Origin of the sequence: Mycolicibacterium flavescens, from assembly GCF_001722335.1 — a bacterium.
GTDB classification, from domain to species: Bacteria; Actinomycetota; Actinomycetes; order Mycobacteriales; family Mycobacteriaceae; genus Mycobacterium; species Mycobacterium flavescens.
Genome location: NZ_MIHA01000003.1, coordinates 1 through 55,236, shown reverse-complemented (window position 1 = coordinate 55,236; position 55,236 = coordinate 1). Strand labels below are relative to the sequence as shown.

The following is a 55,236-nucleotide window of genomic DNA, read 5'->3' as shown; positions in this document are numbered from 1 at the left end:
GCGGGAGCCTGCCAGGCAGGTCTGGCCAGTGGCGGCGAAGACGCCCGCGATGACGCCGTTGGCCGCCGCGTCGAGGTCGGCATCGTCGAACACCACCTGCGCCGACTTGCCGCCCAGTTCCAACGTGAAGCGGGCCATGTGCTCGATCGCGGCCTTGCCGACGTGGATGCCGGTGGCGGTGGACCCGGTGAAGGCGACCTTATCGATGCCGGGATGCGACGCCAGGGCGGCGCCGGTCTCGGGACCCCAGCCGGTGACGACGTTGATCACGCCCGGCGGAAAGCCCGCCTCGGCGAACAGTTTTGCGAACGCGAGGGTCGACGTGGGCGTGTGGTCACTCGGCTTGACCACGAATGTGCATCCGGCGGCCAGGCCTGCGGCGAGCTTCCACGTCAACAGCAGTAGCGGCGAGTTCCACGGGGTGATCGCGCCGACGACGCCTACCGGCTCGTGGCGGGTGTAGACCAGGAAGTTCGGCTTGTCGACCGGCACGACCTCGCCCTGCAGCTTGTCCGCCAGCCCGGCGTAGTAGAAGTAGTAGTCCGGTAGCGCCTTCATCTGGCCGACCATCTCGCGGGTCAGCTTGCCCCCGTCGCGGACCTCCAACTCGGCCAGGTGCTCCGCCTCGCGCGCGATGACCTCGCCGAGCCGCCACAGCAGCTTGCCACGCGCGGTCGCGGTGAGCTCGCCCCACGGGCCGTCCAGTGCGGCGCGGGCGGCGGCCACCGCGCGGTCGACGTCGTCGGCACCGCCGTCGGGCACCCGCGCCCAGGGGCGCCCGGTGAACGGGTCGACGCTGTCGTACGTGGAACCGGAAGCAGCAGTGACTGTTTCGCCGCCGATCAGCAAGTCGAACTCGACCAGCCGCTCAGTTGTGGTGTCGGTCATGGCGTGCTCCTCATCGAGTGCGCGGCTTCTTCTTGTTGGCGCGAGAATCCGTGCGACCGGCACCGGCGTTACCCAGATCGGTGTAGAACTTCCCGTGTCGCGCCGCGACAGTGGGCGTCAGGTCGCGAGCCTCCCACATCGCGCGGACTGTGCCTTGGATACCCGCGGGGCGTCGCGCGGCGATCTCCGCCGCCAGTTCCGCAGCCCGGGAGCGCAACTGATCATCGGGCACCACCTCGGTGACCAGTCCGATCCGCAGCGCCGTGTGCGCGGACATCCGCTCCTCGCTGCCCAGCAGAGCCCAGCGCATGACCTCGCCGTAGGGCACACCGAGGGCCAGCATGCCCATGGGCTCGAGTGCTGAGACGATGCCCGCGTTGGCATGCGGGTCGAAGAACGTGGCGGTCTCGCTGCAGATGGAGAAGTCGCACTCGTTGACGAAGTACATCGCCCCGCCCGCGACGATGCCGTGCAGGGCCGCGATCACCGGCTTCCACACCCGGTGCGCCTTCGGGCCGAGCACCTCGCCGGGGTCTTCCTGATTGAAGATCGTCTTGTGCGTCCACCACGTGCCCTCGGACACGTCGAGGCCGGTGCAGAAGGCCCGGTCGCCGTTGGCTTGCAACACGGCAACGTGGATGTCGTCGTCGTCCCGGACCCTGGCCCACACCGCGGCCAGCTCGTCCGCCATCTGTTCGGTGAAGCTGTTCATCCGTTCGGGCCTGTTCAGCGCAATGGTGGCTACATGGTCGGCGACACTGAATTCGATGGTGGCAAGGTCGGTCTGTTCGGTCACGGGCGCCCCTCGGTGGATCCGGTCGGTACCGAAATCTTCGCATCCGCATCGCCTACCTGGTTTACCTGGTTAGCTATCTCGCGCTTGAGGATCTTGCCCGCTGGACCCAGCGGGAACTCGCGCCAGAACACGAACCGGCGGGGTTGCTTGTATCCGGCCAACTCGGCGCGGCACAGTACGGCCAGTTCGGCGGCCAATGCGTCGTTGTCGTTGACGGCGGCCTTGGGTATCACCGCCGCCACCGGCGTCTCGCCCCAGTCCGCATCGGGCACGCCGACGACGGCGACCATGTCAACACCCGAGTGCTGTGCGATGACCCGCTCGATCTCGGCGGGGTAGACGTTGAAGCCACCGGAGATGATGAGGTCGGTGCGCCGGCCGGTGATGTGGAGGTAGCCGTCGGCGTCGAGGAAGCCCAGGTCGCCGGTGCGGAGACCATCCGGCCGGAAGGTCTCGGCCGTCTGCTCGGGCAGTTTCCAATAGCCGACGGCGTTGGCCGGGCTGACGATGACGAGTTCGCCGACCTCGCCGATCGGGGCGTCGCTCCCGTCGGGGTTGATGACGCGGATCGCGCACATCGGGGTCTCTCGACCGCAGGACGTACCGATCGACGACCGGCCCGCGACGATGTCGCGGTGATCCTGCGGCGTGAGAATCGTGGCCTGCCCGCCACATTCGGTGAGCCCGTACCGCTGCTGCAGATCGCAGCCGAGCAGGTCCATGGCCTTGCGGGCCAGGCCTGGCGGCACTGGTGCCGAGCCGTACGAGATCCGCCGCAGGCTCGACATGTCCCGCGGTGGGCCGTTCTCGAGGATTGCCAGCGTACGGTGCAGCATCGTGGGGATGAACGTGGTGAAGGTGATTGCGCTGCGTTCGATCTCGTCGATCACCGCCTGCGGGTCGAACCGTTGATGGATGACCATCGTCTGGCCGAGGTAAAGCCACGACACCGTGCGCACCATCCCCCCGGCCGTGAAGAACGGGGTGGTCGCCAGCATGACGTCCGACCGGTTGGCCTCGGTCACCAAATTGGTGTCGGCCGCCTGATACAGCAGACTGCGGTGGGTGTGCATCACACCCTTGGCGCGACCGGTGGTGCCGCTGGTGTAAAGGATCACCGCGACGTCGTCGGGGTTGACATCGAGGCGCGGTGGCTCGGGATCGGTTGCCCACAAGGCGGTTTCGTATTCCGGGCCGATGGTGAGGACTACAGGTAGGTTGGCCAGTTCGCCGGTGAACTTGTCCAGGTGGTCGGCGTGCACGATCACCGCACGGGCACCGCAGTCGTCGCGGACGTGAGCGACCTCGTCGGGCGCGAGCCGGATGTTCACCGGCACAGCGATCAGTCCGGCCTTGGCCAACCCGAACGAGATCTCGGGCCATTCGATGCAGTTGCGGGCGATGACCATCACCCGGTCTCCGGGTTCCAGCCCCTGTCCGGCCAGGTAGCCGGCCAGGCGCCGAGCTCGTTCGTCGACCTGGGTCCAGGTGTGCACCCGGTCGGCGTCGACGAGGGCGCGCTTGTCCGGGTAGCGACGTGCGTTGTTGGTGGCGATGTCTCCGATGAGCATCAGATCAGGAATGCCAGGGTGTCGACCGGACCGCCCGCGTCAATCAGGTTCACGATCTTGCGGACGAGTCGCGGGCCCTCCGCCGTCCGACAAATGGTGTGGCTCACCCGACCGGCCCAGAAGCGTTGCCGGATACGGTATTCGAACAATGCGAAGTTGGACTCGATGGTGACCAGACCGTCAATGTCCTCGACCACTTCGCTGTTGGAGACCACGCGCCGCATCACCGACGGCGGGGTCTGAGAGTGCCGGTTACCCGTGTTCAACTGAGCCACCCGACTCTTGATTCGCCGCCGATTGTCGTTGATGTAGGCCAGCGAGGTCCGCGGGTCGTCGTCGGGATGCATGGGCACGCGGTACACGACCGTGTCGTCGTCAGCCCAGAGCGCCTCCCACTCCGAGTAGCGGCCCTCGTCGGCCAACCGCGCCTCCAGGTACAGGAACGAGAGGATCTCGGCGTCCGGCAACGGCCGCAGCACAGGACGCATCTGTGACTCGGTGTCAAGGGTCATTTCACGCCCTCCCGCCGACCACGGCTGCCCACTGCGAGTAGAACCCGCGCTGCGGTGTCTCAGCGCTCTTGTCCCGGTTGATGATTCCGGTGTCGTCGGTGATGTCATGCTCTACACCGCGTGCCAGCACCAGCCACTCGGGTAACTCGGCGGCGAGGCCGGCCTGGTTGCGCATGCCGATTTCGCCGTCGTCGGCGATCAGGAACCCCGCCGGACCCATCGCCCCTTCAGAGCGCCTCAGCGTGCGTTCGTTCAGTGCGTCCTGACCCGGGATCAACACGGCCGTGGTGTAGGCGACGGTGCGGTCGGGGGCCTGCGGCTCGACGAACATGACGTTCATCTCGGCCAGGAACAGATTGGGCCAGATCAGGGTGTGCGGGGGGCCCACCACCAGAGCGTCGTGCGCCTGCTCGGGTCCGTATGCCTGCTCCAGTGCGTCGACGTAACCGCCGAGCTTCGCCCGCGGGATTCGGCCGTACCAGATGAATTCCTCGTCCAGCTTGCGGTATTCGTCGGTGTAATCGATCTCGGAGTGTCCGTCGCCGAGGTCGCGGACCAGGACGTCGACCTTCGTCGGGACGTGGGACACCTTGGCCGGCTTGATCGCGTCATATACCGAGGCGTGCGTGAACAGCGCGTGGTAGCCGTCGACGTTGTTCTCCACAACCATCTTCCAGTTGGCGTGGTGCAGATGCTTCATCCAGCCGGCCCGTAGGTCGATTTCGCGGGTGGGGGACAGGTTGAGCAGTCGGTCGATGGCGCCCGTCGCCTTGCCGAGGTGTTCGCGCAGGGAGACGCCGTCGGGCGCCAGCGACGCGAAGACGAAGCCGCCGTAACTGTCGACCCGGGGCGCCTGCGCCAGGCTCAGTTCGGAGCGCACCTGGTTGAAGGCCTCGCCGTAGCCCTCCCGCATCGGAACACCTTGTAGCGCACCGGTGTTGGTAAAGGTCCAGCCGTGGTAGGGGCAGCGGAACGAGTTGGCATTGCCTTTCTCGGCGTTGCACAACTTATTGGCGCGGTGTGTGCAGCGGTTGAGCGCCACGCGCACCACGCCGTCCTTGCCGCGCACCACCACGACTGGCTCGTGGCCGATGAGCCGGGTGAGGTAGTCGCCAGGCTCGCTTACCTCGCTTTCGTGCGCGACGTAGACCCAGCCGGTCTTGAAGATGGTCGCCATTTCGCGGCGAAAGATCTCGGCCGAGGTGTAGACCGACCCGTGCACCCGGTCATCACGGACGACGCTATTGACATCGAAATCGTCAGTGGCAGTGGCTGATTCGAGCGTTGTCACTCGTCCTCCAAGGTGTCGATGGCTGGGATTGCGACGCCGCCGAGGCGGCGGAAGCCGATGCGCACTGTTCCGCCGATGGCCGGCACGCCGTCCGCGGGCTGCGCGGACGTCATCAGCAAGCGGTGTCCGCTGGCCAGTTCGACGTCGACGATGGGGTAGGGGGCCTGCGCATGGACCAGCCCGGGTTCGCGTCGGTGCATCAGAGTTGCGGCGTGGACGGTCCCGCGTAGTTCGACTGTGCGCCAGTCGGGTTCGGTGCCCCCGCAGTAGTCGCAGACTTCCTGGTCGAGTTCCAGTGGATTCTCGCACGCCGCGCAGAACGGCAGTGCCAGCTCGTGCCGTTCCGCCGCCCGGTACAGCGGCGCCAGGACATCGAGCTCAGCATCGGGTGCCAGTGCTGGATCCAGCAACCAGTCCTCGAGGAGCCGCTTGTCCACGGTGGTCACGCCACACGCTCCAAGACCAGCGCAGCATGGTGGTCAAGCCGACCTCCGATGCCGCCGACCAAGGCCACGGTGGCGTTGGGAACCTGACGATCCCGGCCCGCGCCGCGGAGCTGGATCACGGCCTCGGCCAGGGGCGTCATGCCTTGCAGGTAGAACCCGGACAGTTGGCCGCCGCCGGTGTTGGTCGGCAGCGTGCCGCCCGGTCCGGTGTGACCCTCGCCGACGAAGGCGCCCACCGGGACGTCACCGGTGAGCCGGTATTCCTCGAGCAGCACCAGCGTGACGATGGAGAACGGGTCATAGAGCTCGGCGACATCGAGGTCCGAGCGTGTCATGCCGGCCTGTTCCAACGCGTCGTCCACCGCTCTCGCCCCGCCGCCGAACCACGATTCGGCGCCTGCGCGTCGGCGTCGGACCGGATGCTCCCGGCCGGTGCCGAGCACCCGCAGTCGGGTATCGCCGATCGAGGCCGAACCGGTGAGCACCACGGCGACCGCCCCGTTCACCGGCCGCGCACAGTCCAACAACCGCAGTGGTTCGGCGATCATCGGGCTGGCGTTGTAGCCGGCATCGTCGAGCGGTTCGCGGTTTACAGCGTCGGGATTGCCGCGCGCCCACGCTCGCGCGGTGACGGCCACCGCGCGTAATGCGTCGGCATCGGTTTCGGTGACGTGCAGCCACCGCTGGGCCAGCAGCGCGTACGTCGGCACCGATCCGAGCAGTCCTGAGGCCCGCTCCAACCCGCGGACCCCGACGTTGCCGCCGCTGTGCGCGTACGACGAGCCCGCGCCGCGACCCGCAACCAGCGGCGCGTCGGCGAACACGCACACCACGGTCGTCGCCTCGCCGGTGGTGATCGCGTGGCGCGCGCGCTGGATCATGGCAATCGTGGTGGCGCCCTTGATCTCGACGTGTTCGAGGAGGCGTAGGTCCGAGAAGCCGCCCCGTGCGGCGAAGCCGACGCCCAGTCGGTCCGGCCGCACGCCCTGCGACGAGCCGACCAGGAGGCCGTCGATGTCTGCGCGCCCGAGTCCGGCGTCGGCCAGCGCGATGCCAGTTGCCTCGGCGGCCAGTTCGAGCGGTGTGGCACCCGGCCTCAGCGACATCGCCGTCATGCCCAGTCCGACCAGGTCGACGTCGGGCGTGCTCACGAACGCTTCCCGGGTTGACGTTCTCCGCGGTAGTTGCCCACTCGCAGCCAGTCCTCGCGGTCCTCGGGGGTGGCCTCGGTGAAGCTCGCCAACTCCAGCGGGCAAAGGAAGACGTGTTCGCCACTCTCGAGGTCTTCGACAAGCAGGCGGGGGCCGTTGCCGCTGACGTCCAACGACAAACGCACCGCTGCGAACTCGTTGGCGAGTTCGGCGAGGACGCGGCGTCCGGCCGGGGTGTTCACTCGCTCAGTTCTACCGCATACAACTGTCAGAAGCAATGGAAGTATGTGCAATGGCCGTACGCGCCGAGGACGTCGGCTGGGTGGTGTGAGTTGTTGTCTACATGCGAACATATCGTCTGTGCGACGATGGTCAGACAAGCGCCGTGACGCCAGCAGTAGATGACAGTGATGTCAGATAGCGAAACTGAGAAGGTGAGATGAGCCAAGCGCAAGTACCTGCCACCACCGCCCCGGCGGCTGTCGGGGCCGTTGTGGACACCGACGACTACCGCAGCATCTGGATGTACCTGAAGGAATTGGACTTCCGTCAGGGCTTCGTCGAGATCTCGGTCAACGGCGCGGCCGTGAGTACGCGATACGCCGAGGCCGGCAGCCCGGACAAGCCGCACCTCATCCTGCTGCACGGCACCGGCGGGCACTGGGAGACGTTCGCCCCGAATCTGGCTGCGTTGAGCGAGCACTTCCACTGCGTGGCCATCGACATGGTGGGCAACGGGTTCTCGGACAAGCCGGACTACGACTACGAGATCGCGATCTATGTCGAGCACGTGCTGGGGGTGATGGACCACTTCGGGATGACGTCGGCCCACTTAGTCGCCATGTCGCTCGGCGCCTTCGTCGCATCCGCGATTGCGGTCGGTCATCCCGACCGGGTGGACAGGGTGGTCCTGATGTCGCCGGCCGGGCGGGAGGCGTCGGCGGCGAACATGGCGCGTATCCGCGCGGAGCGCACCAAGGCGGTGAATGAGCCGACATGGGAGTCGTTACATGCCGTATTCGCCCATCTGATCGCCGACGAGGGCAACCGGCTGCCCGATCTGATCGGGCTGCGCCAGGCGGTTTACCGGCGCGAAGACACCCGCAACACCATCGACCGGCTGCTGATCCTGCAGGACGAGAAGGTGCGCGAGCGCAACCTGATTCCCGACGACGGGTGGCGCGGCATCACTGCCCCCGTGATGATCGTGGCGTCGGGCAAGGATCACGGCGTGTACCAGGACACCGCGCGTACGATCGCCGGCTTGATCCCGAACTCCGAGGTCTTCGAGATGGCGTCCGTGCGGCACTGGCCGCACTTCGAGGACCCCGAGTCGTTCAACGCGGCGGCTGTGGATTTTCTGACTCGATGATGAGCGCCTGCGCGAAGAGCATCAGATCATGACGAGACCCGCTGGCACCGAGCTCGACGCAATCGCGCGCCGGTTGTACGAGGCTGAGCAGACACGCACGCCGATTCGGCAGCTGTCCCTCGACTACCCCGACATGACCATCGAGGACGCCTATGCCGTCCAGCGGGCGCTCGTCGCGCTGAAGGTCGCCGACGGCCTGCACGTCAAGGGCCGCAAGATCGGCCTGACGTCGAAGGTGATGCAGCGCGCGGTGTCGATCGACGAACCGGACTACGGCGCTCTCTTCGACGACATGTTCGTCGAGGACGGCGGCCGGGTTCCGCTCGGCCGTTTCATCCGGCCGCGTGTCGAGGTCGAGTTGGCCTTCGTGTTGGGCGAGCAGCTGCGCGGTCCGGGCGTCACGCTGTTCGACGTCCTCCGGGCATGCGAGTTCGTCACGCCCGCATTGGAGATTCTCGACGCCAGGGTGCAGATGTCGGATCCCGAGACCGGTCACCTGCGCACCATCGTCGACACCATCGCCGACAACGCGGCCGACGCGGGGCTCGTGCTCGGTGGGCGGGTGGTGCGGCCGCTGGACATCGACCTGCGCTGGGTCGCGGCTCTGCTGCTGCGCAACGGCACCATCGAGGAGTCCGGGGTGGCCGCCGCGGTGCTCAACCACCCCGGCAACGGCGTCGCGTGGTTGGCGAACCGGCTTGCACCGCATGGTGTTTCGTTGGAGCCAGGCGAGGTGATCCTGTCCGGGTCGTTCACCAAGCCGGTTTTCGCCGAACCGGGGGACAGCTTCGTCGCCGACTACGGTCCACTGGGCACGGTGTCGGTCTCGTTCGACGGGCCGGAATCGTGACGAATCGGTGGACGCAGCGCATCGGCGACGGCGACCCGCGGTTCGGCATGTGGCTGGCCTCAGGAAGCGGTTACGTGACCGAGATCTGCGCGGGATCGGGAATCGACTGGGTATTGCTGGATCAGGAACACGCGCCCAACGACCTCCGTACCACGCTCGAACAGCTGCAGGTGCTCGCCGGCTATCCGGACGTCGACGTGCTGGTTCGTCCGCCGTCCGCCGACCCGGTCTTCATCAAGCAACTCCTCGACATCGGCGTACAGAACATCATCGTCCCGATGATCGACGATGCCCGCGAGGCTGCTGCCGCCGTCGCCGCCACCCGTTACCCGCCCGCAGGCATCCGGGGAGTGGGCAGCGCACTGGCGCGCGCATCCCGGTGGAACCGCATATCTGACTACCTTGTCACCGCCGATGCCACGGTGTCCCTGACCGTGCAGGTGGAGAGCGTCGCCGGCTTGGCGCACCTTGGTGACATTGCCGACGTAGACGGCGTGGATGCGGTGTTCATCGGACCGGCCGACCTCGCGGCTTCGATGGGTAAGCTCGGCCAACCGGAGCATCCAGATGTGTTGCGCGCCATCGAGAAAGCGCTGGAGACGATCCTCGAACACGGCAAGAGTGCCGGGGTGAACGCGTTCAAAGAGTCGGTGGCGCGCCGCTACGTGGGGGCAGGCGCGTCCTTTGTGCTCGTGGGGGCGGACGTGGCACTGCTGGCGCGCGGTGCCGAGGAACTGACGGCCAAATACCGCCGACCGTAATCAACGCATTGTTTCTGACTATCGTGTCACCTACACTTTCGAATCATGGACCTCGATTTCACGCCTGACCAACTCGAGTTCCGCGACCAGGTCAGCACGTGGCTCGATGAGAACCGGCCGAGCGAGCCACGGCCGCGCGACGACGCGGGCATCCGCGAGTACGACCTCGCCTGGCAGCGCACCCAATGGGATGGTGGCTGGGCGGGTATCGCGTGGCCGCAGGAGTACGGCGGCAAAGGGCTGACGTTGCTTCAGCAGTTGATCTGGTACGAGGAATACGCGGCGCGGGGGTTCCCCGGCATCGACGCGTGCTTCGTCGGCAACTCGCACGCCGGGCCCACGCTGATCACCAGGGCCACCGAGGAGCAGAAATCCTTCCACTTGCCGAAGATCCTTCGCGGTGAGGTGATCTGGTGTCAGGGCTTCTCCGAGCCCGGCGCCGGTTCGGACCTGGCAGCATTGCGCACCAAGGCGGTCATCGACGGGGAGCACCTGGTGGTGTCCGGCCAGAAGTTGTGGACCAGTTTCGCCACCGTCGCGGACTACCAGGAACTGCTGGTCCGCACTGACACCACCGGCAGCAAGCACAAGGGCATCACCTGGGTCATCTGCGACATGAACACCCCGGGCATCGATGTGCGCCCGATCGAGACCATCGAGGGCGGCTCGGAGTTCTGCGAGGTGTTCTATGACGACGTCCGCATCCCGCTGTCCGACGTGGTCGGCGACGTGGGGGAAGGCTGGTCGGTCGCGATGGCGACGCTGTCCTTCGAGCGCGGCACCGCGTTCACTGCCAACCAGGTGAGGTTGGCCAAGATCATCGAGGACCTCATCGACTATGCCCGCGACCACGTCGGCCCCGACGGACGCAGGCCCGCCATCGCTGACGACGAGATCGCGCGGCGCCTGGCCACGGCCCGCGCCTCGGTGGCGTCGCTGCGCGCCCTCACCTATACCAACATCTGCGAGGCCATGAAGACCGAAACGCCCGGTCCGCGCGGCTCGATCGTCAAGTTGATGTACTCCGAACTGGCCAAAGAGATCGGCAAGCTGGCGATGGACATTGTGGGGGCGGGGGCGATCCGCCACACGTCGCGGTGGGACGACGACGGTTGGGTCGGTTACTACTACTACAGCTTTTCCCAGGCCATTGGTGGCGGTACGTCGGAGATTCAGCGCAACATCGTCGGCGAACGCGTGCTCGGATTGCCCCGTTGAATTCGATGAGGAGATCGTCGTGAATCTGCTGCCTGGACCCGAGCAGCTCGAAATCATCGAGGCTGCAGGAGAATTCCTCGCCGAGCGGATGCCCATCGAAAGCATTCGCGCCCATCGCCATGCGGAAGCGGCGGTGCCTGAAGGCCTTTGGCGGGAGTGCGCCGAACTCGGTCTGCTCACACTCGGACTCGACGAGGAGGCAGGCGGGTCGGGGCGCACGTTCGACGACGAAGCGCTGCTGTTCATCGAGCTCGGCAAGCGTCTTTCGCCGGGTCCGTTTCTCGCGTGCACCCTGGCCGCGCGGGTGGCCGCCCGCTGCGGCGATGTGGCGCTTGCCGAGCGCATTGGCTCCGGGACAGCCCTGGTGGCGCTCGCAGTGCTGCGGGGCGACGGCGACGTGCGGCCGGTCAAGGGCACCTTCGATCTGTTCGAGCCGGCGGGCGCGTCGCACGCCCTGGTGGTGGCCCGCGTCGGCGCCGCGCTGGTCGACATCGAGTCACTCGGTCCGCTGACCCCCGTGAGTGCTGCCGACCCGGGCACCCGGATGTCCTCGGCCACAGTCGAGTCCGTGGAGGCGTCGCACTGGCTGTCAAGCGAAGACGACTGGGTCTGGGGGCGCGCCGTGGTGCTTGCCGCCGCCTACCTCACAGGCCTGGCGTCGGCTGCTGCAGCGCTGGCGACCGAACACGCCAAGACCCGGGAGCAATTCGGGAAGCCGATCGGCGTTCATCAAGCCATCAAGCACGCCTGTGTGAACATGGAGATCGCCGCCGAGGCCGCACAGGCCCAGACCCTGTTCGCCGCAATCGCTTTGGCGAGTGAACGCCCGGATGCGCTGCTGCAGGTGCTCTCGGCAGCCACGGTGGCCGGCTCGGCAGCCGTCGACAATGCTGCCGCGGGTATCCAGGTCTTCGGCGGAATGGGCTACACATTCGAGAACGACATGCATCTGTACCTCAAGCGTGCCCACGTGTTTCGGCACCTCTTCGCTGAGCCGGCCGACGTGCTCGCCGAGTTGCTCGCCCAGGACCGCGCCCAGTGAGCCGCGCCGTCGCGATCGCCGGCGTCGCCCTCTCCGACGTGGGGCGCGTCGACCACAAAGGGGCCTATGAGCTGATCGCCCAGGCCAGTAGGCGCGCCCTGGCCGATGCAGGACTGACACCCGCAGACATCGACGGACTGGCCTCCACCGGTCAGGGCACCTTGCCGCCGGTCGACGTCGGCGAATACCTCGGGCTGCGGCCGCGCTGGATCGACTCGACCGCCGTCGGTGGCGCGTCGTGGGAAGTGATGGCGGCGCACGCGGTGGACGCGATCGCTGCCGGGCACGCCGACGTGGTGCTGCTGACCTACGGTTCCACCGCTCGGTCGGATCTCCGCAAAGGTTTACGCGGCGCCAACATCAACTGGGGTGTCCGCGGCCCCCTGCAATGGGAAGCGCCTTACGGCCACACGCTGATCTCCAAGTACGCCATGGCGGCTCGGCGCCACATGTTCACCTACGGAACCACAATCGAGCAGCTGGCCGAGGTGGCGGTGTCGGCTCGGTTCAACGCCGCCGACAACCCTGAGGCCTACTACCGCGACCCGATCACTGTGGACGACGTGCTGGCCGGGCCGATGATCGCCGATCCCTTCACCAAGCTGCATTGCTGCATTCGCAGTGATGGCGGCGCGGCCGTCGTGCTCGTCAGCGCCGAGCGTGCCAAGGACCTGCCGACCAAACCGGTCTGGGTGCTCGGTTCCGGCGAGACCACCTCGCACATGCTCACGTCTCAGTGGGACGACCTGACCGTCGGTCCGGCTTCGGTCAGCGGCCCGCTGGCCTTCGCGCGCGCCGGGGTCGCCCCGTCCGACGTCGACGTCGCCGAGATCTACGACGCATTCACCTACATGCTGCTGCTCACCCTCGAGGACCTCGGCTTCTGTCCGAAGGGGGAGGGCGGCCCGTTCGTCGAAGAGGGCTCGCTGCGACTGGGCGGCAAGCTGCCCACGAACACCGACGGTGGTGGGCTGTCTGCTTGCCATCCCGGCCAACGGGGATTGTTCCTGTTGGTTGAAGCGGCCCGTCAGCTGCGCGGCGAATGCGGCCCGCGGCAGGTGCCCGACGCGCGAATCGCCTGCGTCAGCGGCACCGGCGGCTGGTTCTGTTCCAGCGGGACCGTTATTCTCGGCGCCGAGGAGCCGTAGATGTCGCGCGCGCCGGTGAGTTCCGACGTCGAGGACACCCGGTCGATGCTGGAGTCCGCGGCCGCCGCCCACGGTGGTGTCGAGGCCTACGTCGAGCCGGGCGCGCGGATCACATTCGCCGAGTGGGTTGGCCGGGCCCGTTGCGTGGCAGCGCAATTCGCCGATCTCGGAGTCGGCAAAGGCGACGTGGTCCTGCTGTGGCTGCCCTCGGGCATCGACTATGCGACGTGCTACGCCGCGGCGGCCATGATCGGCGCGATCACCACCGGGGTGAACCCGCGGCTTGGGCGTAGCGAGATGGAGTCGATCCTGCAGCAGGCCACCCCAGCCTTGATCGTCGCCGACGAGCAACTCGGCGCACTGCCGGACACCGGATGCCGGGTGCTGCAGCGAGATGCGCTGACCACTGATGTCTCGGCATCGGGACCGCCTCGCGTGGAGCTGACCCGGTGGGACTCGGTCGCACTGATCTTCACCAGCGGGACCACGGGAAGACCCAAGGGTGCGGTGTTCGACGCTCATCGGCTGGCGGCCGGGGCTGCGGCGGCGGGTGTCATGAGCGCCCCTTACGACCGGCGCCTCACGTCGACGCCGTTCGCCCACGCCGGCTACATGTTCAAGCTCTGGGATCAGTTGATGTGGGGCAGCACGCTGGTGGTGCCGCCGGCACCGTGGTCGGCACAGGGCATGTTCGATGTGCTGCGCGATGAGCGGATCACGGTGGCCGGTGCCGTGCCGACCCAGTGGGCCAAGCTGCTCGAGGTCGAGGGTGTGAGTCGGAAAGCGTTGCCGCATCTGCGGATCGGTATCGTGGCTACTGCGCCGGCGCCGCCCGAACTGGTGTATCGGGTCGCCGAGCGGATCGGGGTTCCGCTGGTTGTGCGGTACGCGATGACCGAGTGTCCGACCATCTGCGGCACCGAACCCACCGACCCCGCCGAGATTGCGTTCCGAACTGTCGGCCGGCCCGCCGCGGGGATGGAGGTGCGCGTAGCTCCCGACGGGGTCGTCGAGGTGAGCGGCCCCTGTGTGATGCGTGGATACTGGCGCAACCCCGAACTCACCGCCGAGGTGCTGCGCGACGGCTGGCTGCGTACCGGTGATATCGGCACGCTCGACGCGGACGGCAACCTGGTGCTCGTCGGACGTAGCGGCGACATGTACATCCGAGGTGGATACAACGTCCATCCCGGGGAGGTCGAGAGAGCGCTCACCGGACATCCGGGGGTGAAACAGGCTGCGGTGGTTGGCCGTCCCGCCCCGGTGATCGGAGAGATCGGCGTCGCCGTCGTGGTCCCGGCAAAAAGTGCCGAACCACCGACATTGGCCGAGTTACGTTCACACGTGACGGGTCAACTGGCCGACTACAAGGCCCCCGACGAATTGCTCATCGTTGACGAGCTGCCCCTGACGGCGATGCTCAAGCCGGACCGACTTGCGCTACGCGATCTGATCACCCTGCACGACAGGGATATTCAGCGTCGCCAACCAGCGCGGGGTTAGCGCAGACGTGCGTGTGGGTAGGCCGCGGAGGAACCCGACTTCACGCACGCTCGCGACCTAATCCAGACGGATCATGGTTGGCCGGGCCGTAGCTCGATGAACAGTCCCTCGGCTTCGGCGCACAGCGTCTCACCGTGCATGAGCTCAGCGCGAAGGATCCGTTTGCGTCCCTGCTCGCTGACGAACCAGGCCCGTACCACGAGCTCCTCGCCGACGGGTGTGATGGACCGGAAGTCCGTGTGCAGATACGCGGTTCGAGCCGGTGTCCGATCCCCGCTGCTGGCCAGCCGGCCGAGTACCTCGTCGAAGAGCAACGGGATGGCCCCGCCGTGCACCGCCCCACCCCCGCCGAGGAAGTACCGGCCGAACGTGACGGTGCCCTCGACCCGCTGCCGGTCGCCCGCGACGGGAATGAAGTTAGGGCACATGGTCTGCCCACGGCCCGGTAGGTCGAGCCTCCTCGCGAAGATCTGCCTGCGCTCTCCGACTGCGACCTCGGCCAGTCGGGCGGCCCACTCCGTCAGGGCCTCCGTCAGGGCCACCGTCGTCGCGGTGTCCGGAGCGGCGGCAGCGACGTCGTCGAGGAAGCCCCGCAGCGCGGCGATCATGTCGCCGTATTCGGCGCCGCCGCCCGGGCTGCGCACGGTTGGCTCCTGCCATGTCCGCATGGGAGGGAACCCGCTCGACGTCACCATCTCCTCGGTCACTTCGGCCGCCTTTTCGACATCGCCCAAGAATAATGCATTAACATTAATCTTTGCCGCTGGAATGCTTGCGTGGCGCGCGTCACAAAGTGTCGCGACGAGGTTTGCGAGCAGGCGGTGAGGAGCGGATATGCCGGAAGTCGGGTCCGCATCGGATGGTCCACTGGCCGGACTCGTCGTGGTCGATCTGTCCACGACGCTGCCCGGAGCGCAGGCGACGCAGTTCCTCGCCGACTGCGGCGCCGACGTGATCATGGTGGAGCCCCCCGACGGCAGTCCGCTGCGCGAGCACGCCAGCTGGCCTGCCCTGCTGCGAGGCAAGCGCAGCGTCACCCTGGACTTGCACGACGACGTGGATCTCGTGCGCTTACGGATACTCCTGCGCAGCGCCGACGTCATGGTCAACACCATGCGGCCGACCACCGCCGAGCGCATCGGCCTCGCCAACGGCGCGTTGTCGACGGCCTACCCGCAACTCGTGGTGGCGACGATCACCGGCTGGGGCTCGACCGGGCCGTTCCGGGACTACAAGGGCTGGGAGGCGCTGGTGATGGCGAAGACCGGCGTCATGCACGAGAAGCGCGGACTCGCGCCGCGGCCGGGTCCGGCTTTCATCACATTCGCGTACGCGTCGTGGGGAGCGGCTCACGCCGCGGTGCAGGGGGTGCTCGCCGCACTGCTCGAGCGGGAGACCAGCGGGCGAGGCCAGGTCGTCGAGACCAATCTGGTGACCGGTATGGGTTCGATGGATCCCTACAACTGGTTCTACGAGATGGTCCTGGAACGGTATCCCGGTGCGTTCGAGCCGATGGATGCTGCCTATGACGACCAGGGCAGGCCACAGGCGTATCTCATCTTCGCGTTGCTCGTGTGCCCGACCAAGGATGGCCGCTGGCTGCAGTTCGCCCAGGTGTCGCCCAAGTTGATCGGAGCCTGGCTCGCCGAACTGGACCTGCTCGAGGAGCTTGCCAAACCGAAGTGGCAGGGCTTCCCGATGCTGCCGACCGCCGAACTGCGCACCGAGTGGTGGGACATGATGATCGAACGGGTGGGCGCCCGCACACTCGCCGAATGGCAGCAGGCGATGGAGGAGAACCCCGACCTCAGCGGCGAGCTGTTCCGGACTCCGGAGGACTCGCTGGACCATCCCCAGACCTCACACGAGCGCCGTGCCATCACCGTAATCGACGCCGATCTCGGGCCGGTGCGGCAACCGTCGACCCTCATTCACGTCGACGGCAACCCGTTGACCGAGGTGCGCCCCGCGCCCCGGATCGGCGAGCACAACAGCGCGTTGTCCGTAGCGGAGCTGGTCGACCGGCCGACCACCCCTGATGGCGTCGTCCCCGACTACCCTCCGCTCAAGGGCGTCTCGGTGCTCGAGTTCGGCAGCATGTTCGCCGGCCCGTATGGTGCCACCCTGCTGGCCGACCTGGGCGCCCGCGTGATCAAGGTCGAGCCGCTCGCGGGTGACAACATGCGCAACCTCGTCGCGTTCCCCGAGGCTGGTGGCGCAAAGGTGTTGCAGGGCAAGGAAAGCGTCGCTATCGACTTCACCAAGCCCGAGGGGCTGGAGCTGGTGTACGAATTGGCGAAGCGATGCGACATCGTGCTGCAGTGCTTCCGGGGTAAGGCGGCCGAGCGGTCGAGGATCGACGAAGCCTCGCTCAGGGCGGTCAACCCGGACCTGGCCTTCGTCACGACTTCCGGTTACGGGGTCGACGGCCCGTTCGCACACCGCGCGGCCTACGCGCCGTCCGTCGGCGCGGCCTCCGGTCTGGCGCTGGTCGACAGCCACGACACGGGCGAGGCACCCGTCGACCTCGACGACCTCCACAGCAGGGCGGTCAGACTCCACGCCGGCGGGGCCGTCCCCGCTGTGCAGTCCGACGGGATCGCAGCCCACGGCGTCGGCTCGGCACTTCTGGTCGCCCTGTACGCCAAGCGGCACGGACGGACGCTGACGAATGCGGTCACCACCATGCTGGGCACGGTGCAGCAGGCGATGATCCCGTACAACACGAGTTATGCGACGCGTCCGCCGCATATGGCCGCCGACGATCAGTTCTTCGGGATGAACGCGCTCTACCGGATGTACCGCGCGTCCGACGGGTACATCTTCCTCGCCGCGCCGCTACCGCGGGAATGGCCCGCACTGGCAAAGGCGTTGTCGCCCTACGTCGATCTGCACGCCGACGAACGCTTTGTCGATGCCCAGTCCCGCGCCGCCCACGACGGCGAGCTGACCGCCGCGTTGACGCCCGTGTTCGCGACCAAGACCAAACTGGAGTGGGAGCACGAACTTTCCGACCAGGACGTCGGTTGCGTCGAGGTAGTCGAGGCCAACTCCGAATTGGTGCTGCAGACCGACCCGTACTTCGAGGCGGGTTACGCGGTCGAGGCGGTCAGCCCGATCTTTGAGCAGCACCGTCGGCTTGCGCCCCTGTGCCGGTTCTCGCGATCGCGGACCAGGGCCGACGCCGGCTGTACGGTCGGCCAGCACACCGACGCCGTCCTGCGGGAGCTGGGGCTTTCCGGTGACAGGATCGCCGAGCTCCGATCCAAGCAGATCGTCGGCGGGAACTGACGGGTTCAGCGAGTGCGCGGTTCGATACGGCACGCACGTGGCGTCCGTATGAACTGCACAGTTCGGAGGATGCAGTCAGTCGCCGCGTTCGGCCATCAGCGCGCGGGTTTCATACGACACCGGCGCGGTCAGCATGCCGACCCAGGCGTCCACGTAGTTATGCAGCTGCGCTTCGCTGAGTCCGTGCCCGGAGCGGGCCGCGGCGGCAAGCACATTGATCAGGCTGACGTACAACTGGAACGTGCGGCCGCGACGGATCCGCTCGGGCAAATCCTGTAATGCGGCGTCGACGAGTTCCTCGAGCTTCTCCTGGGTCCACTCGTCATCGATGTGATCCGGCCAGTAGGCGCTGCGCGCCCGCGGATCTTCGACGAGCCGGGCAAGGAACGGGGCGAACATCTCGCCGGCGGCGATGCTGTTGGCCAGCGGACGCGCCAGCAACCACACCACGGCGCGGGGATCCGCTTCCTTGCCCTGCTCGCGCATGGTCGCCAGCATCTTCTGGCGATCGGCCCCGAGGGACGCCTGACGGTATGAGATCAGTGCGCGGATCAAGCCGTCGCGCGAGCCGAAGTGGTAGCGGATGACCGAGGTGTTCGACTGTCCGGCGGCCTGCTGGATCTCTCGCAGCGTCACGGCATCGATGCCGCGGGTGGCGAACAGTCGTTCGGCGACCTCCATCAGCATCACCCGGGTCGATTCTCCCGAGGAGTTGCGCCTCCGCGTGCCAGCGGCGGACTCGGTTCCCAGCTCAGTCATCCGTTCTCCCGTCTGTCTCAGTCTGACCGGCGTGGCCGCCATTGAACATAATAATGCTGCTGTATTAAAAATGCTGGACTTGCTTTTGATCAGCTGGCATCATGCGAATGAGCAACCAGACCCGTGGAGGACCAATGAGCATGATCTGGACGAATTCGGGCGACTCCCACTTCCTGGAGCCCGAGGACCTCTGGCAGTCCCGGTTGCCAAAGGCGCTCGCCGACCTGACGCCGCGCGCGGAGAAAGACCCGGACGGCGAGTACGAAACCGTCTCCGTGGACGGGCAGATCTTCCGGCGCAAGCTGCCGTCGTCCGCGATGACGGCTTTCATCGAGGAGAGCATGAAGCCGCAGGGCATTCGCGACGCGAAGGTCCGGCTCGGCGACCTGGACAAGGAGGGCGTGTGGGGTGAGGTGATCTTCCCGTCGCTCGGTATGTGGGGGTCGACCTTCCGCACTCCCGAACTGCTGAAGGCGTGCATGCGCGCCAGCAACGAGTGGGCACTCGAGGAAATCTGCGCGGTGTCGCCGCGGTACGTGGTGACCGCGCAGGTGTCGACCCTGGTGGTCGAGGATGCGGTCGAGGAGTTGCGCTGGGCCGCCGAACAGGGCTTCAAGGCGGTCTTCCTGCCGACCACCCCGCATCCCAGCGCCCCTGATTGGCACCGCAAGGAATGGGAGCCGTTCTGGGCGGCTGCCGAGGACGCCGGCATGGTGATCGCGTTCCACATCGGCACCGACCCGGTCGACATGACAGTGGGCGGCGCATCGGGCGGCGCGGGGCAGGTGTACCGCGGGCCGGGCGGCGCAATCATGAACTACGCGGAGACGACGTTCTCGGGTCAGCGGGCGGCGATGAAGATGGTCGCTTCCGGTGCGCTGGACCGGCACCCCGACCTCAAGGTACTGATCTCCGAGGGAGGTGCGACCTGGGTGCCGTTCCTGGGCGACCGCCTGCTGGAGGGCTACCGCCAGCACCACATGGCCGTGCGGCCGAAGCTCACCCGCAATCCCAAGGAGATCTTGTTCAGCCAGGTCTACGCGTCCTTCCAGCACGACGAGACCGCGGTCGCCGCCTACGAACATATGGGCTACAGGAACGTGATGTTCGGCAGCGACTACCCGCACATGGAGGGCACCTTCGGTCACACGCAGGACACCCTCAAGGGGCTGTTCGACGGTGTGAGCGATGAGACCCGGCTGCGCATCACCCAGGGCACGTTCTACGAACTGTTCCCCAGCGTGCCGCCTATCCCGACCGAAAAGTTCTGAGCCCGTGTCTAATTCGTCTGGCCTGCGGGACGTTGCGATCGTCGGCGTCGGCGCCACACCGTACTACAAGCGCGGCGGATCGCTACCGAAGTCGATCACCGAATTGGCCGGCGACGCAATCCTGGCGGCCTGTGAGGACGCCGGCATACCGGTCACCGACATCGATGGGTTCGCCTACTACTCCGGTGCCAGCGCGGGTTACACCGAGAAGATGGACTCCGCCGACTTCATGGAAACCCTGGGGATTCCGGAGATCCGTTTCACCGCGGCGTTGACCTCCGGTGGCGGTGGTTCGGCGGGTGCGATCGGGCTGGCCCGAGCCGCCATCGTGGCCGGCGACGCCTCGGTGGTGGTCACGGTGATGGCGCTGCAGCAGGCCAAGCAGCGGTTGGGTTCGGTCTTCTCGGCGTTGGAGCCGGATCCGATCAACTCGTTCCTGCAGCCATCCGGCCTCTTCGGTCCTGGACACCTGATGTCGGTCATGGCCCGGCGGCACATGCACTTGTACGGTACCCGTCGCGAAGCGTTCGCCGAGATTGCCCTTTCGACGCGGGCGAACGCGGCGAATCGACCGAAGGCCATGCACCCCGAGCCATTGACGCTCGAGGACTACTTCAACGCACGGATGATCGCAGAACCCCTGTGCCTCTACGACTTCTGCCAGGAGACCGATGGCGCGGTGGCGGTGATCACCACCAGCGCCGACCGGGCGAAGGATTGCAAGCAGCCGCCGGTCCCCGTGGTTGCCGCCGCCCACGGTGGCGTCCGCGACTGGGGGAGGGCATTCGCCTGGATGGGTATGCCCGACGAATACTTCGCCTCGTCGGGCAATGCACCCATCGCCAAGCGGCTTTACGAGCAGGCCGGCATCAGCGCGGGCGATATCGACGTGGCGCTGCTGTACGACCACTTCAGCCCGATGGTGCTGATGCAGCTCGAGGACTACGGGTTCTGCGGCAAGGGCGAGGGTGGCGCATTCGTCGAGAGCGGAGCGATCCGCTACGAAGGTGGTTCCATTCCGGTCAACACCCACGGCGGTCAGCTGTCCGAGGCGTACATCATCGGGATGACCCACATCATGGAAGGAGTCGAGCAGATGCGTGGCACCGCCATCAACCAGGTTCTCGACGCTGAACTCGCCCTGGTCACCGGTGGCCCGGCGAGCCTGCCCGTGAGCGGGCTGATCCTGGGTCGTGCCGCATGAGCACCGCTGCGGTCACCCTGGCCGCCACCATCCCCGGCGAGCACGTGCGGATCGCCGTCAACAAGGACACAGAACCGTTCTGGCAGGCCGCGAAGGAGCGTCGGCTGGTCGCGCCGCAATGCGCTGACTGCCAGACGTTCCGGCTGCCTCCGACTCCGTTCTGTCCCACTTGCCAATCAAAGGCGGTGCACTGGGTCGAGCTGAGCGGCCGGGCCACCGTCTACAGTTTCGCCGTGGTGCACGGCTTCCCTGGCATGCCCGAGCTCGTCCTAGTGCCTGCCGTGCTGGACCTTCCCGACGCCCCTGGTGCCCGACTGGTGTCGAACGTCGTCGATGTCGCGCCTAGTGACGTCACGATCGGAATGTCGGTGCGCGTAGATTTTTCACCGATTACTGACGGATGGCTGCTCCCAGTTTTCCGAGTCGACGGCGAGGAGTGAGGGCCATGTCCGACGACAGTGCTCTGCACGAGAAGCCTCTGGAGTTCCTCACCAGCATTGCGAATACCGGCGGGTCGTGTGACGGTCAAGCGATCCTGCCCGAGAACGGGCACTATCGGTGCACGTGCTCATGCGACAACTGGGACATCGAGGTCGATGATCCGCAGGAAGGCTTGCGGCTGGCCCGCATTCACACCGGAAGTACGTCACGCTGAATAGGAGCCCGCGCGTGGGGAATTTGAACGGCGAAGTCGCCGTCATCACCTGAGCCGCAGGCGGGCAGGATACCCCGGCCATGAAGCGTGGCCTGGTCGGGTCGGTGCAGGCGCTTGCAAATCAACTGGCGCAGTACTGCAATGGGTCAATACGATTCACCCGACCGGCGTGGCGACCGGGATGGTCATGAACGACGCCATGGCCACAATGGGTGAAGCCAACGACCCCGGACTGTCCTCGATGCAGCATGCGCTGCCCATCCAGATCCTCTTGCCGGCGGACATCACGAACGCAGTGGCCTTCCTGGTGTCCGACGAGGCCAAGTTCATCACCGGCATCACCCGGCCGCTGAATGCCGGCTTCCCCGTTCGCTGACAATCCTCAGGAGCGCGAGCAGTATCGCACTCGCCCAACACGTAGTTAACCTAGTTGGATGAGTGGAGTGTGATCGGCTGCCCGGTTTCGATCAACTATGACAGTTGACTGTCGTAGCATGACAAGACGCTGCTGATTCGAGTACGTGCTCGGTCGCCGTCAACCGGAAGGATCTCATGAGCGAGAGTCAGGCAGGCGCAACATGTCCCGTCAAGGACCTGGAGTCGAACACGCCAGACTCGCCCGCGCTGACGCACTTCCGCCTGCCGGACGAGTGCCAGGATGACGCGCGGCCGGCCTTCCGGAACCGGGAGGCCGGCGTCGAGTATTGGGTATTCACCGACAACGCGGTGATCCTCGATGGTTTGCAGCACCCGGACAAGTGGTCGAGCAGCTTCATCGTGCCGACCGACCCGGAGCCGCCGTACAAGTGGATTCCGATCATGATCGACCCGCCCGACCATGCCAAGTGGCGGCAGGTACTGGCGGAATACTTCTCGCCCGGCCGCGTCAAGGGCCTCCGCGAGGCGCAGCAGAAGCTGGCGGCGGAACTCGTCGACCAGCTCGTCAGCGACGGCGGGTGCGACTTCGTCGAACGGACTCGCGCGTGTTCCCGTCGACAGTCTTCCTCACGATAATGGGCGTGCCCGTCGAGGATCTCGAGCAGTTCATGGCCTGGGAGGACAAGATCCTGCATCAAACGGGCGTGGGAGGGGAAGCCAACGCCGCGCGGCTCGAGGACATGACGCACGTGATGGGTTACCTCTCCGGCCTCATTCAACAGCGCCGCGAGAACCGCGACCCGGATGCCGTCGCTGCCGCTGACGTGGCTGACGTGAGCGGGCCGCGCACGGAGCGCACAGGGAGCGCCTGATGGCCGGAACTGTGGGGTTTCTCGGGGCCGGCCAACTCGGCGAACCCATGGTGGCGCGCCTGCTCGCGGCGGACCACGACGTGCTGGTGTACGCCCGGCGCGACGACGTGCGGAGCCGGCTGGTGGACCGGGGCGCCACGCCGGCAGGCTCCGTGGCAGAGTTGGCGCGCGGCAGCGACATCCTCATCGCCTGCCTGTATGCTGACGCGCAACTGCGCGAAACGGGCCTCGGCCCGGAAGGTTTCATCGCCAACGCGAAGCCAGGATCGGTGTTCGTGTCCCACACCACCGGCACGTTGGCCACCTTGCAGGCCTTGCAGGAGTCCTCCCCGGCTGGGCCGGTGATCCTCGATGGGCCGGTCAGTGGGACCGTCGAGAACATCGATGCGGGCACGTTGACCGTGCTCCTCGGTGGACCTGCCGACGCCGTTGCCAGGGTGACACCCGTGCTGTCCGCCTACGCCGAACCTGTGGTGCCCACCGGGGAACTCGGCAGTGCGTTGGCCATCAAGCTCGTCAACAATCTGTTGTTCGCGGCGAACGCTCAACTGCTCGCAGCAGCAACGGAACTGGGCGGCCAGCTGGGTGTCGAACCGACCGCGTTGTTGTCGACGTTGCAGGTGTGCAGCGCCCGCAGCCATGTGGCGGCTCACGCACACCGCATCGGTGGGATGGAACGCTTCGAGGAAATGGCCGGTCACTTCCTGCGTAAAGACGTTGCCGCGTGCCGTGAGGCCGCCATCGAAGCGGGGGTCGACCTCGGGCTTCTGGGGATGGCCGTACGGGAAGGGCCGTTATCACTCGATGCGGTCGACACGACGCGGGAGGGAACACGTTGACGACGGGACGGCTGGCGGGCAAGGTCGCGTTCATCACCGGTGCTGCCAGGGGGCAGGGACGTGCCCATGCGGTCCGGATGGCACACGAAGGGGCCGATGTCATCGCCGTCGACATCGCAGCCCCGCTTCCCGAATGGGTGCGCTACCCGTCGGCCACACCGGACGATCTCGACGAGACGGTGCGGGCAGTCAAGGCTGCGGGGGGCCGAATAACGGCCACGGCGGCCGACATCCGCGATCTCGACGGACTGCGGACGGCCGTCGATCAGGGAGTCGACGCCTTCGGGCGGCTGGACATCATCGTTGCCAATGCGGGAATTTGCGTCCCTGCGCCATGGAATGAGATCACCCCGGAGTCGTTCCGCGACATCATTGACGTCAACGTGACGGGCACCTGGAACACGGTGATGGCGGGTGCTCACCGCATCATCGAAGGAGGCCGCGGCGGCTCGATCATTCTGATCAGCTCCTACGCAGGCGTCAAGGTGCAGCCGTACATGGTGCATTACACGGCCAGCAAGCACGCGGTGACGGGAATGGCCAGGGCTTTCGCGGCCGAGCTGGGCAAGCACGAAATCAGGGTCAACAGTGTCCATCCCGGACCGGTCAACACCCCGATGGGTGGCGGTGACATGATCGCCGCGTTGTTCTCCGCGATTGAGAGCAACCCCACGCTGAACAACATGGGTACGCCATTCCTGCCGCAGTGGGCGTGCGAACCGGAGGACGTCGCGGCCGCGGTGTGTTGGTTGGCGTCCGACGAGTCACGCTTCGTGACGGCAACGCGGCTGTCGGTCGACCAGGGCATGGCGCAGTTCTAGCGCACCAGGGTCACGTCGTGGTCGGGGCGGCGCCACCCGCGGCTAGTGAACTGGCCTGACCAAGGTTCAGAGCCGGTCGAGATAGTGCTCGACCAGTCCGACCGACATGCGGGGATAACTTTGAGCCGTCACCACATCTAAGCCGTCACGCTCTAGCAGGCGGGCGAGCCGATTGTTGATCAGCGACAGAACAAAGGCGGCTATCAGCTGGTAGTAGGCGATGTCGCCGGTGAGGGTCCCACCGAATTCGAGGTAGCGCCTGACGATCTCGTCGTCGTCCGGAATACCGGGCAGGCGGGTGAACCCCAGTGCTTCGCACAGAAAGCGCTCGAACATCAGCCACCAACCGACGTCGATGTCCGGTGGCCCGGTGCCCGCGGTCTCCCAGTCGAACAACGCGACGACCGAGAGGTCATCACCGAAGCTGATGTTCCCCACCCGCGCGTCGCCCCAGACCACAGTCTCCGCGTCTGTGTCGGGTGCCGCATCCACGATGACGCGCAGCGCCTCGGCCAATGTGGCGCCGCCTACCTGCATATCAGCACGGCACCACTCGTACCAGCCGCGCAGTTTATCGAGGTAGCGCTGCAGCGCTGTCCTACTCGGATCGGTCCCGCCACGGAAGAACGCCAGCGTGTCGAGGTCGTCGATGCGGTGAAGCGACACCAGCGCCTGCAACCCGTTGTCGCACAGCAGCCCTCGCTCGACGGGGGACAGTTCGACGGTCCAGCCTCGCTTGTGCCAACTGGGAACGTCGGACGGCGTTCGACCTCGCACCCGTCGCATCAGATAGAACGGCGATCCCAGAATCGAAGCGTCGCGTTCGATACCGACGACGTCCGGCACTGGAATTCCATGTGCGGCGAGACGTTTCATCACCTCGGCCTGGCGCGGTGCGTCGGGCGTCGTGAACAGCTGGTGGTCGTCAGCCTGTGCGCGCAGCACCAGATCAGCGCTGTGACTTTCGCCGTCCGGGTCCTTCCACGAGGCAGTGAAGAACGCTGTCTTCCCTGAGTAGCCGGCCGGTGGGGCGATGAACTCGGAGATCTCGAAGTCGGTTGTGCCATCGGGCGCGATGCTCGGCGGCAGCCAGGTCCGCAGAATGTCGCTCGTCCGACTACCGAATTGGCCGCGCGAAGATGTGTAAACCATCGTCCCCCTTCGCGGAACTGAACACTACTGTCAGAATAGCGGGATGAACGGCAGACAGCTCAGCGGCATAGCGCTCGGCGCTTACGTGCTCCCCGGACGCGTCGCCGACCCCGCGGTCGTCGTCAACCAGGCGAAGGCCGCCGAGCGTCTCGATCTGCACACCGTATGGCTCAGCGAGCGATGGGGGACCAAGGATCTCGGGGTGATCGCAGGCGCGGTCAGCCAAGCCACCTCGAGGATCCGGATCGCCTCGGGCATCACCCATCTCCAGTCCCGGCATCCCGCACTGCTGGCGTCGCTGGCAATGACGGCTCAGGCGCTGTCGGGCGGACGATTCATGCTCGGCGTCGGACGCTCGGTCGACGCGATGTGGGCGGCGGTGGGGCTACCTCGTTCCACGAACGCGTCGATCGTCGACCACGCTGACATCTTCCGCCGGCTGTGCCGGGGTGAGAAGGTCAGCTACGACGGACCCGCGGGCAGGTACCCGTCGTTGCGGCTCAATGACATACCGGATCAGCCGGTCCCTCCTGTGGTCTTCGCGGCGATCGGACCCAAGGGCCTGGGGCTCGCGGGTCGCCACTTCGACGGGGTGCTGCTGCATCCGTTCCTGACCCCCGCCGCCGTCGAGCGTTCGGTACGGCGCGTCCGGGACGCCGAGCGCGCAGCGGGCCGCCCGGTGGGCAGTGTGCGGGTGTACGCCACCGTCGTGGTCGCGTGCGAGCTGCCGGCCGAGGAGGAGCTCGCTGTAGTGGACGCTCGGGCGGTGACGTACTACCAGATTCCCGGATTCGGCGAGCGGTTGGCGGCAGTCAACGGGTGGGATCCGGAACCATTGAGCAGGTTGCGAAGTCACCCGCTACTCGCCGGTGTCAGGGGTTCCGCGGACTCGGTGCTCACTCGCGAGAAACTCGTCGAGGCCGCCTCCGCCTTACCTAGGCCGTGGACGGCGGAGGCGGCGGCGGTCGGGTCGGCGCGATCCTGCCATCTGATGTTCGAACGCTTCCGCGAGGCCGGTGCCGACGAATTGGTACTGCACGGCAGCACGCCCGACCGATTCGACGCCCTGCTCAACGGCGCCGACGCCAGATCATCAAACTAGTTAAACATTGAGCGGATTAGATCTACACTTCGCCCGTGGACTTGAAACTCCAACGCATCGCCGCGTGGGGCGGGGTCGTCATGCTCGCGCTGTTCTTCGTCTTCTTCATGCTCATCGCCAAGCTCATCCCGCCGCTCTCGCCGACCGCGAGCGCCCAGTCCATCGCCGACTTTCTGGTTGCCAACAAGCTCCGGGTGCGAGTCGGCCTGGCGTTCAGCCTGCTCGCTGCATGCCTCGCGCTGCCGTGGTTGGCCACGATCTGCCTGCGGGTGCGACGGGTCGAAGGCAAATGGGGTGTGCTGTCGGTGACCCAGATCTTCGGTGGCGTCATCTTCGTGCCGGGCTTTCTGTTCCCGATGATGGTGATGGCCACCGCAGCGTTTCGGCCCGAAGAGCGTGATCCCCAGATCACGCAGGCGCTCAACGACGTCTTCTGGTTGATGTTCGTCGGCATCGTGGGAACCCTCGTCGTGCAGGCCGTGGTGCTCACGACCGCGTCGTTCGTCGACCGCACGACACCGGGGACGTTCCCGCGGTGGTTCGGCTACCTCAACGCCTGGTACGCCCTGCTCGCGCTGCCCGGCGGCGCGGTGATGGTCTTCAACAGCGGGCCGCTGGCGTGGAACGGCGTCTTCGCGTTCTGGATTCCGTTGGTGGCGTTGAGTGTCTGGATGATCGCGGTGACCCTGGTGCTGCTCCGCTCGATCAGTGCGGAGCAGGCCGCCGAGCGATCCCCCACCCTCGTGGCTTCGTGACAGTTCATGCATCCTCGCTGACCGCGACGCCGGTGCGGCGCGTGCCCGGTGAGAGCGGCACGTGGGTGTTCCTGTTCGGCGACATGCTGGTATTCGGCGCGTTTTTCGCCACCTTCATGGTCGAGCGGGCCAACAACCCCGAACAGTTCGACCTCGCGCGCAAGACGTTGCACCTCGGGGTTGGGTTCACCAACACGCTGGTACTGCTGACGAGTTCACTGCTCGTGGTCATCACGTTGCGTGCGCTGCGGTCGGGAGCCCGGCACATCGCGCGCTCGGCCACCGTGGCGGCAATGGCGTGCGGCGGAGTGTTCATCGCCCTCAAGACCTTCGAGTACTACTTGTTGGTGACCGGTGGACACGCGGTCATCGCCAATCACTTCTACCTGTACTACTTCGTCCTCACCGGTATACATCTGCTTCACGTCTGTGTCGGTATGGCGGTGCTGACATTCCTGCTCACCCAGACGCGGCGGCACGAACTCGGACCAACGCGGATGGCCGTCGTGGAGGGCGGGGCTTGTTTCTGGCACCTCGTCGACCTGCTGTGGATCGTGCTGTTTCCACTGCTGTACCTGGTGTCGTGATGCCGGGTCCCTCCGTATTGGCCTTCGTCCGTGGCCGCGCGGGCGTGTCCTGGCTGGTGTTGATCGCAGCGACGGTGGTGTCCTTCGCTCTGGGCGCCGACCATGGCACCGGTTCGGCGATGGCGGTCGTCATCCTTGGGATCGCCGCGATCAAGATACGGCTCGTCGGGCTCGACTTCATGGAACTGCGAAACGCTCCAAAGCCTCTGCGGATCGCATTCGAGGGATATTGCGTGGCGCTGTGGGCCTTGCTGTCCGCGCTATACCTGTTTCTGTGACTGTCTGTGCAACGTCCGGCAGCGCGTCAGCCGCCCAGTCGCAGACCGGTGTTACGGGTCCCGAACACGTCGGTGGCCATGATGGCACCGAGTTTATTTGCATCCCATCGCTTTTGGCCGTTGGAGACCGACGTCACCGGATGCCAGCCCTTGAGCAGCTGCAGATGCTCGCCCATGGCCCGGATCACCTGACCGCTGACATGGCCGGCTTCGGGACTGGCGAGCCACGCCACCACGGGAGAGCCCAGCGACGGGTCCTTGGGATCGAACTCGTCCTCGGCGCGCTCGTCGGGCTCGATGGCCGCCTCTGCTCCCGGCATGGACGCGGACATGCGCGTGCGTCCACCAGGACTGATGGCGTTCACGGTGGCGCCGATCGATGCGAGCTCGAGACTGAGCGTCTGGGTCAGGCCCACGATCGCCGACTTCGCGGTGCTGTAGTTCGTCTGACCGAAGTGGCCGTGCAGGCCGGCGCCCGAGGTGGTGTTGATGATGCGGCCATAGACTTTTGCGCCGGATTCCTTGGATTCCGCGCGCCACTTCCGCGCGACCGCGCGGCTGGTCAACCAGCTGCCGCGCACGTGCACCCGCATCACCAGGTCGAAGTCGTCGGCCGTCATGTTCCATATCGCCTTGTCGCGCACGATGCCCGCGTTGTTGACCACGATGTCAACCCTTCCCAGCTGCGAGTAGGCGCGTTCCACGGCAAGATCTACCTGCTGCTCGTCGCCCACGTCGCTGAAGTCGGACACCGCCCTGCCACCGCGGCTCTCGATGATCGAGACGACCTCGTCGGCGACCTTGCCGGTGCCCTCGCCGGAAAGGGTCGTGCCAAGGTCATTGACGATCACCGTCGCGCCATGCTTGGCCAGTTCGAGTGCGTGGCCACGGCCGATGCCATGCCCGGCGCCGGTCACCAGGGCGACCTTGCCGTCGAGTAGTCCGGTCATGAGTCCTCTCTTGGGGTGAAGATCGTGAGATACGGGCTGTCGGGATCTGTCTCGTCGACGGGCCGGAAAATCGCGGTGACGGGCATTCCGACCCGGAGGCGCTCGGGTTCGACGCCCTCGATGGCGGTCATCAGCCGCGGGCCCTCGGGCAGCTCGACGATCGCGGCCACGTAGGGCAGTCGCTCGCTGAACGGAGTCAGATCATTCACGTACACCGTCGAATACGTGTACAGGATTCCGGTTCCGCTGGCCTGAACCGGGTGGACGTCGTCGCTCCAGCAGTGGGGGCAGAACGGCCGCGGGTAGTGATGTACCCGGCCGCACGGCCGGCACTTGGCGATCAGCAGGCGACCCTGCCGCGCCGCGGCCCAATACGGCTCGCTGACCTGGTCGATGACCGGGATATCCGCGCGCGCCATCTACTTCACCACCCGGTGAACTCGGTCGGGCGCTTGTCGATGAACGCCTGCACACCCTCTTTCGAGTCATGTGAGTAGGACTGGATCTCCTGGGCCATCGCCTCGGCAACGAACGCCCCGGACCGATCGGTGTCGGGCGAGTCGTTGAGCAGTCGCTTGGTGAACGCGATGGCGCTCGTCGGTGCCGCCGCCAGCCGCCCGGCGAAGTCGGCCACCGCCGCGTCCAACTCGGCCGGGGCGACCACGCGGTTCACCAGACCGAGTGCCAACGCTTCGGCTGCCGTCAGGCGCTCTCCGAAGAAGGCCATCTCTTTTGCCTTCTGCATGCCGATCCTTCGAGGCAGCAGGTAGCACCCGCCACCGTCGACGACCAGCCCACGCTTGACGAATGACTCAGCGAAATAGGAATTTTCGGTGGCGACCACGAGATCGGACGCATAGACAACGTGGGCCCGCAGGCCTGTCGCAGCACCCTGCACCGCGGCGATCACCGGCTTGTGGCAATCCAACACGCTGGCAACCAATTTCTGGGCCCCGTTCATGATGCGTCGCGTCGGCTCCAGCACTCGCTTCTCGCCCCGCGCCCGCCGGTCCGCCAGCGAAGCCACGTCAGCGCCCGAGCAGAAGTGTTTCCCGTTGGCGCGCAACACCACCGCGCGTACCTTCTCGTCGTCCGCGGCGGCGGCCAGCAGCGCGATGATCGTGTCGCGGTCGTCGGGCCGGACCGCGTTCGCGGCCTCTGGCCGATTGAGGGTGATTGTGAGGATGCCATCGGTGGTGTCGGATAGCACGGCCGCAGTGGTGTTCATGGTGTGTAGGTTGCCTCGAGGTGTTTGATGCCGTTGACGAAGTTGGATCTCAGCATGACCGGCTCGCCGGCAGCGCTGATGTCGGGGTAGCGGTCGTAGAGCATCTCGAAGGCCACTTTCAATTCCAAGCGGGCGAGGTGGGCGCCGAGGCAATAGTGAGGGCCGGGTCCCCCGAAGGCGATGTGGTTATTCGGCTTTCGTGCGATGTCGAACGCCTCGGGGTCGGCGAATACCGCGGGGTCGCGATTGGCGGCCGGATACCAGACGACTACTTTGTCGCCGGCGGCGAAGGTGTGTGTCACCTGCCCGTCCGCGTCTGTCAGCGTCACACCGTCGCGGGTTACGGTGCGGCGCATGTGGATCACAGGACTCGCATACCGCAGAATCTCCTCGACGGCAGTCGGTGCCAACTCGTCGTAGTCCGCCAGCAGCCGTTCGCGCTGGTCCGGATGCGCGCTGAGGATCTGCAGGCCATGCGTGAGCGCGTTGCGGGTGGTCTCGTTGCCCGCGCCGATCAGCAAGATGAAGAACTTCGCCAGTTCTTGCGGCGTCAAATTCTCCTCGTCGGAGGTGACGAGCTTGCTGATCACGTCGTTACGCGGCCGGGCGATGCGGTCTTCGGCGATACTCCTGAGCAGTTCGATGAGCCGCTCGCTGGCCTCGGAGACCGCCGCCCCGATGCCCGCCGCGGTCTGATCGGGTACGTACTCCGGATCTGAGGCGCCGAGTACGACGTTGGTGGCATGGACGATGAACTGCTCGTGCTCCCGCGGCACCCCGAGCATGTTGTCGATGATGCGCAGCGGAAGCAGCGTGGCGAACGCTGAGACGAAGTCGCACTTCCCGGTGCGGGGCATCTCGTCCAGGATCTCTGCGGTTGTCTCCTCCACCAAGCCACGCATCTCGGCGAGAATGCGCGGGGTGAATCCGCGGGAGACGATCTTGCGAAGCCGCATGTGCTCGGGGTCGTCCATGTCGATGATGGACCCGCGGTATTCGCGCATCTCGGCGGTCTGATCGAAGATCTGGGTACCGTGCCCGGAGCAGAACTCGTCGGCTCGTCGGCTGATGTCGACCACATCGCGGTGCGCGCCGACCGCCCAGAAGCCGCGGGCGCGGGGAGCATCGGGCCGGTTGGTGCGCACGAAGACCGGGCCAGCGTCCCGCAGGCGCCGGTAAATCTCCGCGCGTTCTGCGGGATGTTCCTGCCACCACCGCAGGTCGATCAATGGTGCGAACTGTTGCTCGTCGACGTCGATCGCGCTCACAGCTCTAGATTCTGGCACTCATGTCACTTATAGGCAATGTCGGGTAGGCGTCCGTTGAGGGGATTGCGCGGTTTTCCCCTCCTTGATCCGCAGCGATATCTAACATTAGTGTCACTAGTGGTCGAGTCCGCCAAGAAGCGATCGACAAAGGACAGCCGAGGAGGGCACATGACGGACCGCACCCCGCTGAGAGTCGGCATCATCGGTGTGGGGTGGGGCGCGCACGTACAGGTGCCAGGTTTCCGGGCGGCGGCGGGCTTCGAGCCCGTTGCGCTCTGCGCCCGCACCCCGGATCGTCTGGAGCGCGTCTCGGCCAAGCTCGGGATCGAGGAGACGTCGACAGACTGGGAGTCGTTCGTCCAGCGGGACGACCTCGACGTGATCTCCGTCGCCACACCGACGGTGCTGCACCGCGACATGACGCTGGCCGCCCTCGCCGCGGGCAAACCCGTGCTGTGCGAGAAGCCGCTTGCCGGCGACCCGGAGGCGGCCCGCGAGATGGTGCGTGCCGCCGCGGCAGCCGGCGTACCGACGGCATGCTGCTTCGAAAATCGCTGGAATCCGGACTGGCTCGCTGTTGCTGATCGGGTGCGTTCGGGGTTCCTCGGTGACCAGTACCTGGCACGGGTGAGCCGCAGCGCGTCGTACTGGCACCCGAGCCATCCGCCGCAGGCGCGCTGGATGTATGACCGGGAACAGGGTGGCGGCTACCTCGCCGGGATGCTGGTGCACGACCTCGACTTCGTGTGCAGCCTGTTCGGTGCGCCCGAGGAAGTGTGCGCCGAGGTCACCGTCAGCGACCCCGTCCGTCACCTCGCCGACGGCGAGACCCTGCGAATCACCGCAGATGACACCGCAGCTGTGCTCATGCGGATGCCGTCCGGCATGACTGCGGTGCTCAGTGTCTCGGTGATGGGTGCGCACGCCGACCACTACCGCCTCGAGGTGTTCGGCTCGGACGGCACGATCATCGGGGACGGCGATCTTCGATCGGCACGGTACTCGGCGGGTCTGGCCACCGATGACGGATTGACCCCGCTGGAGGTGGATGAGCGTGAACCCGCCCACCCGGACCGGCTGCCCACCGGCCTGGCCGGCCATGCCAGTCGGGCGATGGCGCTCATGCTCGAGGACTGGCTGCCCGCCTTCGACGGCGAGCCGAGTACCGCGGCCACGTTCGAGGACGGGCTGGTGTCACTCGCGGTGATCGACGCAGCGCACCGCTCCGCCCAGGGCGGTGGATGGGAACCGGTACACGCCAAGGCGTGAGCGGTTCAGCCCAGCGCTGCCTCCGCGGGCGGATAGATGAGCACGCCACGGATATTGGCACCGGCATGCATGTCGGCGTAGCCGTCGTTGACCTTAGCCAGGGGATAGGTGCGGGTGACCATCGCATCCAGGTCGACCTGTCCGGCACTGGAGAGCTCCAGGATCTTCGGGATGTCCGCCCGTGGATTGCCCGAGCCGTATAGGGTTCCGACGATCTGCTTCTCGGTGAGCGTGAGATCCATCAGGTTCGCTCGGATCTCGCGTTCCAACATCGGGTGGATATTGGTGACCACCAGCTTGCCGCGTTTGGCCGTCATTGCCAGCGCCTGCCCGATGAGTTGACCATCACCGACGCCCATCGCGCAGATGAACTTGTCCACCCCGCGGTCCCAAGTCGCTTCGGCAACAACACCTTTCGCCTCTTTCCAATCCGCTGCCGTGTGGGTGGCGCCCATCTTGAGCGCCTCCTCCCGCTTGTACTCCGACGGGTCGATGACGGTGATCGTGCGGGCGCCGGCCAGCCGTGCACCTTGCACTGCCGCGGCGCCGATGCCACCGACGCCCGCAACAGCAACCGTGTCACCCGGTCGGACGTCGGCGGCATAGACAGACGATCCCCATCCCGTGATGAAGCCGCAGCCCAGCAGGCACGCCCGGTCCAGCCGGTAGTGGTCCGGGATCTTGACGCAACTCGCCTCGTGAACGACGGTGTGGTGCGCGAACGATCCGACACCACAAGCCAGTGCGAGATCCTCGCCGTTGAGGCGGTGGCGTGCGGTTCCGTCGTGAATCTGCATGCCCGAGTAGATCTTTGCGCCAAGGTCGCAGAGGCTTTGATGGCCCGTTGAGCACGACGGGCACCGGCCGCAGGACGGGATGAAGCTGAACACGACGTGGTCGCCGGGGGCGAGCCAGGACACGTGGTCGCCGACCGCCTTGACGACGCCCGCACCCTCGTGACCGCCGATGCAGGGCAGCCGGATCGGCATGTCGCCGGTGACGAGATGGTCGTCGGAATGGCACATACCCGAGGCATGCAGCTCGACGAGTACCTCAGTCGCCCTCGGCGGGTCCAGTTCGATGGTCTCGATCGACCATGGCGTGTTGCGCTCAAACAGCACGGCGGCCTGTGTCTGCATTCCGTGATTTCCTTCCGGCCTAACGGATGATGGCTTGATATTCGACGAAGCCCGCGAGGCCCTCGGGGCCGCCCTCGCGACCGATGCCTGATTGCTTGAATCCGCCGAACGGACTGCCGAAATCGAGGACCGCGGTCGAGTTCACCGCCACCGAGCCGACCTGAAGTCGTGCTGCCACCTCAGCGGCCCGTTGCTCGTCGGCCGACCAGACCGCGCCCACCAAGCCGTAGCGGGAATCGTTGGCAATGCTGACCGCATCTTCTGCGTCCGGTTCGCTGTCGTCGTACGCTATGACGACGGCCACCGGACCGAAGACCTCCTCGCGAGCGATCTCCATGTCGTTGGTCGCCGCCACCAGCGCGGGCGCGACGAACCATCCTGGCAGGTTCGGTCGTTCGCCGCCGACGAGCACGGTGGCTCCTTCGTCCCGTGCCCGCCGCAGGAACCCTTCCGCCTTGTCGCGAGCGGCTTCGTTGATCAGTGGACCGATATCGGTGGATCTGTCCGCGGGGTCTCCGACGGTCAGCGCTTCGACGGCCACCTGGAGCGCACTCACGAACTCGTCGTATCGGCTGCGGGGCAATAGGATACGCGTCAGCGCGGCACACAACTGACCGTTGTTGCCCATCACGCCGCCGACCAGACCCTTGACCGTCCGTTCCAGCGGCGCGTCGGGCAGCACGATGGCCGCCGACTTGCCTCCGAGTTCGGTGCTGCAGCGTCGCACTCTGGTGCCACACGCCGCGCCTATCTTGGCGCCCACCGTCGTAGATCCGGTGAAGCTGATTTTGTCGACCCCCGGATGCTCGACGAGCAGCTCGCCGGTCGAGGTGCCTCCGTTGACGACGTTGACCACACCGTCAGGGATGCCGGCCTGCTCGATCGCCTCCATCAGCACGCCGAAGGCCAGTGGTGCGTCCGGAGCGGGTTTGAGCACCACCGTGCAGCCGGCCGCCAAGGCGGGGCCGAGTTTGAGAGCGGCGATGAACAGCGGGGTGTTCCACGGGACGATCGCCCCCACGACACCGACGGGCACCTGGCGTACCTCCACGGTTCCACCCGTCATCGAGGGGCGGGTGGCGGTGAACGGATACTCGGGTGCGATCGCGGCATAGGCCTTCAATACGCCGGTGGCGGTGAGGACCTGCCCGAAGGTGCTCCACGACCGCGGCGAGCCGATCTCCGCCGTGGCCAGATCGGCCAGTTCGCCCTTGCGGGCAGTCAACGCGTCGGCGAGCCTGCCCAGCGCGGCGCCCCGGTCGGCGGGGGAGACCTGCCTCCACGTCGCCAACGCTGCACGCGCGGCGGCGACAGCGGCATCAACCTCTTCGGTGCCCGCCACGCCGATCGCGCCCACCACTTGGCCCGTAGCCGGTGACGTCACCTCCACAGTTTCCGCGAGTGCACCTGCAGCCCACTTTCCCGCTACGTAGCTCGCCGCCAACTCGACCATGGGCACCGATTCTGGCAGCGATGTCATTTTCAGACAAGCGGCTCATTGGGGATGATGGGAGATCAACCTACCCGTGGAGAAGATATTCTGACACTATTGGTCACTATGACCGCTATGCCTGACAGTGATACCGATGGGACCGAGGGCCGCCCGTGGGAAGTGGTCGTGGAGCGGGGCAAGATCGCGGAGTTCGCCGAGGCCATGCTCTCCGACAACCCAGACTTCCGCGGACCCGGCGCGATCGTGCCACCGACCTTCCTCACCACCGCCGCCCGCTGGGCGCCGCCCGGCGTGCGCGTCAATGTGGGGTTCGATCGAAAGCGACTGCTTCACGGCGAGCAGGAGTACACCTTCCACGGCGAGGTGCCCACCGCCGGCGCGGTCCTGACCGCGCGGGAGCGTCTCGTCGAGCGATTCTCCAAACCGGGTAAGCGGGGCGGCACCATGCAGTTCGCCACCGTCGTCACCGAATACCGCGACCCACAAGGAGCACTCGTGGCGGAGGCCAGGGCGACCTTCATCGAGACGGCCGCGAAGTGAGCGCCGCACTGCAGGTGGAAACGCAGGCGCCGGCACGAGAGTTCGGGCCGCTCACCCGTCAGATGTTCGTCCGCTACGCCGGGGCGTCCGGCGACCTCAACCCGATGCACTACGACGACGAACTCGCTCGCTCGGCGGGGTATCCCTCGGTGTTCGGGCAGGGGATGTTCTCCGCGGCCCTGCTGGCTGGATTCGCCTCCGATTGGCTTGGGGCAGGCAACGTGCGCCGATTCGGGGTGCGTTTCCGTGAACAGGTGTGGCCCGGTGACGTGCTCACCTGCTCGGGGACGATCGTTGACGTCACCGAGGAGCCGGGCGCGGACCGGGTGACGGTGGAGTTGGCGGCCACCCGCCAAACGGGCGGGGTGGCTGTGACCGGCTCGGCGGAGTTCCTGATTCCGCGAAACACGACAGCGAGCGGCGCCGTCAGCCCAGCCACACCATAGGCTGGACGCATCATGTCCGAAGCATCGATCGTCCGCCGGGCCAGCTACGGCCCATCGAGTCCTGCCATCGGTGCCCGCGGTGCAAGTACCCGCACCCGGATCACCGAGGTCTCGCTGGAGTTGTTCGGGCGGCTCGGATACTTCGACACGTCGGTCGATGCGATCGCCAAGGCGGCGGGAGTGTCGCGGGCCACGCTCTACCAGTACTTCAGGGGCAAGGACGAGATCTTCCTCGAGTTGCTCAACGAATGCGGTAGCGCGCTGTTCAGGGTGGCGCGGCGCATCGGCCCTCTCGGGCCGGACGAGGTCGGCTTCGACAACCTCAATTGGTGGTTGGGCGAGTGGAGTTGGGTGTTCGAGAAGTACTCGACGATGTTCGTCCAGTGGACGGCGATCGCCTCGTCGGACGCGAACGTCCGGCCCGAAATCGCCCGCTTCGTCCGCAGCTACAACCACCGGGTGGCCGAACGCCTCGCCGCCTCGGGTGTGACAGGGATCGATCCTGAGATCGCGGCCATGACGATGACCGCCCTCGTGCACCGCATCAACCTGTTCGTCCACACCGACGGCGCCTACGGCCGCAGCGCCAAGGATGCCGTCGACACTTTGTCGGTGTTCCTACAGTTGGTGCTGTTTCCCGACACCCCCGCCGCTGTGTTGACCTCGCTACGGCTGCGCGCCAGCAACGACCCCGCCGCCGAGGTGGATGCGGTGAAGATTCCTGAGGAACCGAACGTCGCGGGACTGTCCATCAGCGAGCGCACCGCCAACCTCAGCAAGCGGGCGGTGGCCACCGTGACCGCGCTGGCCGACGCGGGCGCCGCGCAGTTCCGGGCCCGCGGATATCGCAGTACCAGCGTCGACGACATCGTGGAGGCCGCGGCCGTGGCGCGGGGCACCTTCTACAAGTACTTCAGCGACAAGCAGGATCTGCTAGCAGCCATCGCGAGCGAAATCTACGGTGCCGCAAGGGCATTCGCGGACTGGATCGCCCTGCTGGATCCCGTCGCCGACGAATCCACGTTGCAGCACTGGCTGGCCACCTACGTCGAGTTCTACGACAGGTATTCCGGTTGCATCGACGTGTGGGCCGAAGGCGCCACCGACGACGCCACCATCCTCGGCATCGGCGAGCACGGCCAGGTGCTCATGGACCTCGGTGCGGCACGGATGCTGATCCGGCGACCGGGTGTCTACCCGTTCGACCCCGTGGTCTCCGCGCTGATCGTGCGTGCGCTGGTCACGCGGGTGCCGCAGGCCACTCTGGATCTGCCCCACCCCGTCGACGACGACGAGATCGTCACCTTGCTGATGACTTGTATCAAGCGGGGCTTCTTCGGGCGCTCGACCTAGCCGGACGTCACTCCCCGCACCGAAGAGGCCGTCGATGGCTTCGGGCGAACACCCCAATTCCCGCAGGATCGTTCTGCTGTGCGCGCCCAGGGCAGGCACGTCACCCATCAAAGGCTCGACGCCACCGAGTGCAACCGGCGGCGCCATCGCGTCTGCATCCCCGCCCGGGGTGCGTACCGTGCGCCAGCGGTCACGGCCGGTCAGCACCGGATGGTGCGCCAGTTGCTCGACGTCGTTCATCCGCGCGTGGGCGACACCGGCGAGCCGCAGGCGCTGCTCCAAGGCGTCGGGTGCTTCCAATACGACTTCGCAGAAGCGCTGCCATTCGGGCGTATTCTGCACCGCCAGCAACACCGTGTCGCCATCACGGGGAAATGAGCGGCCCATACGGCGCAATCCGTGGCGCGCTCCCGTGAGTAGAGGCGGAGTGCCTCCGTAGCGGCCGTAGTAGAGGGGCTGTGACATCCACTCCACCAGCGCGTCGAACAGCGACACCGACACCGGCCGAACCACGCCGGTCATGGCCCGCGTGTAGAGCGCGGTGAGGATGCCCGAAAAGGTGAACATCCCGGCGATGTCGGCGATGGACACACCGGTTCGCGCCAAGTTGCCCGGCGAGCCTGTCACGGACAACAGTCCGGCTTCGGCCTGGATCAACAGGTCATAGGGTGCTTGAGATCGACGGCCGGCGACTCCTTGCCGCGGTTGAGCCAGAAGAAATAGCTCGATTCGCCTCGGACGGTGTGGTCGTAGCCGCGGGCGAAGTCGCCGCCACGTGGTCGTTCGACTTTCACGACACGGGCGCCGAGGTCAGCGAGCTGTCGGGTCGCGTACGGCGCGGCCACGGCCTGCTCGAGGCTCACGACGCTGATGCCCGCGAGCGGCTCCTGCGCCGGCGCGAGATACTCACGGTGCGATACTCCCACGCGGTATGACGTTGATGTCAGATTAACAATGCCACAGACCGCGTACTAGATCGTCTAGGCCTATGGCTGCGATATCAGATATGCACAATATGTCAGATTATCGCTAGGATTGGGATCGTGGAGCACGCCGTTTCGTCAGGTCCGCTGTCTGGGATCCGCGTGGTCGAACTGGCGGGTATGGGCCCCGGCCCGCATGCAGCCATGATGCTGGCCGACCTCGGCGCAGAGGTGACCCGCGTGCAGCGACCCGGGGGCGCGGTCGCGGGCCACCGCGGCAGGCGAGTCGTGGCCGCGGACCTGAAGAATCCAGACGAACTCGCCGCGGTGCGTGAACTCATCGACAGAGCCGACGTTCTCCTCGAGGGGTTCCGCCCCGGGGTCACCGAGCGGCTTGGCCTGGGTCCAGACGAGTGCGCACGGCTCAACCCGCGTCTGATCTACGCCCGGGTCACGGGATGGGGGCAGACTGGTCCCCGCGCCCAGCAGGCCGGGCACGACATCAACTACATCGGTCTTACCGGCTTGCTGCACGCTATGGGTGCCCCGGACCGGCCGCCACCGCCGCCGCTCAACCTCGTCGGTGACTACGGAGGGGGCTCGCTGTTCGCGGTCGTCGGCGTGCTCGCCGCCCTGATCGAGCGCCAGAATTCCGGCCGCGGGCAGGTCGTCGACGCCGCCATAGTCAACGGAGCTTCGATGCTGGGCCACGTGGTGTGGTCGATGCTGGCCGACGGACGTTGGTCGGATGAGCGGGGGGCCAATGCATTTGATGGCTCGGCGCCGTTCTACAGCACCTACGAGTGCGCCGACGGCCGTTACGTGGCGGTTGGCGCACTGGAGCCGGCGTTCTATGCCGAGTTGCTTCGACTGCTGGACATCGATCCAACCACTCTTGGTCCGCAACGTGACCCCGCGGGTTGGCCGGCGATGCGGCGGGTGCTGTCCGAGCGGTTCGGTGCGCATCCCCGCAACCACTGGTCGCAGCTGTTCGCCGACAGCGATGCTTGCGTCACGCCGGTGTTGACCGCCACCGAAGCCATGGATGATCCACATCTGAAGGCGCGCAACATCTTCGTCGACGTCGGAGGAACACTCCAGCCGGCACCGGCGCCGCTGTTTTCCCGCACGCCTGCGCCTACCCCGAAGCCGGGCGCGGACGGCCCACTCACGACGACGCGGCGACCGCCATCCCGGTGATCCATTCCGGCACCGGCTCGTAGCCCAACGGTGATACCGGCCGCCCGCCGCCCGCGGCCCCGGCTGCCAGCCAAGTGCGGACTTCGTTGGCTCCCGCCCCCGCTCGCGCGTGCGCGTTGTCTACGAGTCCGACCAACCTCTCCACATCCCAGGCCGACATCGCTTGCAACACCTCGGCATCCCAGTCGGGCCGAATCTTCGTGCGAGCCTCCGGCATTCCGTCGGCGATGATCTTGGCCCGCTGTTCGTCACCGAGGTCGTAGGTGTCGACCTCCAGGCTCGGCGGCGAGTGCGACAAACCGCCGGTCCCGATGACCACGGTCCGTTCGTCGAGGCCGTCGAGGAACCGTCCCACCGCCGCGCCGAACTCGGCGACGCGGCGCCCCCTGGGCAGGGGAGCGGTCGCACAGTTCACTGCCACGGGAATGACGGGTTTGTCCGCCAACTCGCCCACCAGGTCTCGGATCGGCTGTGCGAATGCATGATCCAATCCGATGTCGCGGCACGCCGCGACATCGAAGCCGTCCCACAGCAGGTGTTCGCACAGCAGTCGGGCAGTGTCGGGTGGCACGTCGAGATCACCGCTTGGATGCCGGCCCTCGGCGAGAATGGATGCGGACAGCGCGATCCCGAACGCCGGCACGACATGGCGGAAGGCCCGACGGTGGTCACCGCCGAAAACCACCACCAGGTCGGGATCGAACTGCCGGACCCGGTCCGCTGCCATGTCCAGCGCAGCTCGGAAGCGGCGCCCGAAGGCGTGCTCCACATCGCGTTCCTTGCCTGGGCTGTGGCTCGCGCAGACCACCAACCGTTCTGACGTCACTTACGCACCTCCGGTAGAAGTGACACCAATGTTAGATGAGTACGCCGCTGGGCGGGAGGCTCGCACCGGCTAATGCCGCCCGTCTCCATCGAGGAGCTGGCCCGAATCCTGTCCTTTGGATTGCTAGACAACGCTATTGCACTGCGCCCCCTCGGACGACGGGATTACACGCTGACGACGATGCCCTGCGTCAGCGCCACGATGACGCCGAGTATCGCGATGAGCGCGGTGCACCCCGCGAGCAGTCGGATGTTTTCCTTCAGCGCCTCATTGCTCTGCGGGGGAAGGAAGAACGCGGCGGGCATGTCCTTCGTGTCAGGCTCCTCAGTGATCAGGGGATGTAGGGGCTGTCGGCGCCGGTGGCACACCGCATGATCACCAGCGGCAGAATAAGGAAAACGAAGAAGCTGACCTGGAAGACGATGTACCAGGTCCCCAGTCGCATCAGCTCGAAGCGCCACCGCGGAATGGTGGCCTCGTAGTTGAGGTAGTCGCCGAACTCCTGCTGCTTGGTCAAGGGTGCCTGTGTGGCAGCAAGGGCGACACCACCGGGAGCATCTCTCACGCTGGACATGTGCGGTGACGTCTTGGGAATGGTGAAGCGATCTAATCGGCAGAACCGCTCGAAATGGTTCAGCCCACGGACCGGCGGCTTGCCGGCCCAGTAGGCGATCAGGTTGGGCCACGTGCACATGATGCCGATGGTCCAGAGCAGCGTAATGCGACCACCGTTGCTCCATTCGAGCACCGGGCCGATGCCAGGGTCGTAGGTCCACCAGCCCATCGCCGTAGCCGTGCCCTCGACGACGAAGTCCCATACGTAGTTGACCGGAATAGCAAGCACGACCATCGATTTGAGCATGCTCCAGCCGAACCGCGGGACACCCACTGGCTAAGACACAACACCAGGAGTGCGTGTACGCCCCAGTAAACGGCGTAGGCGAATGGCATGAACAGCGGATCGTTTGGCGTCTAGATCGGCAGCCAGTCGAGTAGATGATGTTCGGCGAAGGCTTGCTGAACCCTATAAATGTCTAACGAGCTGTCACGTTTCTTGTGTAACCTATTCGGCTATATGTCGATGTCACGGAAATCGTCGATGAACCGCGTCGCTAGCGCGGACAACCTCTCCGCCGTCGGTAACCGGCTGCCGCAGTCATGCCGAAAGTGCCTGGCACGGGACCGCCTTCGGCTTCGGGGATCACAGCCGACCGGCTGACGCGCCATTTATGCGGTTCGACGCCGGGCGGTGTGGGCGCAGCCGGATTCACCCCTCGGCGGCGCGACGGGCGCCACGGACCGCAGGTTGGCCGTCGAGGCGCGCTTCTACAAACCAGGCGGCAGCAGAGTCGTCGGCATGACACCACGTGCACGGCATGCCTACGCGGGGGCGAGGCGCGAGGCCACGACGCTGATGAACCGCCGCTACCGCTAGCCGCGCATTCTCGTGCGACCGTTGACACTGTGACAGTGAACTGCCATGTTTGGTAGGTCATTGCCGAAGGGATGTTTGCCTTGACCGACTTGAAGAGCGCCGACGAGGTCGGCGGGATCGCGCCCAGAGCTGCGCAGCCGGAGATCAGAACCATCCGACCGGTGTTGTTCTGGTCGGCGGTCGGCGCAGTGTGCGTCGCATTCGCCACCTACGTCTACACCTCGTGGATCGTCTCCGGGAATGCGGCGCCGGTCGCTCCCGGTCCTGATCCGATCCCCGGCGGGACCCAGGCGGCGATCATCGCCTTCCAGATCGCCTGCCCGCTACTGGCACTCGGTGCGATCGTCTACGTGGTTCGCAAGTGCCTGCGCGAGCGTCAGCTTTGCGTCGAGGCGGCCGTCGTCATCGGATCGACGATCGCCTGGTGGCACGATCCCCTGATCAACTGGTTCCAGCCGGTTTTGTTCTACAACGCCGGGTTGGTGAACTTCGGCAACTGGATGGAGAACGTCCCCGGATCGCTGAGTCCCGGCAGCCGGTTCATGGCCGAACCTGTGTTGATGATCGGCATGATCTACATCTGGATGCCGTTGGCGATGGGATCGCTCGCGCGGTGGGCGATGGGACGGGCACGGCGCCGCTGGCCGGCGCTGGGACCCGTTCGCACGTTCTGCTGCGGCTGGCTCGCGGTGTACGTTATCGAGTTCCCGCTGGAGATCTTCGCGGTGCATCACGGGCTGGTCGCCTATCCCGCTTCGATTCCGAGTGTCACGCTGTGGGCCGGGCAAACCGTGCAGATCCCGCTCTACGGCCCCATCCTGTGGTCTCTGGTGCTGAGCACGAGCGGAGCGCTGATGTTCTTCCGGAACCGCAAAGGCCAGATCCGGGTCGAGTCCGGCATCGAGACTCTGCACTGGGCCGGGCCGAAGCTCAAGGCACTGCTACGGGTGCTGGCCGTCGCCGGTTTCATGCATGTGATCGCGATCGGCGTATACGACGTGCCCGTCAACATCGCCGGGCTCTACGCAGGCCCGACCGATACGTACCCGTCATATCTGCGCACGCAATACTGCGGCCCGGATACACCACGGCGCTGTCCCGACGGGACGCTGTTCGACGATCGCTAGCTATTTCAGTACTACGGGTAGTGCGGCGAACTCCTCGCGGATGATGTCGTCGAGGCCCCGGCCCGGTGTGGCCAACCACTGAATGAGGGATCGCTCGACGAGCAGCATCCCGACCGATGCCAACAGCTGGCACTCGTCATCCGGAGTCGCTAGATGGCGCCGTTCGGCGATCGCCTTCGCCACCGTCTCGGCGTTGGCCTCGTGGTTCCTGCGCTCACGCCCGAGCAGCACCAGCGACGATGCGACCGCTTCACGGTACTGCGCGATTCGCTTTCGGATGCGCTTGAGTCCAGGCGCAAGGAGTGCGAACGAGTTCGCCATGGCCTCGAAATCGGACAGTTCCTCAGGCTGGGCGAGATACACGCCGCTGACGGCGTCGATGAAGTCGTACTCGCCGAAGAACAGCACCGACTCCTTGGTGGGGAAGTAGCGAAAGAACGTCCGCGGCGACACGCCGGCGCTCTCGGCGATCTGGTCCGTTGTGGTGTCGTCGTAACCGTTGACGCTGAACAGATTCAGGGCAGCCTCGAGTAGTGCATTCCGTGTCCGGTCCGCATGTGCGTCCCGTGGTGAGCGATCCCCACGTGCCATCACGCCGCCTCCTCGATCGCCTCGGCTGAACCGACACTACAACGCGGTTCGGTGAGCTGACGTCGTTGACACTCGTGGATTCGCCCGCAATACTTCCGCATATGTGACAGTCTACTGTCACAGTGTCTCCGGATGTGTAGTTTGCGGTAACGCGCAGAGAGGATCTCCACCCATGAACAAGCTGGAAGTCAGTGGAACTGTGAACCTCAGCGAGCTTCCGTTCGGACAGGATCGGTCGCGCGCATGGCGGGAACTGCGGGACGCGGGGGAGGCGGTGACCGCGGGCGAGGAAATCGTGCTCACCAGCGCCGACGCGGTGGAGTTCGCGGCCAAAAGGCCTGACATCTTCTCTTCGGCCAAGGCGTTCGATCGGCTGGGCAGTCCCGTCCCGATGATCCCTATCGCAATCGATCCGCCCGATCACACCAGGTACCGGCGCATGCTCGACCCGTTCTTCAGCCCGAAGAAAATGGCCGAACGCGAGCCCGAACTTCGGCGGCAAGCCGGCGAGTTGATCGACGCGATCGTGGCGAAAGGCGTGTGCGACGTTCTGCCCGATCTCGCCACACCGTTTCCATCCCAGGTGTTTTTGACACTGTTCGGACTGCCCATGGAGGATCGCGACCGCTTGGTGCAGTGGAAGGACTCGATACTCGAGTTCACCGACCCCGGTAGCTCGGAGGCCACTCCCGAGGTTCTTGCGCACGCAATGGAACTCTTCGCCTATCTGACGGAGCACATCGCCGCGCGACGGACCGACCCGTCCGGCACCGACATGCTCAGCCAGTTGATGCAGGACACCGACGAGGGGGCTATGGACGACAACGAAATTCTGGGCCTGTGCTTCATGTTCGTGCTGGCAGGCCTGGATACCGTGACCTCGGCGGTGGGCTTCTCTCTGGCCAAGCTGGCAGGTGACGCGGAACTCCGAGGCCGGATAGCCAGCGATTACTCGCTCATTCCCGCCTTCATTGAGGACATCCTGCGCGTCGACGGTCCCGTTCCGTTCGCGCCCCGCGTCACCACCCAAGAGGTGGAGGTTGCCGGCCGCGTCATACCGAAGGACACCACCGTGATGCTCAGTTACGGCAGCGCAAATCGCGATCCGCGCCGCTACGACGACGCCGACACGGTTCACGTGGACGGCAAGGCCGTGCACTTCGCGTTCGGTCGCGGGCCGCACCGCTGCCTGGGCTCGCACCTCGCACGGCTCGAACTGCGCCTCATCCTCGAGGAATGGCACACGCGCATTCCCGATTACTCCCACGTCGACGGCAAGGAACCGCAGATGCCATGGCCGACGGGGACTATGGGCCTGCGTTCGGCACCGCTGAATATCACACCTGCGTAAGGGTCGGCGACTAGGTGCGATCAACTAGGCCTCAAATCGACTGAGGCCGTTGACGGTCCGGGAACTTGACTAATGGAGCCGCGAGGCTGATCGCGTGTGGAGTGAAGAGCACCGAGTCAGGCGAGCCAACCGGCCTGTGGTTGTGCTGAGGTATGCGGTGGAGGTCAGCTAGGGTCTCGGAGGCCTCAACAACCGCTCCAGTGCACTGTTGCACTGTTGCACTGCCAACGGTGGCCCAGTCGGAGGTGGCGGAGAAAGTCATCCATCTGCGCCAGCCTGCTCCGCATGACCGGCTTGCTGCGCCTCGACGCCACAAAGGGCCACACCGGCGAATCAGTTTCTTGTCGTGGCTGCGGTTCCAAGTCGAGAAAGGTCCATACCGACAAAGGGGCGGAACGTCAGCCCAACTTCTACTGGCGCGTCCCTGACCGTGGCATCGGCCATATCCACTCCGGCAGCTACGCCCAGGCTTAATGGGAAAGTGTGTGCGCTTGCACCGCATCAGCGGCCTCTGGGTAATCTCGGCGGCCAAACCCGTACGCAAGACTGCTAAAACAGACCCAGGCCGGACCTCAGCCGGTCTTCGTCAGTCGCACAACTAGTTTCGATTCAGCAATTTCATATCAGGAACGGGACTCCCACGTTCCTGGGCATCACAGTCAGCCGACCTTCGGCATGACCTCTTCGGCCACCCACTGCATGTGGTCCAGGTAGGCGTTGAAGTCGTTCACCGGTGGCGGGTTGACCCAGGTATCGGTGACGCCGCGCTCAGCGAGCATGTTGCAGTTGTCGATGACCTGCTGAGCGCTCTGGCCGAACTGGGCGTTCGGATCGTCGACGATCGCGTGTTCCTGACCGATGGACAGCACCGCCAGGCTGTAGAACACCGAGAACGGCCGGTCGTCGAATCCGGGTTGCGAGCGTAGGTAGTCGAGCTTGGCGGGCAACTCGTCGGGCTTGGTCAGCCATGGTGCCCATCCGTCGCCGAAGCGGGCCGCCCGGCGCAGCACCGCGTCGGCATCTCCACCCATCCAGAGGGTGGGGTGGGGAGACGAAATCGGCTTCGGCCCGAAGGCGATGTCGTCGAATTTGACGAATTCGCCGTCATAGCTTGGTGAGTCGCTGTGCCATAGCTCAAACATTGCCTCGAGGCACTCGTCCATCACCCGGCCTCGCTTGTTGAAGGGCACGCCGATCGCGTCGAATTCGTCCTTCAGCCAGCCGACGCCGACCGTGACTTGCGCGCGTCCGCCACTGAGCCAATCGAATGTCGAAATCTGTTTGGCGGCGATGATCGGGTTGTGCAGCGGAAGGATGGTCACCATGGACCCGATAGAGATCGTGGACGTGGCACCCGCAATGAACGCTTGGGCGGTGGTGGCATCGAAGTAGTGGTTGCCCGACAACTCGACGTGCGGCCTAGGGGTGAAAAAGTGCTCGGGCAGAAAGACCATGGAGTAACCCAGCTCCTCGGCCCGTCGAGCGACCCTGACGATGTCCTGGCCGCCGAGCTCGTATTCCCAGGGCTGGGTGACAGCGGCGACGTGCATACAGTTGGGCAGGTAGACGGTGAATCTCATTGCCAGCCTTTCAGTTCGGTTCAAGGATCGCCAGGAGGCGCACTCGGCGGCCACGGCACCAACCATGTGACCGAGAACACTATGGCAGTCAACTGTCACAGTCAACTTGTCGACTGGAGGATCTGGGAAACAGATACTCCCGGCGACCCGACATGTCAGAATCACCCAGAGAATGACAGTAGACTGTCACCAGTGGGTCAGGAGGACCATGCCCGACGACAGTGATTCCGCAGGCCTGACAGACCCGATTCGGGGCCGCAGCGAGCCGGAACGGATGTGGACGCTGACCAACGTCGGCGAGGCCACTCCAGACATCCTGTCGCCCCTGTGCTGGTCACTGTGGGGCGGCGGTGTCGAACTCGCGTCTCGCGCAGGCATCTACGACTTCGGTGTGTTGCCCCGGTCCGAGCTGGCTGTCCCCGACGACCCGAACCAGTGGGCGACGGCGTGCTTCTACGGCAGGCAGGCGATGAATGTCGATCGCGCCCGTGAGCTGGCCGGGCTGCTTCCCGGAACCACCGGTGACGACTTCGAACGAGACCTGCTGGGTTCGGTGCGCGCCGACGCCGCCCCCACCAAAAGTGATCCCACCCGCATCCCATTCGTACTGGTGAAAGCGCCACTGGCCGCAACACGGCAACGCTGGGCGCCTCAGCGTGCATATGACGACCAGATGCAGTGGTGGCGAGCCGAGGTATTGCCGGGCACTCCGGTTGATGCGCGCGCGCTGTTGACCGATTCCGTCGCCCGCTTCACTGCGGTCATGCGGGTACATGTCCGCACTCGGATGATTCTGAATATGCTGCGGTCCCAGGTGGAGTCGATCAGCGTCCGGCTCGGCCGCTCGGATCTGGTTCCTACGTTGCTTGCCGGGTACGGCGGGGTCATCGAGACCCGGCTCGCCGACGATGTGTGGTCATTGGGGCAGGGACAGCTATCGGTCGCGGACTTTCTCGAGCGGCATGGCTTCCACGGTCCCAATGAAGGCAACGTGATAGGGCATTCGTGGCGGGAGGATCCCGAGGCGGTGGTCCGGATCGCCGCGGTTCATGCGGGCCGACCCGAAACCGAACGACCTCGGGTGCGGGCGCAGCGTGCTGTGGTCGCCCGAGAGCGGGCGGAGGCAGAACTGCTGGCCGGCTTGCCTGCGTGGCGTAGGCCTCTGTTACGCCGGCTGATGCACTTCACCGGATTTCAGGTGCGGTCGGTGGAACTGACCAAGGCTGGCTTCCTCACCGCGGTGGACGGAACCAGAGCGGCCGCAGGCGCACTCGGCCGGGACCTGGTTGCGGCAGGCAAGCTCGATTCTCCCGACGACACCTTCTACCTCACCACAGAGGAGTTGCTCGGCCCGCTACCGCGCAACGTACGCGAACTCGTTGCCTACCGAAGGGAACGGCGCGAAGCGTATCGGGACTTCGAGGTTCCGGTGACCTTCATCGGTATGCCGGAGCCGGTTGGGCCGACCGGGTCAGACAACGTGGGTGACCGCAGCGACGCCACCGTACGCGGCACGCCCGCGGGACCCGGCGTGGTCGAGGGGACTGTGCGGGTGGTACTCGACGCCGATTCCGACGACGTTCTCGAGGACGGTGAAGTGCTGGTGTGCAAATTCGTCGATCCCGGGTGGACGGCGCTGGTGTCGCTGGCGGGAGCGCTGGTCACTGATATCGGAAGCCCCGCCAGCCACGGCGCAATCGTGGCACGTGAACTCGGCATCACCTGTGTCGTCGGGACTGGCAACGGAACCAAGGTCCTTCGCACCGGAGATGTCGTACGTGTCGACGGCTCAACCGGCGAGATCGCCGTGCTGGCCGCGTCGGCCGGATAGAAAGGATCATCCATTGAGCAGCACGATCCGGCAGCTGTCCTCCGGGCTGAATCCGGACAGCGAGCGCACCGTGCGGGCGTGCCCCGATATTCCGGCATGGACTGAGAACCTGCTGTTCACGCCGTACGATCCCGTAAACGACGTCGGCATGTGGTTGCACTTGGGCACCGTGGCCGACAAGTGGGAGATGTGGGAAGACCGGGTGCTCATTGCGCTTCCCGAGGACCAAGGTGTGCTCAGTATGTGGGCCTATCACCGCACGGTCGCCGAGCGTCAACCCGCGGGCGCGAATCTAGAGTTCCAGTGCGAGCAACCATTCCAGAAGTGGCGTATCACTTTTGACGGATACTGCCTCCGTTCATCCTATGAGCAGATGCGCACCGGCCTGCTCGTCGACGGCCCCAAGAGTCACGTGCGCATGGACCTCGAGGTCGAGTGTGCGACGCCGGTGTGGGACGCCGCCACCGCCGGCGAAGGAATGGCCGAGCAGAGTTGGGCGCGCGAACACTACGAGCAACTCACCCGCGTGACGGGGCACGTAGTTGTCGACGGCGTGGCCATCGACTTCAACGGTGTTGGCTGGCGAGATCATTCACGTGGGCCCCGCGGCGCCGACACTCTCAGGGACTGGGGCGGCCATGTGATCACCGGCGCGGTATTGCCCGGCGGCCGGGCATTCGGGATGTGCCGCTACTGGGCCCGCGACGGTCACACCACACTAGAAGGCGCCTACGTGGTGGAAGACGGCACTTTACGTCACGTCGACATCGTCAGCGCACCACCGCCCGCAACGCTGGCTCGGGACGGGGAGACATTTTCCTTCACACTGGGGGGCGGTCGCGTGATCGACGGTGTCATCCGCTCGTCGATGTGGATAACCATGGCCGACGGATTGCCCTACGGTGTCGCCGATCCGGTGCGGGCGTACACGGTCAGTTGGGCTGAGGTGCAGTGGGCAGGCGAAACCGGCTACAGCTACATCGAGCGGTCGGCGATGACGCCGAGCTCCGCTCGTTGACTGTGACAGTCGACTGCCATAGTGTGGAGGCCTAGCCCGGAGGGGCTCTGTCGAAAGGCGTGCTGGTGACCGGAAGTCGGTTCGTAGTCCTGAGCAATCCCATCGAGGGTGAGGACGACCAATTCAACAAGTGGTATGACTCCGTCCACGTGCCCGAGGTGCTCGACGTTCCCGGCGTAGTAGCGGCGCAGCGCTACGACCTGGCCGAGCTGACGATCCCCGACGACGAGGACCTGCCCGCGCAGCTTCCTCCGCCCACCCACCGCTACATGGTGATCTACGAACTCGACAGGGAGCCGCAAGAGGTGATGGCGGAATTCCTGAACCGTGTGATGACGGGCAAGTTGTCGCTCGGCGAGACGCTCGACTTGTCCACTGTGTCCATGACCGGCTGGACGCCTAGGGGCGAACGACGGTTGGCCGACTGAGATGAGCGAATTCCGTACACTGGTACTGTCACAGCGCGCCTGCAGGCGATTCGATCCGAACGGCAAGGTGCACGAATCCGATATCGAGCAGATGCTGCAGCTCGCCGTGCACGCACCGAGCGCCGAGAACACGCAGCCGTGGTCGTTCGTCGTTGTCCGCGACGAGGAGAGTCGCAAACTGCTCGCCGACTGGTGGACCGAGACGTGGAATGCCGGCGGTGGCGACTTCGTGAAGCAGAGTCTGGACGACCAGGTGCTCATCGACGACCTCGAATTCGGTTTCGCGCGAGGCGGATTTGCTGCGGCGCCCGTCGTCATCGTCGTCTGCGCTGACACTGCACGGGTCGCCGAGATCTATGCCCCGTCGTCGATCTATCCCGCCGTGCAGAACCTGCTGCTGGCGGCGGCTGACCTCGGATACGGGTCCTGTCTGACCACCGGACTGACCACGTTCGGCATCGAGCGCGTTCGAGAGCTGCTGGCGCTACCGGACACCCTGCTGCCCATGGCGGCGGTGTATGTCGGCCAGTCGTTGAAGAAGCTCTCACCGCCCCGGCGCCGACCCGCCCTCGAGGTGACCTACCGCGAGAAATTCGGCAACGCCTGGTAATTCGCGAGATCCAGGATCTCCTTCCCGCCGTAGGGTGAAGATTGGGTCACGGGTCCGGTACGGGCCTAGGCGCAGCGCTTGGCCGTCAACAACCTTCGCTTAATGACCGGGGTCAACACCTCGATGATGAACGCGCCGCCCGTCCATATCAATGAAACCGCCGACGTGTCGGAGCGGTTCAGTTCCTCGTCAGCGACAGCGGCAAATAAGTAACACACGGTCCTGACTTGAGCTGCGCGACAGCCGCAAAGGCCTCAGCGCAGTAGCGCGCCGGTTCCGAGGTCCGAGTAGGCCTCGGCGAACCGACCTAGCACCGCCGTGACGATCTCGACGGAGTACATCTGGTCGGGTGTGATCGCCCACATGCAGAAGCCCCATGCCGGGCTGCGCCGATAGGCGGTCCACATCTGCTCGCGGTCAGGCACCGCTACGCCCGCGTCGCGTAGCCGGCCGCGGTAGTTGTCGAGCAGTTCCCGCTCATGGCTGCGCCGAAGGTCCGGTTGCAGCGCGCCGATCAAGGCGTAGCCGACATCGTGTGCCCACGACCCACGCCGCACAAGTTGCCAGTCGAGGACACCCATGCGGCCGTCAGGCAGTGCGTAGGTGTTGCGTGGGTGTGGGTCGCCGTGCAGCAGTGTGATCGGACTCCCGTCTGAGCCTGCTACGGTCTCCTGCAGCTTCCAGAACGCAGCCTCCATCGAGTCCGCGTCCTCACCGGTGGCGTCCAGCAACGCCTTCTTGTAGGGCAGTTCGAGGAACATCCGAATGATGGCGAACCCGTTTTCGCGCAGGAACTTTGCGAACTTGCCGGTGATGGGATGGTTCAACCAGGACAGGTCGCCGTCATCGCGCAGACGCGGGCTGTCCCAGAACGGCGCATGGACCCGGCCCAACGTCGCGAGTAGCTCATCGACCTGCTCGACGGACAGCCCAGCGACCGCGTCCGGCACCTGCGCGCCGCGCAGCGTGATGTCCTCGGCGACGATGATGAATTGCGAAGGGCCGTCGAGGTGCTCAGCGAAGTACGTCGTCATGGTCTCGACCTCCAGATCGGCCCGAAGGTCGCGGTAGAACGTTGTTTCATCGTCAAGCAGTACCGTGCCGCCACCGCCCTCCGATAACGAGATGTCCACCGCCTCGGGCAGGTCGTGCACGGTGCCGAGTTGCGTTTTCACGAAGAGATGGCGGGGAAGCGACGTGTCCGCGGCGGCGTAGTCGACGTCCAGATGCAGATGGGACGTGGTGCCCTGCCAGGTCCGGCTCAACGCCGCGGCCGTTACGGTGACCGTCGGATCGTGCCGACGCAGCAGCGTGGTGAGAATGTCCGGCGTGAGGTCGGCCGCCGAGCGCAGCGTGACCGGAAGGATAGTTGACATGGTCGAGACTCCATTGGTGTCAAGAATGTGTGACAGTTGACTGTCATATTAGCAGCGACGAACATGATCGAGTGACGAGTTTCGACGAACTGGCGCTCACGGACTTCCTGAGGCGCAATCACCGTGCGTTCCTGTTCTGTCGCGACGCCGCCGGACATCCCATCGGCTATGCGATGCGTACCCTCACCTACGAGTCTGGCGGGCTGTACTTCGCCACGTACACCAGGAGCGCGAAGGTCGGCCATCTGCGCGCCGACCCGGAGGCAGCATGCGTGGTGAAGAGTGAGGACGGAGCGTCGTGGGCATCGGTACGGGGGCGCGTCGAGATCTACCGACCGTGCCCCACAGAGATCGCCAGAATACTGGCGCGCAGTTCACCTGAAGTTCGGGTGCCAGACTCGGTGGCCGCGAAGGTTCGCGATCGGTTGCTCAGTGGCAAGCGAAGTTTCATTCGGCTCGATGTCGAGGAGGTTTGTGCCCATGGCTGAGGAAAGGCGCGGTGGCCCGGGCAGCATGTCGGAGGCCGAGCTCGTCGCGTTTCTCGCCGCCCAACCGTCGGGTGCGATCTGCGTGAGCGGCGATGACGGCCGGCTGCTCGCGATGCCTGCGCGGATCCTGAACAAGGATGGGGACATCGTGACTGCCGAAGTCGCAGACGCGGAGCTGGCGTCCGCGTTCGACGACGAGCTGTCCGCATGCGTGGTCGCCGACTCTTTCGAAACTTACGAAGCTATCCGGGGGGTGATCGCCCAGGGGCCGGCCGTGCGCGTTGCGGGGCAGCGCCCGGTGGTCGCCCTGACGGTTGCTCGTGTCGCGACTTTCTCCTTCGCAACAGACCGCCGCCGCTCGAGAAGCGCTCAGGCGGAACCCGATTGAATGGGGCGGAACAACGGAATCCAAACCCGGCTGTCCTCCTCTCCCGACAGCGCCGTCCAATCCTCGAAGAAGACCTCCACCGCCATCCCGACCCTGACATCGTCGATGGCCACGCCCACGATGTTGGTGATCAGCCGCACGTCGGGCTCGTCGTCCAGCTCGACGATCGCGACGACATAGGGTGGCTCGTATCCGGGGATCCAGATCTGCCGGTTCACCGTAAAGGCCGCAACGGTCGCCTCGCCCGACACTGGCTCCGGGGCGACATCCGTGCTGCGACAGCGCCAACACGTCGGACCCGGCGGATGGAAAAAGCGCCCGCAAGCGTGGCACCGGTTGATCAGCAGCTCGCCGCGCTGGCCGCCGGTCCAGAACGCGCGCGATTCAGCGGTAGGGCTAGGCGCTAACCTCAGTTGTGGCCGTTGATAATACGTGGCGGTTGTCATGTCGTGCCTCCTGCACAGCTGAGCGACCGGCCGATGACCAGGCGCTGATCTGGTTGGTGCCTCGAAGATCTGAGTGAACTTGGCCTCGCGCATGTAGCGCTCGACGCGGTAATTGCAGATGTAGCCGGCGTGCCGCATCGAGGTAGGTGGCGCGGGTGGAGTCGCCAGCTGCTGCAATGTGGGCCGGCAGAGACGACAAACCCTGATGGGTCGATGATCCTGCGGCCGAATGTCGTTCGCTCGTGCTCGACGATCGGGTCGAGCACCTTGTCGACGACATCAGCCGCAAGCTGAACCAGCTCTCGCGCTTCGGAGTTCGACAGTAGCCGCTCGAGGATCATGGCGCGCCATCCTGCCATTCGCACCCGGTCAGCTTCGCGGAGCACTCCCACAGCCGTCGCGCGCTGTCCGGGTCGACTGCCTTGGCCTTGAGCGTGGTCGGCTTCGGCCTGCCCCACTGATGCATCAAGCCGCGCGGCGCGAAGTAGGTGCCGTTCGGCAGCGTCGTGGAGATGGCCTGGATCGTCGAGCGCGCGCCGTCAGGCGGGCTCTGCGCGATATACGGTGAAATCACCCGGCCCGCCCACTGCAGCATGCCTGAACCGTCGCGGGTGATCGCGGTGTTGGTCATCCCGGGGTCCGATGCGTACGCGGTCTTGCCGCGGGCGACCAACTCGCGCACGAACAGGAGGTTCGCCAGCTTGGACTCGCCGTAGGCCGCCCAGGGGTTGTAGCGTCGGCGCTCCCAGTTCAAATCGTCAAAATGAATCTGCGCTGTGGTGTAGTTGGTGCTGGAGACCGAGATCACCCGGTCGCGGATCCGGTCGCCGAGCAGGCAGGTCAGCGCGAAGTGTCCGAGGTGATTGGTGCCCATGTGCGCCTCGAACCCATCGGCCGTGCGCGTCAGGGGCAGGCCCAGCACACCCGCATTGTTGACCAGCACGTCGACCGCGTCGACGGTGTCGGCGAACTTGCGCACGCTGGTGAGATCGGCGAGATCAAGTTCGCGTACCTCGACGTCCCCCGACATCGCCGCCGCAGCCTCGTGCCCCTTCTTCAGCGACCGGCAGGCGATCACCACTTCATGGCCCGCCGCGGCCATCGCGGTCGCGGTCGCCAGGCCGACGCCACTATTCCCGCCTGTGACGATGATTCGCACTCCGCCTCAACCCCTCCCAAACGTGGTGGCTAAACCGTAAACCATTTATCGCTTTGATCAAGTGGCGACGAGTTGCCGGACCCTGGCGCCCAGCCGAATCGGCATGCACTTTTCCGACGCCAGGGCTAGTCAGCGCATATTTGGGCTATCCCAAGGTCTCGACCTCAAGGTCGGGTCAAGTCCAGGGACGTGGTGTACGACGTCGTCGTGTGATTCTTCGATGTGATGGTTCAGGCAGTCAGGGCTGCGGGGGTGGCCTCCTGTTCGGTCGAGGTGTCGTTGACGGCGCGTGATTTGCTC

The 55,236-nt window shown here is 65.8% G+C and carries 60 protein-coding genes and 3 pseudogenes (1 of these 63 only partly in view); 36 read left to right on the top strand and 27 right to left on the bottom strand.

What is annotated here, in order from left to right:
• The 8 genes in view from BHQ18_RS04670 to BHQ18_RS04635 are tightly spaced (at most 32 nt apart) and all read right to left on the bottom strand, a layout consistent with a single transcriptional unit that may run on beyond the window.
• Positions 1-888 carry the 5' portion of an aldehyde dehydrogenase gene (locus BHQ18_RS04670; protein WP_069412426.1) on the bottom strand. The gene continues 603 nt to the left of window position 1, outside the view, so only the first 888 of its 1,491 coding nucleotides appear in the window; its start codon is at positions 886-888; the stop codon falls past the left edge of the window.
• Positions 889-898: 10 nt separating this feature from the next.
• Positions 899-1,684: an enoyl-CoA hydratase/isomerase family protein gene (locus BHQ18_RS04665; RefSeq protein WP_069412425.1), complete on the bottom strand. Its 786-nt coding sequence runs from the start codon at positions 1,682-1,684 to the stop codon at positions 899-901.
• On the bottom strand, positions 1,681-3,255 hold the full coding sequence (locus BHQ18_RS04660) for a class I adenylate-forming enzyme family protein (protein ID WP_205866046.1): 1,575 nt from the start codon (positions 3,253-3,255) through the stop codon (positions 1,681-1,683). Before BHQ18_RS04660 ends, BHQ18_RS04665 begins: the two co-directional genes overlap by 4 nt.
• Positions 3,255-3,767, bottom strand: a complete 513-nt coding sequence (locus tag BHQ18_RS04655; protein WP_069412423.1) for an aromatic-ring-hydroxylating dioxygenase subunit beta — start codon at positions 3,765-3,767, stop codon at positions 3,255-3,257. The genes BHQ18_RS04660 and BHQ18_RS04655 overlap by 1 nt, the downstream gene beginning before the upstream one ends.
• A 1-nt stretch (position 3,768) precedes the next feature.
• Positions 3,769-5,058, bottom strand: a complete 1,290-nt coding sequence (locus tag BHQ18_RS04650; protein WP_205866045.1) for an aromatic ring-hydroxylating oxygenase subunit alpha — start codon at positions 5,056-5,058, stop codon at positions 3,769-3,771.
• Positions 5,055-5,504, bottom strand: coding sequence for a Zn-ribbon domain-containing OB-fold protein (locus tag BHQ18_RS04645; protein WP_069412422.1), 450 nt, complete (start codon positions 5,502-5,504; stop codon positions 5,055-5,057). Before BHQ18_RS04645 ends, BHQ18_RS04650 begins: the two co-directional genes overlap by 4 nt.
• Positions 5,501-6,619, bottom strand: a complete 1,119-nt coding sequence (locus BHQ18_RS04640; protein WP_069412697.1) for a thiolase family protein — start codon at positions 6,617-6,619, stop codon at positions 5,501-5,503. The genes BHQ18_RS04645 and BHQ18_RS04640 overlap by 4 nt, the downstream gene beginning before the upstream one ends.
• A 32-nt stretch (positions 6,620-6,651) precedes the next feature.
• The gene (locus BHQ18_RS04635) at positions 6,652-6,897 is read right to left on the bottom strand and encodes a hypothetical protein (protein WP_069412421.1); all 246 of its coding nucleotides are present in this window, start codon (positions 6,895-6,897) and stop codon (positions 6,652-6,654) included.
• Between the two features lie 197 nt (positions 6,898-7,094).
• On the opposite strand from BHQ18_RS04635, the gene BHQ18_RS04630 reads away from it, so the two are divergent.
• The 7 genes from BHQ18_RS04630 to BHQ18_RS04600 are packed head-to-tail and all read left to right on the top strand — an operon-like array spanning position 7,095 to position 14,549.
• Entirely contained in the window at positions 7,095-8,027 is a 933-nt protein-coding gene (locus BHQ18_RS04630) for an alpha/beta fold hydrolase (RefSeq protein ID WP_069412420.1), read from the top strand.
• A 28-nt stretch (positions 8,028-8,055) separates the two neighbouring features.
• On the top strand, positions 8,056-8,877 hold the full coding sequence (hpaH, locus tag BHQ18_RS04625) for a 2-oxo-hept-4-ene-1,7-dioate hydratase (RefSeq protein ID WP_069412419.1): 822 nt from the start codon (positions 8,056-8,058) through the stop codon (positions 8,875-8,877).
• On the top strand, positions 8,874-9,638 hold the full coding sequence (locus BHQ18_RS04620) for an aldolase/citrate lyase family protein (RefSeq protein ID WP_308204567.1): 765 nt from the start codon (positions 8,874-8,876) through the stop codon (positions 9,636-9,638). The genes hpaH and BHQ18_RS04620 overlap by 4 nt, the downstream gene beginning before the upstream one ends.
• 45 nt (positions 9,639-9,683) lie before the next feature.
• Entirely contained in the window at positions 9,684-10,856 is a 1,173-nt protein-coding gene (locus BHQ18_RS04615) for an acyl-CoA dehydrogenase family protein (RefSeq protein WP_069412418.1), read from the top strand.
• Between the two features lie 19 nt (positions 10,857-10,875).
• Complete coding sequence (locus tag BHQ18_RS04610) at positions 10,876-11,898, top strand: acyl-CoA dehydrogenase family protein (protein WP_069412417.1); 1,023 nt, start codon at positions 10,876-10,878, stop codon at positions 11,896-11,898.
• A complete protein-coding gene (locus tag BHQ18_RS04605) occupies positions 11,895-13,046 on the top strand; it encodes an acetyl-CoA acetyltransferase (protein WP_069412416.1) in 1,152 nt (383 codons plus the stop codon). The genes BHQ18_RS04610 and BHQ18_RS04605 overlap by 4 nt, the downstream gene beginning before the upstream one ends.
• Positions 13,047-14,549 (top strand): class I adenylate-forming enzyme family protein, encoded by a 1,503-nt coding sequence (locus BHQ18_RS04600; RefSeq protein ID WP_069412415.1) that lies wholly within the window; start codon positions 13,047-13,049, stop codon positions 14,547-14,549.
• 71 nt (positions 14,550-14,620) lie between these two features.
• On the opposite strand, the gene BHQ18_RS04595 is transcribed toward BHQ18_RS04600, so the two are convergent.
• Positions 14,621-15,157 carry a hotdog domain-containing protein gene (locus BHQ18_RS04595; protein ID WP_205866051.1) on the bottom strand — a complete coding sequence of 179 codons (537 nt, stop codon included), beginning with the start codon at positions 15,155-15,157 and terminating at the stop codon, positions 14,621-14,623.
• Positions 15,158-15,383: 226 nt separating this feature from the next.
• On the opposite strand from BHQ18_RS04595, the gene BHQ18_RS04590 reads away from it, so the two are divergent.
• A complete protein-coding gene (locus BHQ18_RS04590; RefSeq protein WP_069412414.1) occupies positions 15,384-17,840 on the top strand; it encodes a CaiB/BaiF CoA-transferase family protein in 2,457 nt (818 codons plus the stop codon).
• Between the two features lie 75 nt (positions 17,841-17,915).
• On the opposite strand, the gene BHQ18_RS04585 is transcribed toward BHQ18_RS04590, so the two are convergent.
• Positions 17,916-18,599 carry a TetR/AcrR family transcriptional regulator gene (locus tag BHQ18_RS04585; RefSeq protein WP_069412413.1) on the bottom strand — a complete coding sequence of 228 codons (684 nt, stop codon included), beginning with the start codon at positions 18,597-18,599 and terminating at the stop codon, positions 17,916-17,918.
• 134 nt (positions 18,600-18,733) lie between these two features.
• On the opposite strand from BHQ18_RS04585, the gene BHQ18_RS04580 reads away from it, so the two are divergent.
• The 9 genes from BHQ18_RS04580 (at position 18,734) to BHQ18_RS04545 (ending at position 24,639) form a co-directional block, all read left to right on the top strand.
• Positions 18,734-19,870 (top strand): amidohydrolase family protein, encoded by a 1,137-nt coding sequence (locus tag BHQ18_RS04580; RefSeq protein ID WP_069412412.1) that lies wholly within the window; start codon positions 18,734-18,736, stop codon positions 19,868-19,870.
• 4 nt (positions 19,871-19,874) lie between these two features.
• Positions 19,875-21,074 carry a thiolase C-terminal domain-containing protein gene (locus BHQ18_RS04575; protein ID WP_069412411.1) on the top strand — a complete coding sequence of 400 codons (1,200 nt, stop codon included), beginning with the start codon at positions 19,875-19,877 and terminating at the stop codon, positions 21,072-21,074.
• Positions 21,071-21,514 carry a Zn-ribbon domain-containing OB-fold protein gene (locus tag BHQ18_RS04570; protein ID WP_069412410.1) on the top strand — a complete coding sequence of 148 codons (444 nt, stop codon included), beginning with the start codon at positions 21,071-21,073 and terminating at the stop codon, positions 21,512-21,514. Before BHQ18_RS04575 ends, BHQ18_RS04570 begins: the two co-directional genes overlap by 4 nt.
• Positions 21,515-21,519: 5 nt before the next feature.
• Positions 21,520-21,729 (top strand): hypothetical protein, encoded by a 210-nt coding sequence (locus BHQ18_RS04565; protein ID WP_069412409.1) that lies wholly within the window; start codon positions 21,520-21,522, stop codon positions 21,727-21,729.
• Positions 21,730-21,898: 169 nt separating this feature from the next.
• Complete coding sequence (locus tag BHQ18_RS30890) at positions 21,899-22,105, top strand: SDR family oxidoreductase (protein ID WP_069412408.1); 207 nt, start codon at positions 21,899-21,901, stop codon at positions 22,103-22,105.
• 176 nt (positions 22,106-22,281) lie between these two features.
• Positions 22,282-22,743, top strand: a complete 462-nt coding sequence (locus BHQ18_RS04555) for a cytochrome P450 family protein (protein WP_234794068.1) — start codon at positions 22,282-22,284, stop codon at positions 22,741-22,743.
• Positions 22,744-22,748: 5 nt separating this feature from the next.
• On the top strand, positions 22,749-22,979 hold the full coding sequence (locus BHQ18_RS30400; RefSeq protein WP_234794067.1) for a cytochrome P450: 231 nt from the start codon (positions 22,749-22,751) through the stop codon (positions 22,977-22,979).
• Complete coding sequence (locus tag BHQ18_RS04550; RefSeq protein WP_069412407.1) at positions 22,979-23,818, top strand: NAD(P)-dependent oxidoreductase; 840 nt, start codon at positions 22,979-22,981, stop codon at positions 23,816-23,818. Before BHQ18_RS30400 ends, BHQ18_RS04550 begins: the two co-directional genes overlap by 1 nt.
• Positions 23,815-24,639: a mycofactocin-coupled SDR family oxidoreductase gene (locus tag BHQ18_RS04545; protein ID WP_069412406.1), complete on the top strand. Its 825-nt coding sequence runs from the start codon at positions 23,815-23,817 to the stop codon at positions 24,637-24,639. The genes BHQ18_RS04550 and BHQ18_RS04545 overlap by 4 nt, the downstream gene beginning before the upstream one ends.
• A 66-nt stretch (positions 24,640-24,705) precedes the next feature.
• On the opposite strand, the gene BHQ18_RS04540 is transcribed toward BHQ18_RS04545, so the two are convergent.
• A complete protein-coding gene (locus BHQ18_RS04540; RefSeq protein WP_069412405.1) occupies positions 24,706-25,791 on the bottom strand; it encodes a phosphotransferase family protein in 1,086 nt (361 codons plus the stop codon).
• A 43-nt stretch (positions 25,792-25,834) separates the two neighbouring features.
• Between BHQ18_RS04540 and BHQ18_RS04535 the strand changes: the two genes are divergently transcribed.
• From BHQ18_RS04535 to BHQ18_RS04520, 4 genes are read left to right on the top strand one after another with little or no spacing between them, the layout of a single operon-like run.
• Positions 25,835-26,893, top strand: coding sequence for a TIGR03857 family LLM class F420-dependent oxidoreductase (locus BHQ18_RS04535; RefSeq protein ID WP_069412404.1), 1,059 nt, complete (start codon positions 25,835-25,837; stop codon positions 26,891-26,893).
• A gap of 35 nt (positions 26,894-26,928) precedes the next feature.
• Positions 26,929-27,648 (top strand): hypothetical protein, encoded by a 720-nt coding sequence (locus BHQ18_RS04530; RefSeq protein ID WP_205866044.1) that lies wholly within the window; start codon positions 26,929-26,931, stop codon positions 27,646-27,648.
• The gene (locus tag BHQ18_RS04525; protein WP_069412403.1) at positions 27,645-28,235 is read left to right on the top strand and encodes a cytochrome c oxidase subunit 3; all 591 of its coding nucleotides are present in this window, start codon (positions 27,645-27,647) and stop codon (positions 28,233-28,235) included. Before BHQ18_RS04530 ends, BHQ18_RS04525 begins: the two co-directional genes overlap by 4 nt.
• On the top strand, positions 28,235-28,513 hold the full coding sequence (locus tag BHQ18_RS04520) for a cytochrome C oxidase subunit IV family protein (RefSeq protein WP_069412693.1): 279 nt from the start codon (positions 28,235-28,237) through the stop codon (positions 28,511-28,513). Before BHQ18_RS04525 ends, BHQ18_RS04520 begins: the two co-directional genes overlap by 1 nt.
• Before the next feature lie 26 nt (positions 28,514-28,539).
• Here BHQ18_RS04520 and BHQ18_RS04515 read toward each other — a convergent pair whose 3' ends face one another.
• Genes BHQ18_RS04515 through BHQ18_RS04500 form a run of 4 tightly spaced genes read right to left on the bottom strand, consistent with a single transcriptional unit; the run spans position 28,540 to position 31,959 of the window.
• Positions 28,540-29,463, bottom strand: coding sequence for an SDR family NAD(P)-dependent oxidoreductase (locus BHQ18_RS04515; protein ID WP_069412402.1), 924 nt, complete (start codon positions 29,461-29,463; stop codon positions 28,540-28,542).
• Positions 29,460-29,882, bottom strand: a complete 423-nt coding sequence (locus tag BHQ18_RS04510; protein WP_069412401.1) for a Zn-ribbon domain-containing OB-fold protein — start codon at positions 29,880-29,882, stop codon at positions 29,460-29,462. The genes BHQ18_RS04515 and BHQ18_RS04510 overlap by 4 nt, the downstream gene beginning before the upstream one ends.
• Positions 29,883-29,887: 5 nt before the next feature.
• Positions 29,888-30,691 (bottom strand): enoyl-CoA hydratase/isomerase family protein, encoded by an 804-nt coding sequence (locus tag BHQ18_RS04505; protein ID WP_069412400.1) that lies wholly within the window; start codon positions 30,689-30,691, stop codon positions 29,888-29,890.
• Positions 30,688-31,959: a cytochrome P450 gene (locus BHQ18_RS04500; protein ID WP_069412399.1), complete on the bottom strand. Its 1,272-nt coding sequence runs from the start codon at positions 31,957-31,959 to the stop codon at positions 30,688-30,690. Before BHQ18_RS04500 ends, BHQ18_RS04505 begins: the two co-directional genes overlap by 4 nt.
• A gap of 168 nt (positions 31,960-32,127) precedes the next feature.
• Between BHQ18_RS04500 and BHQ18_RS04495 the strand changes: the two genes are divergently transcribed.
• Positions 32,128-33,228, top strand: a complete 1,101-nt coding sequence (locus tag BHQ18_RS04495; protein ID WP_069412398.1) for a Gfo/Idh/MocA family protein — start codon at positions 32,128-32,130, stop codon at positions 33,226-33,228.
• A 5-nt stretch (positions 33,229-33,233) separates the two neighbouring features.
• Here the strand turns inward: BHQ18_RS04495 and BHQ18_RS04490 are convergent, their stop codons facing one another.
• The gene (locus tag BHQ18_RS04490) at positions 33,234-34,367 is read right to left on the bottom strand and encodes an NDMA-dependent alcohol dehydrogenase (protein ID WP_069412397.1); all 1,134 of its coding nucleotides are present in this window, start codon (positions 34,365-34,367) and stop codon (positions 33,234-33,236) included.
• 19 nt (positions 34,368-34,386) lie between these two features.
• Positions 34,387-35,847, bottom strand: a complete 1,461-nt coding sequence (locus BHQ18_RS04485) for an aldehyde dehydrogenase (RefSeq protein ID WP_069412396.1) — start codon at positions 35,845-35,847, stop codon at positions 34,387-34,389.
• A gap of 78 nt (positions 35,848-35,925) precedes the next feature.
• Here BHQ18_RS04485 and BHQ18_RS04480 point away from each other — a divergent pair, with 78 nt between their 5' ends.
• From BHQ18_RS04480 to BHQ18_RS30885, 4 genes are all read left to right on the top strand, one after another.
• The gene (locus BHQ18_RS04480) at positions 35,926-36,360 is read left to right on the top strand and encodes an FAS1-like dehydratase domain-containing protein (RefSeq protein ID WP_084293879.1); all 435 of its coding nucleotides are present in this window, start codon (positions 35,926-35,928) and stop codon (positions 36,358-36,360) included.
• Positions 36,357-36,806, top strand: a complete 450-nt coding sequence (locus BHQ18_RS04475) for a MaoC/PaaZ C-terminal domain-containing protein (RefSeq protein WP_069412394.1) — start codon at positions 36,357-36,359, stop codon at positions 36,804-36,806. Before BHQ18_RS04480 ends, BHQ18_RS04475 begins: the two co-directional genes overlap by 4 nt.
• Before the next feature lie 12 nt (positions 36,807-36,818).
• The gene (locus BHQ18_RS04470) at positions 36,819-38,159 is read left to right on the top strand and encodes a TetR/AcrR family transcriptional regulator (RefSeq protein ID WP_069412393.1); all 1,341 of its coding nucleotides are present in this window, start codon (positions 36,819-36,821) and stop codon (positions 38,157-38,159) included.
• 78 nt (positions 38,160-38,237) lie between these two features.
• Positions 38,238-38,537: a hypothetical protein gene (locus BHQ18_RS30885; protein WP_069412392.1), complete on the top strand. Its 300-nt coding sequence runs from the start codon at positions 38,238-38,240 to the stop codon at positions 38,535-38,537.
• Here the strand turns inward: BHQ18_RS30885 and BHQ18_RS28950 are convergent.
• A pseudogene (locus BHQ18_RS28950) lies at positions 38,469-39,085 on the bottom strand (CoA transferase); the annotation flags it as partial. The gene BHQ18_RS30885 and the pseudogene BHQ18_RS28950 overlap by 69 nt on opposite strands.
• Positions 39,086-39,202: 117 nt before the next feature.
• Between BHQ18_RS28950 and BHQ18_RS04455 the strand changes: the two are divergent.
• Entirely contained in the window at positions 39,203-40,282 is a 1,080-nt protein-coding gene (locus BHQ18_RS04455; RefSeq protein ID WP_264010111.1) for a CaiB/BaiF CoA transferase family protein, read from the top strand.
• Here the strand turns inward: BHQ18_RS04455 and BHQ18_RS04450 are convergent.
• From BHQ18_RS04450 to BHQ18_RS04445, 3 genes and pseudogenes are all read right to left on the bottom strand, one after another.
• The gene (locus tag BHQ18_RS04450) at positions 40,251-41,108 is read right to left on the bottom strand and encodes a 3-carboxyethylcatechol 2,3-dioxygenase (protein WP_205866043.1); all 858 of its coding nucleotides are present in this window, start codon (positions 41,106-41,108) and stop codon (positions 40,251-40,253) included. The genes BHQ18_RS04455 and BHQ18_RS04450 overlap by 32 nt on opposite strands.
• A gap of 164 nt (positions 41,109-41,272) precedes the next feature.
• Positions 41,273-41,413: a DUF7156 family protein gene (locus BHQ18_RS30015; RefSeq protein WP_165614532.1), complete on the bottom strand. Its 141-nt coding sequence runs from the start codon at positions 41,411-41,413 to the stop codon at positions 41,273-41,275.
• Between the two features lie 26 nt (positions 41,414-41,439).
• A pseudogene (locus BHQ18_RS04445) lies at positions 41,440-42,122 on the bottom strand (hypothetical protein); the annotation flags it as partial.
• Positions 42,123-42,623: 501 nt separating this feature from the next.
• Between BHQ18_RS04445 and BHQ18_RS04440 the strand changes: the two are divergent.
• Positions 42,624-43,670: a spirocyclase AveC family protein gene (locus tag BHQ18_RS04440; protein WP_234794065.1), complete on the top strand. Its 1,047-nt coding sequence runs from the start codon at positions 42,624-42,626 to the stop codon at positions 43,668-43,670.
• Here BHQ18_RS04440 and BHQ18_RS04435 read toward each other — a convergent pair whose 3' ends face one another.
• On the bottom strand, positions 43,671-44,261 hold the full coding sequence (locus BHQ18_RS04435; RefSeq protein ID WP_069412390.1) for a TetR family transcriptional regulator: 591 nt from the start codon (positions 44,259-44,261) through the stop codon (positions 43,671-43,673).
• A 172-nt stretch (positions 44,262-44,433) separates the two neighbouring features.
• On the opposite strand from BHQ18_RS04435, the gene BHQ18_RS04430 reads away from it, so the two are divergent.
• On the top strand, positions 44,434-45,612 hold the full coding sequence (locus BHQ18_RS04430; RefSeq protein ID WP_069412389.1) for a cytochrome P450: 1,179 nt from the start codon (positions 44,434-44,436) through the stop codon (positions 45,610-45,612).
• Positions 45,613-45,897: 285 nt separating this feature from the next.
• Positions 45,898-46,086 carry a hypothetical protein gene (locus BHQ18_RS29830; protein WP_131815652.1) on the top strand — a complete coding sequence of 63 codons (189 nt, stop codon included), beginning with the start codon at positions 45,898-45,900 and terminating at the stop codon, positions 46,084-46,086.
• Between the two features lie 185 nt (positions 46,087-46,271).
• Here the strand turns inward: BHQ18_RS29830 and BHQ18_RS04425 are convergent, their stop codons facing one another.
• On the bottom strand, positions 46,272-47,192 hold the full coding sequence (locus tag BHQ18_RS04425; RefSeq protein ID WP_069412388.1) for a TIGR03619 family F420-dependent LLM class oxidoreductase: 921 nt from the start codon (positions 47,190-47,192) through the stop codon (positions 46,272-46,274).
• 208 nt (positions 47,193-47,400) lie between these two features.
• Between BHQ18_RS04425 and BHQ18_RS04420 the strand changes: the two genes are divergently transcribed.
• The 4 genes from BHQ18_RS04420 (at position 47,401) to BHQ18_RS04405 (ending at position 51,079) form a co-directional block, all read left to right on the top strand.
• Positions 47,401-49,023 carry a PEP-utilizing enzyme gene (locus BHQ18_RS04420; RefSeq protein ID WP_069412387.1) on the top strand — a complete coding sequence of 541 codons (1,623 nt, stop codon included), beginning with the start codon at positions 47,401-47,403 and terminating at the stop codon, positions 49,021-49,023.
• Between the two features lie 13 nt (positions 49,024-49,036).
• The gene (locus BHQ18_RS04415; RefSeq protein WP_069412386.1) at positions 49,037-50,041 is read left to right on the top strand and encodes a DUF7064 domain-containing protein; all 1,005 of its coding nucleotides are present in this window, start codon (positions 49,037-49,039) and stop codon (positions 50,039-50,041) included.
• 65 nt (positions 50,042-50,106) lie between these two features.
• A complete protein-coding gene (locus tag BHQ18_RS04410) occupies positions 50,107-50,469 on the top strand; it encodes a DUF4286 family protein (protein WP_069412689.1) in 363 nt (120 codons plus the stop codon).
• Between the two features lies 1 nt (position 50,470).
• The gene (locus tag BHQ18_RS04405) at positions 50,471-51,079 is read left to right on the top strand and encodes a nitroreductase family protein (RefSeq protein WP_069412385.1); all 609 of its coding nucleotides are present in this window, start codon (positions 50,471-50,473) and stop codon (positions 51,077-51,079) included.
• Between the two features lie 254 nt (positions 51,080-51,333).
• On the opposite strand, the gene BHQ18_RS04400 is transcribed toward BHQ18_RS04405, so the two are convergent.
• Positions 51,334-52,455 carry a phosphotransferase gene (locus BHQ18_RS04400; protein ID WP_069412384.1) on the bottom strand — a complete coding sequence of 374 codons (1,122 nt, stop codon included), beginning with the start codon at positions 52,453-52,455 and terminating at the stop codon, positions 51,334-51,336.
• Between the two features lie 71 nt (positions 52,456-52,526).
• Between BHQ18_RS04400 and BHQ18_RS04395 the strand changes: the two genes are divergently transcribed.
• Both BHQ18_RS04395 and BHQ18_RS04390 read left to right on the top strand, forming a co-directional pair.
• Positions 52,527-52,943, top strand: a complete 417-nt coding sequence (locus tag BHQ18_RS04395) for a pyridoxamine 5'-phosphate oxidase family protein (RefSeq protein WP_069412383.1) — start codon at positions 52,527-52,529, stop codon at positions 52,941-52,943.
• Positions 52,936-53,331: a hypothetical protein gene (locus BHQ18_RS04390; protein ID WP_131815651.1), complete on the top strand. Its 396-nt coding sequence runs from the start codon at positions 52,936-52,938 to the stop codon at positions 53,329-53,331. Before BHQ18_RS04395 ends, BHQ18_RS04390 begins: the two co-directional genes overlap by 8 nt.
• Here BHQ18_RS04390 and BHQ18_RS04385 read toward each other — a convergent pair.
• The 3 genes and pseudogenes from BHQ18_RS04385 to BHQ18_RS04380 form a co-directional block, all read right to left on the bottom strand.
• Entirely contained in the window at positions 53,313-53,777 is a 465-nt protein-coding gene (locus BHQ18_RS04385; RefSeq protein ID WP_069412687.1) for a Zn-ribbon domain-containing OB-fold protein, read from the bottom strand. The two genes, BHQ18_RS04390 and BHQ18_RS04385, sit on opposite strands and share 19 nt — an antisense overlap.
• A pseudogene (locus BHQ18_RS30395) lies at positions 53,774-54,076 on the bottom strand (acyl-CoA dehydrogenase family protein); the annotation flags it as partial. The gene BHQ18_RS04385 and the pseudogene BHQ18_RS30395, both read right to left, overlap by 4 nt.
• 38 nt (positions 54,077-54,114) lie before the next feature.
• Complete coding sequence (locus tag BHQ18_RS04380; protein ID WP_069412382.1) at positions 54,115-54,936, bottom strand: SDR family NAD(P)-dependent oxidoreductase; 822 nt, start codon at positions 54,934-54,936, stop codon at positions 54,115-54,117.
• Between the last annotated feature and the right edge of the window lie 300 nt (positions 54,937-55,236).

Bases quoted from the DNA above. Each gene is read 5' to 3' on its own strand.
- BHQ18_RS04660 (WP_205866046.1), bottom strand. From the start codon at position 3,255: ATGCTCATCGGAGACATCGCCACCAACAACGCACGTCGCTACCCGGAC.
- BHQ18_RS04655 (WP_069412423.1), bottom strand. From the start codon at position 3,767: ATGACCCTTGACACCGAGTCACAGATGCGTCCTGTGCTGCGGCCGTTG.
- BHQ18_RS04640 (WP_069412697.1), bottom strand. From the start codon at position 6,619: ATGACGGCGATGTCGCTGAGGCCGGGTGCCACACCGCTCGAACTGGCC.
- BHQ18_RS04630 (WP_069412420.1), top strand. From the start codon at position 7,095: ATGAGCCAAGCGCAAGTACCTGCCACCACCGCCCCGGCGGCTGTCGGG.
- hpaH (WP_069412419.1), top strand. From the start codon at position 8,056: ATGACGAGACCCGCTGGCACCGAGCTCGACGCAATCGCGCGCCGGTTG.
- BHQ18_RS04615 (WP_069412418.1), top strand. From the start codon at position 9,684: ATGGACCTCGATTTCACGCCTGACCAACTCGAGTTCCGCGACCAGGTC.
- BHQ18_RS04600 (WP_069412415.1), top strand. From the start codon at position 13,047: ATGTCGCGCGCGCCGGTGAGTTCCGACGTCGAGGACACCCGGTCGATG.
- BHQ18_RS04595 (WP_205866051.1), bottom strand. From the start codon at position 15,157: ATGATCGCCGCGCTGCGGGGCTTCCTCGACGACGTCGCTGCCGCCGCT.
- BHQ18_RS04590 (WP_069412414.1), top strand. From the start codon at position 15,384: ATGCCGGAAGTCGGGTCCGCATCGGATGGTCCACTGGCCGGACTCGTC.
- BHQ18_RS04585 (WP_069412413.1), bottom strand. From the start codon at position 18,599: ATGACTGAGCTGGGAACCGAGTCCGCCGCTGGCACGCGGAGGCGCAAC.
- BHQ18_RS04580 (WP_069412412.1), top strand. From the start codon at position 18,734: ATGAGCATGATCTGGACGAATTCGGGCGACTCCCACTTCCTGGAGCCC.
- BHQ18_RS04570 (WP_069412410.1), top strand. From the start codon at position 21,071: ATGAGCACCGCTGCGGTCACCCTGGCCGCCACCATCCCCGGCGAGCAC.
- BHQ18_RS04565 (WP_069412409.1), top strand. From the start codon at position 21,520: ATGTCCGACGACAGTGCTCTGCACGAGAAGCCTCTGGAGTTCCTCACC.
- BHQ18_RS04555 (WP_234794068.1), top strand. From the start codon at position 22,282: ATGAGCGAGAGTCAGGCAGGCGCAACATGTCCCGTCAAGGACCTGGAG.
- BHQ18_RS04550 (WP_069412407.1), top strand. From the start codon at position 22,979: ATGGCCGGAACTGTGGGGTTTCTCGGGGCCGGCCAACTCGGCGAACCC.
- BHQ18_RS04540 (WP_069412405.1), bottom strand. From the start codon at position 25,791: ATGGTTTACACATCTTCGCGCGGCCAATTCGGTAGTCGGACGAGCGAC.
- BHQ18_RS04535 (WP_069412404.1), top strand. From the start codon at position 25,835: ATGAACGGCAGACAGCTCAGCGGCATAGCGCTCGGCGCTTACGTGCTC.
- BHQ18_RS04520 (WP_069412693.1), top strand. From the start codon at position 28,235: ATGCCGGGTCCCTCCGTATTGGCCTTCGTCCGTGGCCGCGCGGGCGTG.
- BHQ18_RS04515 (WP_069412402.1), bottom strand. From the start codon at position 29,463: ATGACCGGACTACTCGACGGCAAGGTCGCCCTGGTGACCGGCGCCGGG.
- BHQ18_RS04510 (WP_069412401.1), bottom strand. From the start codon at position 29,882: ATGGCGCGCGCGGATATCCCGGTCATCGACCAGGTCAGCGAGCCGTAT.
- BHQ18_RS04505 (WP_069412400.1), bottom strand. From the start codon at position 30,691: ATGAACACCACTGCGGCCGTGCTATCCGACACCACCGATGGCATCCTC.
- BHQ18_RS04495 (WP_069412398.1), top strand. From the start codon at position 32,128: ATGACGGACCGCACCCCGCTGAGAGTCGGCATCATCGGTGTGGGGTGG.
- BHQ18_RS04490 (WP_069412397.1), bottom strand. From the start codon at position 34,367: ATGCAGACACAGGCCGCCGTGCTGTTTGAGCGCAACACGCCATGGTCG.
- BHQ18_RS04485 (WP_069412396.1), bottom strand. From the start codon at position 35,847: ATGACATCGCTGCCAGAATCGGTGCCCATGGTCGAGTTGGCGGCGAGC.
- BHQ18_RS04480 (WP_084293879.1), top strand. From the start codon at position 35,926: ATGACCGCTATGCCTGACAGTGATACCGATGGGACCGAGGGCCGCCCG.
- BHQ18_RS04470 (WP_069412393.1), top strand. From the start codon at position 36,819: ATGTCCGAAGCATCGATCGTCCGCCGGGCCAGCTACGGCCCATCGAGT.
- BHQ18_RS30015 (WP_165614532.1), bottom strand. From the start codon at position 41,413: ATGCCCGCCGCGTTCTTCCTTCCCCCGCAGAGCAATGAGGCGCTGAAG.
- BHQ18_RS04435 (WP_069412390.1), bottom strand. From the start codon at position 44,261: ATGGCACGTGGGGATCGCTCACCACGGGACGCACATGCGGACCGGACA.
- BHQ18_RS04430 (WP_069412389.1), top strand. From the start codon at position 44,434: ATGAACAAGCTGGAAGTCAGTGGAACTGTGAACCTCAGCGAGCTTCCG.
- BHQ18_RS29830 (WP_131815652.1), top strand. From the start codon at position 45,898: ATGACCGGCTTGCTGCGCCTCGACGCCACAAAGGGCCACACCGGCGAA.
- BHQ18_RS04425 (WP_069412388.1), bottom strand. From the start codon at position 47,192: ATGAGATTCACCGTCTACCTGCCCAACTGTATGCACGTCGCCGCTGTC.
- BHQ18_RS04420 (WP_069412387.1), top strand. From the start codon at position 47,401: ATGCCCGACGACAGTGATTCCGCAGGCCTGACAGACCCGATTCGGGGC.
- BHQ18_RS04405 (WP_069412385.1), top strand. From the start codon at position 50,471: ATGAGCGAATTCCGTACACTGGTACTGTCACAGCGCGCCTGCAGGCGA.
- BHQ18_RS04400 (WP_069412384.1), bottom strand. From the start codon at position 52,455: ATGTCAACTATCCTTCCGGTCACGCTGCGCTCGGCGGCCGACCTCACG.
- BHQ18_RS04390 (WP_131815651.1), top strand. From the start codon at position 52,936: ATGGCTGAGGAAAGGCGCGGTGGCCCGGGCAGCATGTCGGAGGCCGAG.
- BHQ18_RS04385 (WP_069412687.1), bottom strand. From the start codon at position 53,777: ATGACAACCGCCACGTATTATCAACGGCCACAACTGAGGTTAGCGCCT.